Origin of the sequence: Pseudomonas sp. yb_9, assembly GCF_043103635.1 — a bacterium.
Lineage (GTDB): Bacteria > Pseudomonadota > Gammaproteobacteria > Pseudomonadales > Pseudomonadaceae > Aquipseudomonas > Aquipseudomonas monteilii.
On sequence record NZ_JBICKA010000111.1, the window covers coordinates 1 to 57671 of the forward strand.

Consider the following 57671-nt stretch of genomic DNA (forward strand, 5'->3'; position numbering starts at 1 on the left):
TTGAAGCTTGTAGCTTGCCGCTGCCTTTAGGGCTTGTGTGCGCGCGACAGGAATTCGTGCGACTGCATCTCCAGCAACCGGCTCAGGGTGCGCTGGAACTCGAAGCTCAGACGCCCACCGGTATACAGATCCTTCAGCTCCACCTCAGCCGAAATGATCAACTTGACGTTACGGTCGTAGAACTCGTCCACCATGTTGATGAAACGGCGGGCGATGTCGTCGGTGGTCACGCCCATCTGCTCCACGTTGCTCAGCAGCACCGCATGGAAAATCTTGCCCAGCTCGATGTAGTCGTTCTGGCTACGCGGCCCGTCGCACAGGGCGCGGAAGTCGAACCAGGCAACGTCATCGCAAGTACGCAGCGCATTGATCGGGCGGTTCTCGATCATCAGCACGTCATTCTCGACCGCCTGGGTGCACTCAGGGGTCAGCGCCTTGAAGCTGGCGCGCATGCTCTGATGCGCCGCATCGTTGAGCGGGAAGTGGAACAGCTCGGCCTGCTCCAGGTGACGCAGGCGGTAGTCGACGCCGCTGTCGACGTTCACCACGTCGGTGTACTGCTTGATCATGGCGATGGCCGGCAGGAAGCGCGCACGTTGCAGGCCGTCCTTGTACAGGCCGTCCGGCACGATGTTGGAGGTAGCCACCAGCGACACGCCGTTCTTGAACAGCTCCTCCATCAAGGTGCCGAGAATCATGGCATCGGTAATGTCCGACACGAAGAATTCGTCGAAGCAGATTACCTTGGCTTCTTCGCTGAAGCGCTTGGCAATGATGGTCAGCGGGTTCTTCTCGCCCTTGAGGGTTTTCATTTCCTCGTGCACACGCTTCATGAAGCGGTGGAAGTGCGTACGCATCTTCTGCTTGAACGGCAGCGCTTCGTAGAAGGTATCGACCAGGTAGGTCTTGCCTCGCCCTACCCCACCCCAGAAGTACAGGCCCTTGACCGGGGTCTGCTCCTTCTTGCCGAACAGCTTGCCGAACACGCCCGGCTTGTTGTTCTGCGCGTGCACCAGGTCGTCGTACAGGCGCTGCAGGTGACGCACCGCAGTTTCCTGCGCCGCGTCATGGAAGAAGTCGGGACGTTTCAGATCTGCTTGATAGCGTTCTAAGGGAGTCATGATTCGTTAGCGAGGCAACAAAAAACGGGCCGTCACTGTAGCGACAGGCCCGCTTAATGGCAATGAGACTTGCGTCAATATGCCTCAGTCCGAGTGGAATCCTGTGGGAGCGGGCGCGCCCGCGAACACCGGCGAAGTCGGTGCCACGCACCGCGGTGCCTGCTTCGCGGGCTTGCCCGCTCCCACAGATAAACATCCTCAGTCCTGCTGGGGTGCCAGGGCATCACGCAGGCTTTGAATAGCTGCATCACGGGCTTCGGCGCTGTCGAACTGCGGCCCGTCAGCCACCTGCTCGCCGTTCAGCCACAGGCCGAAGCCCAGGCCGTCGACGCGCACATCCGCCTCGCCACCCTGCTGCAACTGCTTGCTGACGGCGCCGGCACTCTTGCCATCGGCAAAGCTGCGCGACAGCAGCAGTTGCTCGCCATCAGCGGCCAGCAGGCGGAAGCGGAAGCTGCCGTCTTCGTCGCGGAAGCTGACGAAACGCGCGCTCTTGGCGGCTTTCTTCTTCACTTCGGTATTGACCTGGACGCCACTGCGGAACGAACGCAGGCCTACAGACTCGCGCAGTTGCTCGAGGAATGGCGTGGCGATCTTGCGGGCCTTGGCGGCGCCGGCCAGCAGGATGTCTTCCAGCTCCGCCGGCCGGGCGATCAACTGGTGGTAGTACTCACGCTTTTCGGCCAACTGACCGTCCAGCAGCTGGAACAGGCGTTGCTTGGCATCACCCCAGCCCAGGCCCTGCAACAGCTCTTCGCGGAACCCGGCACATTGTTCAGGCGTCGAGAAGGCCTGGAACAGGGTGAACAGGTGCGAATTGTCCGGGTCTTTCGCTTCGCCTGGGGCGCGCGAGTCGGTGACGATGCGCGAGATGGCGTCTTTCATGTCCTTGGCGCTGGTGAACAACGGGATGGTGTTGTCATAGCTCTTGGACATCTTGCGCCCGTCCAGGCCTGGCAGGGTCGCCACGCTTTCCTCGATCACCGCCTCCGGCAGGGCGAAGAAGTCCTTGCCCTGGCCGAACAGGTGGTTGAAGCGCTGGCCGATGTCACGGGCCATTTCCACGTGCTGGATCTGGTCGCGGCCGACCGGCACCTTGTTGGCGTTGAACATCAGGATGTCGGCAGCCATCAGCACCGGGTAGCTGAACAGGCCCATGGTCACGCCAGCGTCCGGGTCTTCGCCGGCCTCGACGTTCTTGTCCACCGAGGCCTTGTAGGCATGGGCACGGTTCAGCAGGCCTTTAGCAGCAACGCAGGTCAACAGCCAGGTCAGCTCGGGGATTTCCGGGATGTCGGACTGGCGGTAGAAGGTCACTTTGTCCGGGTCCAGGCCACCGGCCAGCCAGGTCGCGGCGATTTCCAGGCGCGAACGCTGGATGCGCAGCGGGTCGTCGCACTTGATCAGGGCGTGGTAGTCGGCCAGGAAGTAGAACGAGTCGACACCGGGCTGCTGGCTGGCACGGATCGCCGGGCGGATGGCGCCGGCGTAGTTGCCCAGGTGCGGTGTGCCGGTGGTGGTGATACCGGTAAGGATGCGCGTGGTCATGGGTGTTCGCTTATTCAGGCTTGGCTCAGTTCGAAAGGCGCGGCAGCAGCAGATCCTTCAGATCGGTCAGCTTGCCATGGAAGAAGTGTCCGCATTCTGCCACTTTCAGCAGCTCATGGGGGCGCGACAGGCTGTCAGACCATTCGTAAACCAGCTGCGGCGCAACGACTTCGTCGGCATCCGGTTGCACCACGGTGATCGGGCAGCGCTGTGGCAGCGGGAATTCCGCCGTCAGGCGCATGACTGCCGGGGCGATCATGAACAGGTGCTGCAACTCGGTGCCTGCAGCCTCCAGGCGGCCGGCCAGGCTGGTGGCGACGAAGCCGCCGAACGAGAAGCCCATCAGCACCAGCGGCAGTTCAGGATGTCTGGCCCGCAGCCAGGCTGCGGCAGCGTCGGCATCGGCCACTTCGCCTGCGCCCATGTCATGGCTGCCGGCGCTTTGGCCAACGCCACGGTAATTGAAACGCAGGGTGACGTAACCGGCATCGCGGGCGGTGCGTTGCAGGGTCGAGACCACCTTGTTGAGCATGGTGCCGCCCTGGACCGGGTTGGGGTGGCAGATCAGCACCGCGCCACGGGCATCGGCCACATCAAGGTACAAGGCTTCCAGCTGGCCGCTGGGGCCATCGATGAACAAGGGGGTTTCGCGGACAAGCAAGGCACTACTCCGTGACCTCGGGAGGGGTCGATTCGTCTAGGTGAGGAATTCTGTTCTGATTTGCGATCGCTCGCGGTATACAGCGCAGGTCTGAGCCGTTAACGTAAAGCAAAGCCGTTTATAGAGGAAGGACTCGTGGAACTCTCGCTCCTTGTTTGGTTGTTGCCAACCCTGGCCCTGGTCATTGGCGTGGTCGTCGGTTTCGTCGTGGCCCGCCTGCTGCCCAATGCCGCGCCCAGCAGCACACAGCGTCAGCTGGATGACATCCAGAAGCGTTTCGACAGCTACCAGAACGAAGTGGTCACCCACTTCAACAGCACCGCCGTGCTGGTCAAGAAACTGACCCAAAGCTACCAGGACGTGCAGGATCACCTGGCCGAAGGCGCCAACAGCCTGGCCCTGGATGAAGTCACTCGCCAACGCCTGCTGGCTGCACTGCACTCCGAAGCGCCGCAAGGCCCACGTGACCGCCTGACCCCGCCGAAAGACACCGCCGAAGTGCCACGCGACTATGCACCGAAAGCGCCCAACTCGCCGGGCATGCTGGATGAGAGCTACGGGCTCAAGCGTTAATCCGCTGAACATGAAAAAGGCCTCGCAAGAGGCCTTTTTCGGTTTACCTATTTGCAAGCCTGCAATGCCTGCTCGACATCCGCCAATAGATCCTCCACATCCTCCAGACCCACCGACAACCTCACCAGCCCCTCCGATATCCCGTGATGTGCCCGCTCTTGCGGCGTGTAACTGGAGTGCGTCATGCTCGCCGGGTGCTGTGCCAACGACTCGGCATCCCCCAGGCTCACCGCCCGTGCAAACAGCTGTAGCGCATTCATGAAGCGCCGCCCCGCCTCGATACCGCCCTTGAGCTCGAAAGCGATCATGCCGCCCGGCAAACGCATCTGCCGTTGCGCCAGTTCGTACTGGGCGAACGACGGCAAACCGGGGTAATGAATCAGCTCCACCTGCGGCTGCCGGGCCAGAAACTCGGCCACCTGCCGGGCATTGCTGCAATGCCGGTCCATGCGCAGGGCCAGGGTCTTGATCCCGCGCATCAGCAACGCCGCATCATGTGGCGACATTACCGCCCCGGTCATGTCTTTCAGCCCTTCCAGGCGAATACGGTCGACCAGCGCCTTGCGCCCCACTACCAGGCCGGCGGTGATGTCGCCATGGCCACTGAGGTACTTGGTTGCCGAATGCACCACCAGGTCCGCCCCCAGCTCAAGTGGCCGCTGCAAGTAAGGCGTGCAGTAGGTGTTATCCACCACGACATGCACATCATGCCCCTGCACGGCCTGGGCAACCGCCGCGATGTCCACCAGTTGCATGTTGGGGTTAGCCGGCGTTTCAAAGTAGATCATCCGTGTTTTACTGTTGATCGCCGCTTTCAATGCCTTGGCATCGTTCAGGTCGACATGGCGGACCTTCACCCCGAACTCACCAATACCGTGGTGCAGAAAAGCGAAGGTGCAGCCATACAAGGTGCGCCCGACAATCAGTTCATCACCCGGCCGCAACAGGGTCCAGATGGTCGAGGTAATAGCGCCCATACCCGACGCCAACGCCAACCCCGCCTCACCGCCCTCCAGTGAAGCCATGCGTTGTTCCAGCAGTGCCAGGGTGGGGTTGGAGATGCGGCTGTAGAAATGCCCCGCCTCCTCCCCAGCAAAGCACGCAGCGCCGTATTCAACAGTGGGGAAGGCATAGGTGGCGGTCTGGTACACCGGCGGCACCAGCGCGCCACCGTGGGAAAGCGGGTCGTAGCCATGGTGAATGGCCCGCGTGGAAAAACCGGTGTTGTTATGGGAGTCGCGCATGGCAACAGCCTCTTGTGGTTTGTTATAAGCTTATGCCACCGAGCTGCCCGATTTTTTCCAAAATAGCCCACCCATCTGCGTGCTTGTTGGAACAAAAACAATAATCAACGGACCAGGAGGGCAAAACATGCCTTCAAGCCTCGACCGCACCGACCGCGCCCTGCTCGCGGCCTTGCAAGACAACGCCCGCCTTACCGTCGCCGAACTCGCCGACCAGGTGGCGCTCACCACCTCACCCTGCTGGCGACGGGTCAAGCTGCTGGAAGACAACGGCTACATCACTGGCTACCAGGCCATTCTCTCGCCCAAGTCGCTAGGGTTTGGCGTGACCGCGTTCGTCAGCATCATGATGGACTCGCACACCAAGGACATGGCACTGGCGTTCGAGCAGCGGCTGATGGAAATCCCTGAGATCGTGGCCTGCCATAACATCTCCGGGCGCTATGACTTTTTGCTGGAGATCCTGGCAAGGGACCTGGAGTCGTTCGGGGAATTCACTCGGGAAGTGCTGCAGCGGTTGCCGGGGGTGAAGGAGATCTATTCGAGTTTTTCCTACAAGGCGGTGAAGGAAAGACGGGTGATACCTGTGTCGGAGAAACACATCTAAGTGGCTCCTACATCTGAACATTGGTTAATGATCAAGCAGAGAACCTGTGGGAGCCGGAACCAGACAATAAAAAAACCCGCCGAAGCGGGTTTTTAATTGCAGGCCAGCGCTTAGATCGCGCCACGCTGGCGCAGCACGTCCAGCACCAGCTTCACGCCTTCATCCACGCTGGTGGACTGGGTGTCGATCACCAGATCCGCATCCAGCGGCACATCGAACGGGAAGCTTTCGCCCGGGATGTTGTCGCCACCGGCAGCGTACAGGCCTTGTGGGTCACGCTCACGGCAGGCCAGCGGCGATGCCTGAACGTACACAGTCACCAGTCGGTCTTTGCCGATCAGCGCCTTGGCCTGCTCGCGGCCTTCGGCATCCGGGGCCACGAACGCAGCCAGGGTCAGCAAGCCGGCTTCGTTGAACTGGCGCGCCACATGGGCGGCGCGGCGCCAGTTCTCGGTGCGCCCGGCACGGTCCTGTGGCAGGCCCTTGTTCAGGTCGTGGCGCAGGTTCTGGCCGTCGAGCACGTACACCGCACGGCCCATATCGAACAGCTTGCGCTCCACGGCATAGGCCAGGGTGCTCTTGCCAGCGCCGGACAGGCCGCTGAACAGCACGGTGGCTGGCTGCTGACCAAAGCGCAGTGCACGCTCCTCGGTGGACACGTGAGCCTGCTTGCCATGCTGGCCGGTGCTGCCGTGCGGCAGTACTGGCGGGGCGATGATCATGCCGGCGCCGACGGTGCCGTTGGTCAGGCGGTCGATGACGATGAACGCACCGGTGGTGCGGTTGCTGTCGTAACCGTCCAGCGCGATCGAAGCGTCCAGGGCAACCTTCACGCGGCCGATCTCGTTCAGTTGCAGTGCGCTGGCAGCGCCCTGCTCCAAGGTATTCACGTCAACCTTGTGGGTGATGCTGGCAATCGAGCCCGGCACGTAGCTGGTGGCGCGCTTGATGTCGTACTTCTTGCCCGGCAGCATCGGCTCTTCGGCCATCCACACCAGCATGGCGTCGAACTGGTCGGTCACCGGCGGTACGTTGTCGGCGTGTACCAGCAGGTCACCACGGGAGATGTCGATCTCGTCTTCCATGGTCAGGGTCACGGCCTGGCCTGGGCCTGCGTTTTCCAGTTCACCCTCATAGGTGACGATGGACTTGACGCGGCTGCTCTTGCCCGACGGCAGCACGACGATTTCGTCGCCCTTGTGTACCACGCCGCTGGCGATGGTGCCGGCGAAGCCGCGGAAGTTCAGGTTCGGGCGGTTCACGTACTGCACCGGGAAGCGCAGGTCGGTGAAGTTGCGGTCGGCCGACACTTCGACGGTTTCGAGGATTTCCATCAGCGTCGGGCCGGCGTACCACGGCGAACGCTCGCTGTGGTTGACCACGTTATCGCCCTTGAGCGCCGACATCGGCACGAAGTGCAGGCTGCTTGGGGTCAGGTTGATGGCGTCGGCAAACTTCAGGTAATCCGCCTTGATCGACTCGAAGACGTCCTGATCGAAGCCTTTGAGGTCCATCTTGTTGACCGCGACCACGATGTGCTTGATGCCCAGCAACGAAGCGATGTAGCTGTGGCGGCGGGTCTGGGTCTGCACGCCGTAGCGGGCATCGACCAGGATGATCGCCAGGTCGCAGGTGGACGCACCGGTGGCCATGTTGCGGGTGTACTGCTCGTGGCCCGGGGTGTCGGCAATGATGAACTTGCGCTTGGCGGTGGAGAAGTAGCGGTAGGCGACATCGATGGTGATGCCCTGCTCGCGCTCGGCCTGCAGGCCGTCTACCAGCAGTGCCAGGTCGACTTCTTCGCCGGTGGTGCCGACTTTCTTCGAATCACGGGTGATGGCTTCGAGGTGGTCCTCGTAGATCATCTTCGAGTCGTGCAGCAGGCGCCCGATCAGGGTGCTCTTGCCGTCATCCACGTTACCGCAGGTGAGGAAACGCAGCAGTTCTTTGCGCTCGTGCTGAGCCAGATAAGCGAGGATATCTTCGCTGATCAAATCGGATTGGTGCGACATGGAGTAACCCTGAAAATTAGAAGTAGCCCTGACGTTTTTTGTCTTCCATGGAACCGGCGCCATCGTGGTCGATGACTCGGCCCTGGCGCTCGGAAGTGCGCGTCAGGAGCATTTCCTGAATGATGTCGGTGAGCGTTTCGGCTTCCGACTCGACAGCCCCCGTCAACGGGTAGCAACCGAGGGTACGGAAACGCACCTTCTTCTTGACGATGCGCGCTTTCTCTTCATCGGTGAGATGCTCGAGGATGCGCTCGTCGTCGATCATGATCAGGGTGCCGTTCTTCTCGATCACTTCGCGCTCAGCGGCGAAGTACAGCGGCACGATCGGGATGCCTTCGAGGTAGATGTACTGCCAGATGTCCAGCTCGGTCCAGTTCGACAGCGGGAAGACGCGGATCGACTCGCCCTTGTTGACCTTGCCGTTGTACACGTTCCACAGCTCGGGGCGCTGGTTTTTCGGGTCCCAGCGGTGCTTGCTGTCCCGGAACGAATACACACGCTCCTTGGCCCGCGACTTCTCTTCGTCGCGGCGCGCGCCACCGAAGGCGGCATCGAAACCATGCTTGTCCAGTGCCTGCTTCAGGCCCTGGGTTTTCATGATGTCGGTGTGCTTGGAGCTGCCATGGGTGAACGGGTTGATGCCCTGCGCCACACCCTCGGGGTTGACGTGGGTGATCAGTTCCAGGCCCATTTCCTCGACCATCTTGTCGCGGAAGCTGTACATCTCCTGGAATTTCCACTGGGTGTCGACGTGCATCACCGGGAACGGCAGCTTACCCGGGAAGAAGGCCTTGCGCGCCAGGTGCAGCATCACGGCGGAATCCTTGCCGATCGAGTACAGCATCACCGGGTTATCGAACTCGGCGGCCACCTCGCGGATAATGTGGATGCTCTCCGCCTCCAGCTGTTTCAAGTGCGTCAGTTTGTCGACCATGGCTACTCACGAAAAACGATCTTATGGACGGCCTGCGGGCCGTGTTCGAGCGAGCCACTTTATCACAGCGGGTGCTTCTATTTAGGAGGCGGGCTAGATCGAAAAGGTCTAACGATATGACTGGGGGTTTGGGCTGAAACGGGGCCGCCCTGCGGCCCTTCGCGGGCATGCGCGCGAAACAGGCGACGCCGATCTCAGATGGGGTTCGGGCAATCGATAAACAGATGCTCCACGGCAAACCGCCGCGCCAGGTAATCACCCAACGCCTGCACCCCATATCGCTCGGTGGCATGGTGCCCGGCCGCGATGAAGCTGACGCCATTCTCCCGTGCACTGTGGTAGGTCTGCTCGGATGCCTCTCCGGTAAGGTACAAGTCCACTCCGGCCGCAATCGCCGTATCGATGTAACCCTGCCCGCCACCGGTGCACCAGCCGACCCGGCGGATCATCTCGTCTCCCTCCACCAGCAACGGCTCACGTCCCAGCACTTCCTGCACGCGCCGGGCAAAGTCGCGGGCCGTCATCGGTTCGACCAGCGAGCCGACCAGTCCCACCACCTTGGGGTTTTCCGGGTCCAGCGGCCCTTCGACGGTGATGTCCAGTTGCCGTGCCAGCTGCACGTTGTTGCCCACGTCCGGGTGCACATCCAGCGGCAGGTGAAACGCCAGCAGGCTGATATCGTTGTTCAGCAGGGTCTTCAGCCGACGCTGACGAATGCCTGTGATGCACGGGTTCTCACCCTTCCAGAAGTAACCATGGTGCACCAGTACCAGGTCGGCCTCGGCCTCGACTGCGGCATCCAGCAACGCCTGGCTGGCGGTAACACCGCTGACGATGCGGCTGACCTGCGGCCGGCCTTCGACCTGCAGGCCATTGGGGCAATAATCCTGGATCTTCGCGCTGCCCAGGTAGCGTTCGGCTTCCTCGACCAGGGTGTTGAGAGCGACGGCCATGAAAATCTCCTCGAAAACTGCGCTTTTCTCGGGCGCAACGCCCGTATAATGCCGGCCATTATGGGCCGTCGCCGGCACTGGGGGAACCGGTGTATGATCGCGCGCGCTCATGCCCCACTGCGCGGCCAATGGCCCCTGCTCTTTCCAGGATTCGTTCATGTTCAAGGCGTTTCGTTACTTTGGCTGGCCCCTGCTCACCGGCGTGCTGATCGCCATGCTGATCATCCAGCGCTTCCCGGAATGGGTCGGCCTGCCCAGCCAGGACGTCAACCTGCAACAGGCGCCACAAACCACCCGCATCATGCAGGGCCCGGTGTCTTACGCCGACGCGGTGACGCTGGCCGCGCCTGCGGTGGTCAACCTGTACACCACCAAAGTGGTGAACAAAAGCGCCCACCCATTGTTCGAAGACCCACAGTTCCGCCGCTTCTTCGGCGACAACCTGCCCAAGCAGCGCCGCTGGGAGTCGAGCCTGGGCTCGGCAGTGATCATGAGCCCCGAGGGCTACCTGCTGACCAATAACCATGTCACCAGCGGGGCCGACCAGATCGTCGTGGCGTTGAAGGATGGCCGCGAAACCCTGGCCCGGGTGATCGGCAGCGACCCGGAAACCGACTTGGCAGTGCTGAAGATAGACCTGAAGAACCTGCCGGCGATTACCATCGGCCGTTCCGACACCATTCACATCGGCGACGTGTCGCTGGCCATCGGCAACCCGTTCGGCGTCGGCCAGACCGTCACCATGGGTATCATCAGCGCCACCGGCCGTAACCAGCTGGGCCTGAACAACTACGAAGACTTCATCCAGACCGACGCCGCCATCAACCCGGGTAACTCGGGCGGCGCCTTGGTCGATGCCAATGGCAACCTGGTCGGCATCAATACCGCGATCTTCTCCAAGTCGGGCGGTTCGCAGGGCATCGGCTTCGCCATTCCGGTGAAACTGGCGCTGGAGGTGATGAAGTCGATCGTCGAGCATGGCCAGGTGATCCGTGGCTGGCTGGGCATCGAAGTGCAGCCGCTGAGCCAGGAGCTGGCCGAGTCGTTCGGCATGAAGGACCGCCCGGGTATCGTGGTGGCGGGCATCTTCCGCGAAGGGCCGGCGGCCAAGGCCGGGCTGCAACTGGGTGACGTGATTCTGAGCATCAACGGGGAACCGGCCGGTGACGGGCGCAAGTCGATGAACCAGGTGGCACGGATCAAGCCCAACGAGAAGATCACCATCGAGGTGATGCGCAACGGGCAGCAGTTGAAGCTGATTGCCGAGGTGGGGCTGCGGCCACCACCTGCTCCAGCAGCCACACAAGAAGAGAAGTAAAAAATGGGGCCGCTTAGCGGCCCCATTTGCATCAGTGCAGGATCTGGCTGAGGAACAACTTGGTCCGGTCACTGCGCGGCCGGTCGAAGAAGTCATCCGGCGCCGCCTGCTCCACGATCTCCCCCTTGTCCATGAAGATCACCCGGTTCGCCACGGTGCGGGCGAAGCCCATTTCGTGGGTTACACAGAGCATGGTCATGCCATCCTCGGCCAGGCCCACCATGGTATCGAGCACTTCCTTGACCATTTCCGGGTCCAGCGCCGAGGTCGGTTCGTCGAACAGCATGATCTTCGGCTTCATGCACAGTGCACGGGCAATCGCCACACGCTGCTGCTGGCCACCGGACAACTGCCCCGGGTACTTGTGCGCCTGCTCCGGAATACGCACGCGCTCCAGATAATGCATGGCAATTTCTTCGGCCTTGCGCCGGGGCATCTTGCGCACCCACATCGGTGCCAGGGTGCAGTTTTCCAGAATGCTCAGGTGCGGGAACAGGTTGAAGTGCTGGAACACCATGCCCACCTCGCGGCGGATGGCCTCGATCTGCTTGAGGTCGTTGGTCAGCTCCACACCATCCACCACGATGCGCCCCTGCTGGTGTTCTTCCAGGCGGTTGAGGCAACGGATGGTGGTGGACTTGCCCGAACCGGACGGCCCGCACAGTACGATTCGCTCGCCCTGGCGCACGTTCAGGTTGATGTCCTTGAGCACATGGAACTGGCCATACCACTTGTTCACACCCTGCATCTGGATGATGCCTTCGGGGCCGGCAGGCTGCTTGATCGCTTCACTCATTTCGAAACTCCTAACGCTTGTGGCCAGTGTCCAGCTTGCGCTCCAGGTGCATGGAGTAGCGGGACATACCGAAACAGAAAATCCAGAACACCAGGGCGGCGAACACATAGCCCTCGGTGGCCATGCCCAGCCAGGCCGGGTCGGCGGCGGCTTGCTTGACGCTGTTCAGCAGGTCGAACAGGCCGATGATGATCACCAGGCTTGTGTCCTTGAACAGGGCAATGAAGGTATTGACGATGCCGGGAATAACCAGCTTGAGCGCCTGCGGCAGAATCACCAGGCCCATCGCGCGCCAGTAGCCCAGGCCCATGGCCGCAGCGGCTTCGTACTGGCCCTTGGGAATGGCTTGCAGGCCCCCGCGTACCACTTCGGCGATGTACGCCGACTGGAACAGGATCACGCCGATCATCGCCCGCAGCAGCTTGTCGAAGCTCATGCCTTCAGGCAGGAACAACGGCAGCATCACCGACGACATGAACAGCACGGTGATCAACGGCACGCCGCGCCAGAACTCGATGAAAGTCACGCACACCACCTTAACGGCCGGCATGCGCGAACGCCGCCCCAGGGCCAGCAGGATCCCCAGCGGCAAGGCCCCAACGATACCCACGGTGGCGATCACCAGGGTCAGCATCAGCCCACCCCACTGGCTGGTGGCCACGGTTTCCAGGCCAAGCACGCCGCCATGCAGCAGGGTGTAGGCCAGGATCGGGTACAGCACCAGGAACCCCAGGCCATAGAAGGCCTTGCGCGGGAAACGCTTGATGAACAGCGGCGCAGCGCCGAGCACGGCAAGCCACACGGTCAGGTCCACGCGCCAGCGCAACTCCAACGGGTAATAGCCGTACATGAACTGGCCGAAGCGCTGCTGCACGAACACCCAGCAGGCGCCTTCCTTGGTGCAGTCGGCGCGGGTGGTGCCGACCCAGTTGGCGTCGATCAACGCCCACTGGATAAGCGGCGGCACGATCAGCCACACCAGGTAGATGGCAAACAGGGTCAGCAGCGTGTTGAGCCAGCTGGAAAACAGATTGGCACGCATCCATGCGAGCACGCCGACGGTTTTCACCGGTGGCGGCATGTCGGGTTTGAAAACATGGGCATTCACAGGCGTATCCTCACCGCTCGATCAGCGCAATGCGCTTGTTGTACCAGTTCATCAGCAGCGAAATGCTGATGCTGATGGCGAGATAGACACTCATGGTGATCGCAATCACCTCGATGGCCTGGCCGGTCTGGTTGAGCACGGTACCGGCAAACAGCGAGACCATCTCTGGATAGCCGATACCGGCCGCCAGCGACGAGTTTTTCGCCAGGTTCAGGTATTGGCTGGTCAGCGGCGGAATGATCACCCGCAGTGCCTGGGGGATGATCACCTTGCGCAGGGTCGGCCCCTCGCGCAGGCCCAGCGAGCGTGCGGCTTCGGTCTGGCCGTGGCTGACCGAACGGATGCCTGAACGCACGATTTCGGCAATGAAGGCGGCCGTATAGATCGTCAGGGCCAGGGTCAGCGCCAGCAGCTCGGGGATCAATACCCAGCCACCGACGAAGTTGAAGCCTTTCAGTTGCGGCACTTCCCAGGTCACCGGGCTACCGAACAGCAGCACGCTCAAACCCGGAATGGCGACGAACAACGCCAGCCCCACCCAGAACTTGTGAAACGGCACGCCGGTCTCGTCGAAGCGCTTGTTGGCGTAACGCACCATCGCCACGATCGCCACCACCGCCACGGCCAAGGCAACAACGAACGGCCAGAAGCCGTCGGCCATCGAAGCGCCGGGCATGTTCAGGCCACGGTTGCTGATAAAGAAGGTGTCGTCGATGTTGATGCTGCCCCGCGGTCCCGGCAGGGTCAGAAACACGGCGAAGTACCAGAACAGGATCTGCAACAACGGCGGGATGTTGCGGAAGGTTTCGACATACACGGTCGCCAGCTTGTTGATCATCCAGTTAGGCGACAACCGCGCCACACCGATGATGAACCCCAGGATCGTCGCCAGAATGACACCGATGAAGGTCACCAGCAGGGTATTGAGCAGGCCGATGACGAACACCCGCGCATAGCTGTCGGATTCGACATACGGGATCAGGTGCTGGGCGATGCCGAAGCCGGCACTGCGGTCGAGAAAGTCGAAGCCCGAGGTAATCCCCCGGTGTTGCAGGTTGGTTTGCGTGTTGTGGAACAGGTACCAGCCCAGGCCGACCACGAGAACGATCGTGAGGATCTGGAACAGCCACGCGCGCACACGCGGATCGTTAAGGGACAAGCCCTTGGGTGCGCCGATTTGATTTTGCATGAAGTGCCCCGGACAGTAGGGATTCGAACAGCCTGCGGCGGCGGGATGCCGCCGCAGGGTGCAGCCATCAGCGCACAGGTGGCGCGTACTGGATGCCGCCGTTGTTCCATAGGGCGTTCATGCCACGGTCGATCTTCAGGTCGGTGCTCTGGCCCAGGTTCTTCTCGAACACTTCGCCGTAGTTGCCGACTTGCTTCACGATTTGCACTACCCAGTCTTTGGGCAGCTTGAGGTCCTTGCCGTACTCACCGTCCGCGCCCAGCAGGCGGGCGACGTCCGGGTTTTTGGTGGCCTTGGCTTCGGCCTCGACATTCTTCGAGGTGATGCCCGCCTCTTCGGCGTTGAGCATGGCGAACAGAGTCCATTTGACGATGCTGAACCACTCCTCGTCGCCTTTACGCACCACCGGGCCCAGTGGCTCCTTGGAGATGGTCTCCGGCAGCACCACGTACTCGGTCGGCGCGGCCAGCTTGGAGCGCTGGGCGAACAGCTGCGACTTGTCCGAGGTCAGCACGTCGCAACGGCCCGATTCCAGCGACTTGGCGCTTTCGTCCGAGGTGTCGAAGGTGATCGGCGTGTACTTGAGGTTATTGGCGCGGAAGAAGTCCGACACGTTCAGCTCGGTGGTGGTACCGGCCTGGATACAGATGGTCGCACCATCCAGCTCCTTGGCGCTGGAAACACCCAGCTTCTTGTTGACCAGGAAACCTACACCGTCATAGTAGGTGACACCGGCAAACACCAGGCCCATGCCGGCATCGCGCGAACTGGTCCAGGTGGTGTTGCGCGACAGCACGTCGACCTCGCCCGACTGCAGGGCGGTGAAGCGTTCCTTGGCGTTGAGCTGGCTGAACTTGACCTTGGTCGCGTCGCCGAACACGGCGGCGGCCACTGCGCGGCACACATCGGCGTCGATACCGACGATCTTGCCCTGCGCATCAGGGACCGAGAAGCCCGGAAGACCGTCGCTCACGCCACACTGGACGAAGCCCTTCTTCTTTACCGCATCGAGGGTGGCGCCAGCCTGGGCGTTGCTCACGGCGCCCAGCGCGGCGGCAGCGGTCAGGACTGCCAGGGTGGTTTTCAACATCTTCATTCACAACCTCCAAATCGCTCTTGTTGTATCGAGCCGGAATTGCACCGCACCCTTTTGAGGCGTATCCGACCCGTATTGGCTTGTTATTGGGTCAATTGGCGCAATGGGCTGTTCTATGACAGCCTTCGCGTGCAAAGGGTGTTACCGTCACGGCCTGCCCTTTGCATCACAGGTTGAATAGCAAAGCGCGTACCAAAATTTCTGGCTGTAGCGTTTAAGCGCTCGTCAAGTAGGGAAAGTTGTATCGTTGCGACATTCTTTTTCCGACAATCATTTCCAGTGCCTTCTTTTCACGCACGCCATAACAAGACCCGCACACTTTCGGAGCAGTCATGACCAACCCGCTGATTCTCGAACCGCAGAAAACCGCCGATGCCTGTGTGATCTGGTTGCACGGTCTGGGTGCAGACCGTTACGACTTCCTACCTGTGGCCGAATTCATGCAGGAGCGCCTGGCCACCACCCGCTTCATCATGCCCCAGGCCCCAACCCGCCCGGTGACCATCAATGGCGGCTACGCCATGCCCAGCTGGTACGACATCAAGGCCATGACCCCGGCCCGCGCCATTGACGAAGCGCAGCTGGAGGAATCGGCCGAACAGGTGATTGCCCTGATCAAGGCCGAGCAGGCCAAAGGCATCAACCTGTCGCGTATTTTCCTGGCCGGTTTCTCCCAGGGTGGCGCGGTGGTGCTGCACACTGCCTATATAAAGTGGCAAGAAGCACTGGGCGGGGTGATTGCCCTGTCCACCTATGCCCCCACCTTCAACGACCAGCACCAGTTGAGTGCGTGCCAGCAACGCACCCCGGCCCTGTGCCTGCACGGCGTGCACGACCCGGTGGTCATCCCGTCCATGGGCCGCACCGCCTTCGAGTACCTGAACACCTGGGGCGTGGCCGCCCGCTGGCACGAGTACCCGATGGAGCACGAGGTGGTGGTCGAGGAGCTGAACGACATCCACGAATGGCTGGCCAAGCAACTGCAATAAGCGAGGACCGCCTGTAGTTGTAGGGCTATTCCACTACGCCGCGCCCGGTTCTTGCATTACACTGCCCGGCGTACATTCCTTAACCAGTTGATGAGACGATCGTGCTCAAGGCACTCAAGAAAATATTCGGCAAGGGAGACGCCGCGCCACAGGCCGCCGCTCCTGCTGCCAGCGTGTCGCCGCCTGCGCCCGCCCCGGCCACAGAGGCCCGGCCCGCGCCCAAACCGGCCGCCCCACGCGCCAAACCTGCCCCAAAGGCCGAACAGCCCACCGCCGCCACGCCAGCCGCCGACACCCCGGCCAAGGAAAAACCGCGTCGCGAACGCAAGCCCAAGCCGCAGGCCAGCCTGTGGAAGCCGGAAGACTTCGTGGTCGAGCCACAGGAAGGCAAAACCCGCTTCCACGACTTCAAGCTGTCCAACGAGCTGATGCACGCCATCCACGACCTGGGCTTCCCGTACTGCACGCCGATCCAGGCGCAGGTGCTGGGTTACACCCTGCGTGGCCAGGACGCCATCGGCCGGGCGCAGACCGGTACCGGCAAAACCGCCGCGTTCCTGATTTCGATCATTTCCCAGCTGCAGCAGACGCCGCCGCCCAAAGAGCGTTACATGGGTGAACCGCGCGCGCTGATCATCGCGCCCACCCGCGAGCTGGTGGTGCAAATCGCCAAGGACGCCATCGCCCTGACCAAGTACACCGGCCTGAACGTGATGAGCTTCGTCGGCGGCATGGACTTCGACAAACAGCTCAAGGCCCTGGAAGCTCGCCACTGCGACATCCTGGTCGCCACCCCAGGTCGCCTGCTGGACTTCAACCAGCGCGGCGAAGTGCACCTGGACATGGTCGAGGTGATGGTGCTGGACGAAGCCGACCGCATGCTCGACATGGGCTTCATCCCACAAGTGCGCCAGATCATTCGCCAGACGCCGCCGAAAAGCGAGCGCCAGACCCTGCTGTTCTCGGCCACCTTCACCGACGACGTGATGAACCTGGCCAAGCAGTGGACCACCAACCCGGCCATCGTCGAGATCGAGCCGGAGAACGTGGCCAGCGAAACGGTCGAGCAGCACGTGTATGCCGTGGCTGGCAGCGACAAGTACAAGCTGCTGTACAACCTGGTGACCCAGAACAAATGGGAACGGGTGATGGTGTTTGCCAACCGCAAGGACGAAGTGCGGCGCATCGAGGAGAAACTGGTACGCGACGGCATCAATGCCGCCCAGCTGTCGGGCGACGTGCCGCAGCACAAGCGCATTCGTACCCTGGAAAGCTTCCGCGAAGGGCGCATTACCGTGCTGGTGGCGACGGATGTGGCGGGGCGTGGTATTCACATCGATGGCATCAGCCACGTGATCAACTTCACCCTGCCGGAAGACCCGGATGACTACGTGCACCGCATTGGCCGCACAGGCCGTGCGGGGACCAGTGGCGTGTCGATCAGCTTTGCCGGGGAGGATGACTCCTACCAGCTGCCGGCGATCGAAGAACTGCTGGGGCGCAAGATCAAGTGTGAGATGCCGCCGGATGAGCTGCTGAAGCCGGTGCCGCGCAAGCATCACTGACCGATGCTGGATTCTTCGCGGGCAAGCCCGCTCCCACAGGTACGTCACAGGGCTTTAAATCTGTGCAGTACCTGTGGGAGCGGGCTTACCCGCGAACCGGTGCGAAGCACCGGCCATCAAAAAAAGGCCTACCAGCGCCCCGCCGCATCCTGGTCACTCTGCTTCCCTTCCACCCACCTTGGCCCTTCCTGGGTATTCTCCTTCTTCCAGAACGGCGCCCGGGTCTTCAGGTAGTCCATGATGAAGTTGCAGGCATCGAACGCCGCCTGCCGATGGGCACTGGCCACCCCCACGAACACAATCGGCTCGCCCGGCTCCAGCGCCCCTATGCGGTGCAGCACCTCTACCTTGAGCAACGGCCAGCGCTGCTCGGCCTCCACCACGATCTTGGCCAAGGCCTTTTCGGTCATCCCCGGATAGTGCTCCAGGAACATTCCTGCCACTTCGCGACCGTCGTTGAAATCCCGCACGTAGCCGACAAACCCGACCACCGCACCCACGCCGACATTGGCCGCATGCATGGCATTGACCTCGGCCCCCGGGTCGAACGCGCCTTCCTGCACTCGCACCGCCATGATCAGCCTCCGGTCACCGGCGGGAAGAACGCCACTTCATCGCCCTCTTCCAACGGTTCATCGAGCCTGCACAGCTCTTCGTTGCGCGCACACATCAAGTTTTGCTCAGCCAGCAGCTCATACTTCCCGCCCTTGGCCACCAACGCCTTGCGCACATCGTCGAGCACATTGAATGCACCCTCGACACGCTCGGCATCAACACCCAGCAGCTCGCGGTATCGCGCGAAGTACATCACCTTGACCTTCATCATGCCTCCACCTTGTAGTGCCCGCTCTTGCCACCGAGCTTTTCCAGCAGGCGCACCTGCTCGATGACCATGCCCTTGTCCACCGCCTTGCACATGTCGTAGATCGTCAGCGCGGCAACGCTGGCAGCAGTCAACGCTTCCATCTCCACGCCGGTCTGCCCGGCGAGCTTGCAGCGGGCGACGATACGCACGGCGTCCTGCCCTTCGGCACTGAGTTCGACTTTGACGCTGGTCAGCATCAGTGGGTGGCACAGCGGGATGAGGTCGCTGGTTTTCTTCGCCGCCTGGATCCCGGCGATGCGCGCCACGGCGAACACGTCGCCCTTGGGGTGCTCACCGTCGACGATCATCTGCAAGGTCTGCGGCAACATACGCACCCGCGCCTCGGCGGTGGCCTCGCGCTCGGTCACGGCCTTTTCAGTGACGTCGACCATGTTGGCCCGCCCCTGAGAATCAAGATGTGTCAGCACTGCTCTGCTCCTGTGAAGGGAACAGCCAGTGTAAACCTGTGGGTCAGGTTTGAGCAGAGGGTTCATGCTTGAAGAGGCCGGGCGGCGAACCGCCCGGCGGTGAGGGTTACAGATGCGACTCGGCGTACTCGGCCAGCACCGAACGTGGCACACCCTGCAGGGTGATGTGCACACCATGGGGGAAGTCCTTGAAGCGCTCGGTGAGGTAGGTCAGGCCCGAGCTGGTCGCGGACAGGTAGGGGGTGTCGATCTGCGCCAGGTTGCCCAGGCAGACCACTTTGGAACCCGAGCCTGCACGGGTGATGATGGTTTTCATCTGGTGCGGCGTGAGGTTCTGGCACTCGTCAATCAGGATCAGGCTCTGCTGGAAGCTGCGACCCCGAATGTAGTTAAGCGACTTGAACTGCAACGGCACGCGTTCGAGGATGTACTCCACACTGCCATGGGTGCTTTCGTCATCCATGTGCAAGGCTTCGAGGTTGTCGGTGATGGCACCCAGCCAGGGCTCCATCTTCTCGGCTTCGGTGCCCGGCAGGAAGCCGATTTCCTGGTCCAGCCCCTGCACGCTGCGGGTGGCGATGATGCGCCGGTAGCGCTTGCTGACCATGGTCTGCTCGATGGCTGCAGCCAGCGCCAGGATGGTCTTGCCGGAGCCGGCGGCGCCGGTCAGGTTGACCAGGTGGATATCCGGGTCGAGCAGGGCGAACAGCGCCAGGCTCTGGTGGATGTCGCGAGGCTTCAGGCCCCAGGCTTCCTGGTGCAGCAGCGGCTCCTGGTGCAGGTCGAGCAATAGCAGCTCGTCGTTGCGGATACCCTTGATCCAGCCGACGAAACCCTGCTCATCGATGATGAACTCGTTGATGTGCACTGCCGGCAGATTGTCGATCATCTGCACCCGATGCCAGGTGCGGCCGCGCTCCTGGCGGGTGTCGACTTTGCTGACGCGGTCCCAGAACGAGCCGGTAACCGAGTGGTAACCCTTGGACAGCAAGGACACGTCATCGACCAGCTGGTCAGTGCTGTAGTCCTCGGCCGCAATGCCACAGGCGCGCGCCTTCAGGCGCATGTTGATATCTTTGGTGACCAGCACCACGTCCAGATCGGTGCGCCGGCTGCGTACGTCGAGCAGGGTGTTGATGATGATGTTGTCGTTGAGGTTTTCCGGCAGCAACTTGCTCGGTTCGTTGCGCGGGCTCATCAGAATCGACAGAAAGCCCTTGGGACCACTCTTGTTACGCTGGATCGGCACGCCCTGCTCGACATCGCTGGGCGAAGCGTCACCGAGGGTCTGGTCGATCAGGCGGATGGCCTGGCGGCATTCCGCGGCGATGGTCTGTTTGCCAGTCTTGAGCTTGTCGAGTTCCTCCAGCACCGTCATCGGGATGGCGACGTGGTGCTCCTCGAAGTTCAGTAACGCGTTGGGATCGTGAATCAGGACGTTGGTATCGAGCACATAGAGGATTGGCTTGCTGGAGGAAGGGTTGCGTCCTTGGTCATCCATACTCGGTCACCTTATGTCGAAGCCATACGGCACGGTCTGTTGCGCCGCAAAGTGACTACCGCTCTCCCCGTATCCGCGTTGTTACGGGCGGGAAGCGAACCTGGCTAGGTGGGCCTGGATGACGCCACCTGTGCTGCAGGAATCGGCTGTCTGGTTTCTTCATACCGCAAAAGCCATGACCGAAAAAAGCATTTTTACGTCTTTTTGAAGTTTATTTTTCCGATTGACGAAGAGGCCTTGGCGGCGAGGCCAGACGGGACTACGCTCAGAAGTCATACCCCTTGTTCGCTATATCCATATTCCCGGCAATCTTCCCAGCCAATCCCGCTTTGGGCGGTGTTGCGTAGCAACCATTCCACCGCCGGTTGGGCCTTGGGCAGGCTGTCGTGGAACTGGATTACCCCTTTGCGCCACAACAGCATCAGGGTCAGTACCCGCTGCGCCGAGGCCTCTGCGCTCAAAACGCCATCATCCTGGGCATCGATATCCCACAGCGATACCCGCAACTGTTGGCTAGCCATGAACGCGTCGCCATCGGCACGGCGTTGGCCATAAGGCGGGCGGAACAGCGGCACATATTGTTCTGGCAGGTCAGCCTGCACCCGCGCCTGGCTACGTCGCAGCGAGTCCTGCCAATCCGTCCACTGGGCATGGGAGCGGTATTCCCAGCCTTGAATACCCACGCACTGCCCGCGATACAGTTGGCGCACCGCATTCGCCGCCCCCGCATCACGGCGTTGTTGCAGGCGGTTACCCAGCACGAAGAAGGTGCCCTGAAGCTTCTGCCGACGCAGGTAATCCGTCAGCATGTCGGTATTCCCGTCGTCCGGCCCAGGCCCGCCAACGAAGGTCAGCAGGAACATGCGGTCGTTCAGCTCATCACCATTGCGCTCGCGCGAAGACAGCCGTTCGACCTCGCTGCTGGTCTGCGGCAGCAGCGCCGCCTTGCGCAATTGTTCGTCCAGGTAGCGCACATGGAACTGATGGCTCGGCTCGATCCAACCGGTATAGAACGTGCCGACATCAGCAGCGAACGTTGCCGCCTGGGCACGTAAATCCGCCATGGAAGTTACCGGATAGCAAAACGATGCATCCTGCACGCAACTGCGCTGCGCCTGTTGATAACCCTCCGATAACCGCTGCCACATGCGCGCCCGCACCTGACGCACCTTCTGCAGATTGATCTGCCGCAACCCCAGCCGCGCCGCCAGCGCCGCATCGTCCAGCAATTCGCTCTCATGCAGCACTTGGGCGAACGAAAGAATCTCGGCCCGCGAGGCCACATCGAACAGCGCGGGGCTATCCAGCTGTTCGGGCCACAGGCTGCGGTCCAGGCTGACCTGGGGTGAAGGGGCGGCTTGCACGGCACAGCTCAACAGAGCGGCCAGCAAGGCAAAGACGATGCGCACGGTGTAAGGCTCCGCAACGGCAAAACGCGAACTATAGCGCCTGCACCGCCCCATGGTCTGTGACTATCGTCGTCATAGTTTGGACTTGCACCGCCCACCCCGTAGAATCCACGGCCAACGATGCCAGGAGCCGACCCGATGCTGACGGTGATTTCCCCCGCCAAGACCCTCGATTACGACACCAAGCCGGTGACCGAGCGTTTCACCCTGCCCCAGTACCTGGACGACTCCCAGGAGCTGATCCAGCAACTGCGCGAGCTGTCGCCTGCACAAATCAGCGAACTGATGCACCTGTCCGACAAGCTCGCCGGCCTGAATGCCGCCCGCTTCGGCAGCTGGACCCCGGACTTCACCCCGGCCAATGCCAAGCAGGCGCTGCTGGCGTTCAAGGGTGACGTATACACCGGCCTCGACGCCGAGAGCCTGGATGAAGACGACTTCAGCTATGCGCAAGACCACCTGCGCATGCTCTCGGGCCTGTACGGCCTGCTGCGCCCGCTGGATTTGATGCAGCCCTATCGCCTGGAAATGGGCACCAAGCTGGCCAACGCCCGCGGCAAGGACCTGTATGCCTTCTGGGGCACACGCATCAGCGAATGGCTGAACCAGGCCCTGGCTGAACAAGGTGATGACGTGCTGCTGAACCTGGCCAGCAACGAGTACTTCAGTGCCGTGAAACGCAGCGCACTGAAGGCCCGGGTGATCAACGTCGACTTCAAGGACCTGAAGAACGGCCAGTACAAGATCATCAGCTTCTACGCCAAGAAAGCCCGCGGTATGATGAGCCGCTTTGTTATCCAGCAACGCATCAGCGACCCGGAGCAGCTCAAGCAGTTTGATGTGCAGGGGTACTACTACAGCGCCGAGCAGTCCAAGGCTGATCATCTGGTGTTTTTGCGGGATCATCCGGGCGATTGATCCGGCATTTGCGCAGCTCTTGAGATCGAGCGCCGCCCGCGCGGCGCATCGCGAGCTGCGCTCGCTCCTACGTTTGTTTACGGCCAATTATTCCTGTGAGATTTGCGCGCGTACGCCTTGGCGCATGGCGCGATATCGCGTCGTACACACCAGGCGGTCGCGCGCGACTGCCATATGCGTTACTGGCCCGAAACAAACGTAGGAGCGAGCGCAGCTCGCGATGCGCCGCGCGGGCGGCGCTCGGTCTCACAGGCGAAGACCCTCTCAAGGCATGCCCATCCGAACCAACCACAAAAAGACTATTTTTTGACGCCAAAAAACCACCACTCCTACCCTTATCACCAAACGCCATAAGACCGTTCATAGCTTTTTTGACGTTTTTTGAAAAATATTTTTCGATGCTGGCATAAAAACATCTCGCAACAGTTTCGTCCTTTATATACGGGGACAAAACACTCGCGTGCTATCAAATTGAAACTGTCCGCCACTGAAAAAATATTTAGAAATCTTTCATCCGGACGAAACCCACTCAGGAACTTCTCCCGCGACCTGCCGCTCATAGTGCCGTAACGCATTTCCTGCCTCCGGGTTGTGAGAGATGACTTACAGATGACACGGGCAGGTATCCACTACCTGCCTTGATAACTTCGACAGGTATCACGGAAACCCCGAAACCCTGTCCATGCAGGAGAGGCGCGCCCCTTACAAATCGTCCTAGTGGTTGATTTCAAAGGATTTTTCCACTTGAAAAAACAAGCACAGCAACGCGCCAAGTAGCGCATTGCAATAAAGACGGCTGCATTTCAGGGCACGTTTTTTAATAGATGGCTTTTTACTGCCAACTTTGAGTGCATAACTTCTTGCGCTCTGGATTTATTTTGCCTGCGCTCGGCGAAGTGTGCATTCGCCATGGATCCGTGCGCCCGAAAACTGTTGTTAATCAACCCGGCCGGCACTTTGGTAAGCGTCGGCGTGATAAACACATGAGGTGATAGCGATGCGTATCAGCATCTTTGGTTTGGGTTATGTGGGTGCAGTCTGTGCAGGCTGCCTGACGGCGCGTGGCCATGAAGTGATCGGTGTGGACGTGTCCAGCACCAAGATCGATCTGATCAACCAGGGCAAGTCGCCCATCGTCGAACCTGGCCTGGAAGCACTGCTGCAACAGGGCATCGCCAATGGCCGCCTGCGCGGCACCACCGACTTCGCCGAAGCCATCCGTGCAAGCGACGTGTCGATGATTTGCGTGGGTACCCCCAGCAAGAAAAACGGCGACCTGGGCCTGGAGTACATCGAGTCGGTGTGCCGCGAAATCGGCTACGTGCTGCGTGACACCACCCGCCGCCACACCATCGTGGTGCGCAGCACCGTGCTGCCGGGCACCGTCAAGAACGTGGTCATCCCGATTCTCGAAGACTGCTCGGGCAAAAAGGCCGGCGTTGACTTCGGCGTGGCGGTCAACCCGGAATTCCTGCGTGAAAGCACCGCTATCAAGGACTACGACCAGCCACCGATGACCGTCATCGGCGAACTGGACAGCGCCAGCGGCGACATCCTGCAGGCCCTGTACGAAGAGCTCGACGCCCCGGTGATCCGCAAGCCGATCGAAGTGGCCGAGATGATCAAGTACACCTGCAACGTGTGGCACGCCACCAAGGTCACCTTCGCCAACGAAATCGGCAACATCGCCAAGGCCGTAGGTGTGGATGGCCGTGAAGTGATGGACGTGGTCTGCCAGGACACCGTGCTGAACCTGTCCCAGTACTACATGCGCCCTGGCTTCGCCTTCGGCGGCTCGTGCCTGCCCAAGGACGTACGCGCCCTCACCTACCGCGCCGCCAGCCTCGACGTACGTGCACCGCTGCTCGACTCGCTGATGCGCAGCAACGAATCGCAGGTGCAGAACGCCTTCGAGCTGATCGAAGCCCACGACAAGCGCAAGGTCGCCCTGCTGGGACTGAGCTTCAAGGCCGGCACCGACGACCTGCGCGAAAGCCCGCTGGTAGAGCTGGCCGAGCGCCTGATCGGCAAGGGCTACCAGCTGGACATCTACGACGAGAACGTCCAGTACGCCCGCGTCCACGGTGCCAACAAGGACTACATCGAGTCGAAGATCCCGCACGTGTCGTCGCTGCTCAACGCCGACTTCCAGCAGGTGATCGACAACGCCGACATCATCGTGCTCGGCAACCGTGATGAGCAGTTCCGCGCGCTGGCTCAGCAAGCGCCAGCGGGCAAGCAGGTGATCGACCTGGTCGGCTTCATGAGCAAGCCGACCTGCACCACCAGCCGCACTGAAGGCATCTGCTGGTAAGTGCCTGGCCGGGCAACGGAAGCCTCCCCACTTCCGTTGCCCACCCTCCCCCAAATTCTCGACGGATGCTGAACATGCAAAGGCTCCAGACCGTGCTGTTGCAGTGCGCCGGGTGGCTGCTCTACATGAGCCTGCTCATGCTGATCGCCCTGGCCCTGCCAGCCGATATCTTCGACTCGCAGTCGAAGCACTTCATCTTCCTGGTCGGCGCAGTCGGCATCTGGCGCTACTCCATGGGCGCCACCCATTTCATCCGCGGCATGATCTTCCTCTACGGTGTGTACCCGTACCTGCGCCGCAAGGTGCAGAAGATGGGCAATGCCACCGACCCGTCGCATGTGTACCTGATGGTGACCAGCTTTCGCATCGAAGCGCTGACCACCGCCCAGGTGTACAGCTCGGTGATCCGCGAGGCGATCAACTGCGGCTTCCCCACCACCGTGGTCTGCTCGCTGGTGGAAATGTCCGATGAACTGCTGGTGAAAAGCCTGTGGGCCAAATACAACCCGCCAGCCCATGTGAAGCTGGACATCGTGCGCATTGCCGGCACCGGCAAGCGCGATGGCCTGGCCTACGGCTTCCGTGCCATATCGCGCATGCTGCCGGACGAAAACGCCGTGGTGGCGGTGATCGACGGCGACACCGTGCTGGCCGATGGCGTGGTCCGCAAAACCGTGCCGTGGTTCAAGCTGTTCCCCAACGTCGGCGGCCTGACCACCAACGAGTTCTGCGAAGTACGCGGCGGCTACATCATGAGCGAGTGGCACAAGCTGCGCTTCGCCCAGCGCCACATCAACATGTGCTCCATGGCCCTGAGCAAGCGCGTGCTGACCATGACCGGGCGCATGTCGATGTTCCGCGCCAGCGTGGTGACCAACCCTGAGTTCATTGCCGACGTCGAAAGCGACTCGCTGATGCACTGGCGACTGGGCCGCTTCAAGTTCCTCACCGGTGACGACAAGTCCAGCTGGTTCAGCCTGATGCGCCTGGGCTACGACACCTTCTACGTGCCGGACGCCGCCATCAATACGGTCGAGCACCCGCCCGAAAAGAGCTTCTTCAAGGCCAGCCGCAAGCTGATGTACCGCTGGTACGGCAACAACCTGCGGCAGAATTCCCGTGCGCTGGGCCTGGGCCTGGGCCGCCTGGGGCTGTTCACCAGCATTGTGCTGTTCGACCAGCGCGTGTCGATGTGGACCAGCCTGCTGGGGCTGACCGTGGCGGTGATCGCCAGCCTCAAGTTCGGCCTGGCCTTCCTGCTGGTGTACCTACTGTGGATCGGCATCACCCGCCTGATACTCACCGTCATGCTGCTGTGCTCCGGCCACAACGTAGGCCCGGCCTACCCGCTGATTCTCTATTACAACCAGATCATCGGCGCGCTGATGAAGATCTACGTGTTCTTCCGCCTCGACAAGCAGTCGTGGACGCGTCAGCCCACTGCCCTCAAGCGTGACCTCGCCAGCTTTCAACAATGGTTCAACACCTGGTCCTCGCGGACCATGACCTTCTCGGCGGCCAGCATCTTCGTTGCTGTGCTGTTCATGGTCGTGTGAGCCCAACCCGGATCGGATCTAACAGGAACAAACCACCATGAATACCGCCGTGAACGTCAATGTCGTGCATGAGTCCGAAGCCCAGCGCCAACACGCCCGGGTGCGCATTCCCGCCAAGCTGCGTTTTCTGGACGCCCAGCGCCAAACCCATGAGGTGAAGGTCGACGACCTTTCTGCCGGTGGCCTGAGCTTCCACACCAAGCAGCCATTGTCGGTAGGCGATGTACTGCGCGGGCGCCTGCAGTTCGTGGTCGACAACCTGGGCCTGTCGATCGACATCGAGTTCCAGGTGCGCTCGTACAACCCGAGCAGCGGCCGTACCGGTGCGCAGTTCCAGAACCTCGAACCCCGCGACATCGCCACGCTGCGGCACATCATCACCAGCCACCTGTCCGGTGAGCTGATCAGCATCGGCGACGTGCTCAGCACCCTGCAACGTGACAACTTCACCAAGGCGCGTAAGCAAAAAGACGGCGGCTCGGGCCTGAGCGCCTTTGGCCGGTTCAAGGCAGTCACCGTCACCTTGGGCGTGTTCGTGGTCGGCGTCGCGGCTTTCGGCTTTGTCGCCAAGTCGTTGTACGGCATGTATTTCATCAGCCATGCCGAAGCCGGTGTGGTCGCGGTACCGACCACCACCATCACCATGCCGCGCGACGGCACCGTGAGTAGCCTGGTCGAGGGCGGTGGGCAGATCGCCAAGGGCGCGCCATTGGCCAGCTTCTCCACCAGCATGCTCGACATGCTCAAGGGCAATCTGGACGACTCGCAGCTGGAGCCGGCGAAGATCGAAGAGCTATTCGGCAAGCAGCTGTCCGGCACCCTCACCAGCCCCTGCGATTGCGTGGTCGCCCGCCAGCTGGTGGACGACGGCCAGTATGCCGCCAAGGGCCAGCCGATCTTCCAGCTGATCCCGCGCACCACCACGCCCATGGTCGAAGCCCGCTTCAGCTACCGCCAGTTCGACGAGGTCAAGCCAGGTACCCGGGTCAACTTCCAGGTAGCCGGCGAAGACGAAGTGCGCACCGGCCAGATCGTCAGCAGCGCCAGTCTCAACAGCGACGACCTCGCCTCCGACATTCGTGTGCAGATCAAGCCTGACAGCGGCCTGCCTGCCGAACTGGCCGGCCGCCCGGCTGCGGTCAACAGCGACCGTGGCCCATCGCTGAACTGGTTGATCGACAAAGCCGTCGCCCGTGGGCTGTAAGAGGATCACAGCATGATTCCCTACAAGAAGAGCACAAGCCTGGGCCTGTGTGCCCTGGCTGCCGCCATCACCCTGGCCGGCTGTGCCGGCCTGCCCGACCAGCGCCTGGCCAACGAAGCCATGAAACGCGGTGACACGGCCTTGGCCGAGCGCAACTACAAGGCCCTGGCCGACCTGGGCTACAGCGAAGCGCAAGTGGGCCTGGCCGACATCAAGGTGGCCACCCGCGACCCGTCGCAAATCAAGGAAGCCGAGGCCACCTACCGCGCCGCAGCGGCCACGTCGCCCCGCGCTCAGGCGCGCCTTGGCCGCCTGCTGGTGGCCAAGCCCGACAGCACCCAGGCCGAGCGCGAGGAAGCCGAGTCGCTGCTCAAGCAAGCCGCCCGTCAAGGCGAAAGCAACACCCTCATTCCGCTGGCGATGCTCTACCTCAGCTACCCGCAGAGCTTCCCCAAGGTCAACGCACAGCAGCAGATCGACCAATGGCGCGCCGCCGGCAACCCGGAAGCGGGCCTGGCCCAAGTGCTGCTGTACCGCACCCAAGGCACCTACGAGCAGCACCTGGGCGAGGTGGAGAAAATCTGTAAAGCCGCCCTGAACACCACCGACATCTGCTACGTCGAACTGGCCACCGTGTACCAGAAGCGTGGCCAGGCCGACCAGCAAGCCGCCCTGCTTGACCAACTGAAAGCCGCCTACGCCCGTGACGCCGTGCCGGCCACCCGGGTCGACAGCGTTGCCCGTGTGCTGGCTGACCGCAGCCTGGGCCAGACCGACGAGAAAACCGCCAAGGAGCTGCTTGAGCAGGTGGCCCCGGTGAACCCAGCATCCTGGGTCAGCCTGGCACAACTGGTGTACGACTTCCCCGAACTGGGCGACACCGACCAGTTGCTGGCCTACATCGACAAGGGCCGCGAAGCCGAACAGCCGCGCGCCGAACTGCTGCTGGGCCGCCTGTACTACGAAGGCAAGACCCTGCCAGCCGACGCCAAAAAGGCCGAGCAGCACCTGCAGGCTGCCGCCGACGCAGGTGAGATCAGCGCCCATTACTACCTGGGCCAGCTGTACCGCCGTGGCTATTTGGGCAACGTCGAGCCGCAGAAGGCTGTCGACCACCTGCTGGCCGCCGCCCGTGGCGGGCAGAACAGCGCCGACTATGCCCTGGCCCAGCTGTTCAGCGAAGGCCACGGCATCCGCCCGCAACCGGGCAACGCCTGGGTGTTCGCCCAGCTGTCGCAGGTCAACCCGACGCCGCAATCGGGCGAACTCTTGCAGCAACTCGACCAGCAACTCACGCCTGATCAACGCAGCCAGGCCCAGCAACTGCTGGACCAGGAAAAGCAGGCACGCGGCAGCATGGCCCAGGGCGCGAACAGCACCCTGGCACTCGAAGCCCTGCAAGACGACGAAAAAGACGTAGACGGTGAGGACTCGCTATGACGCTCAATCCCTTCGTGAAAGCTGGCATCGGCCTGAGCTTCGCCCTGCTGTGGTCCTGCCCGACCCTGGCGGAAATGACCGCTGAGAAAAACTTCGGCCTGGACGTGAAAATCACCGGCCAGTCGGAAGACGACCGCGACCTGGGCACCCGCCCTGGCGGCGACGTCAACGGCCTGGGCCTGGACTTGCGCCCGTGGGTGTACGGCGAACGCGGCAACTGGAGCGCCTACGCCATGGGCCAGGCCGTCGCCGCCACCGACACCATCGAAACCGACACCCTGCGCCAGAACGACGACGGCACCACCACCGACACCGGTGACGACAGCCGCCAGCCAGACAAAAGCTACCTGGCCATGCGCGAATTCTGGGTGGGCTACAGCGGCCTCACCGCCTACCCCGGCGAGCAACTTCGCCTCGGTCGCCAGCGCCTGCGCAGCGACGATGGCATGTGGCGCGACACCAATATCGAAGCACTGAACTGGACCTTCGACACCACCCTGCTCAAGGCCGACCTGGGCGTGGCCCAGCGCTTCAGCGAATACCGCACCGACCTCACCGAACTGGCCCCGGAAGACAAGGACCGCACCCACATCTACGGTAACGTCGCCACACAGTGGACCCCTGGCCACTGGGTAGGCGTGCGCGCCCACCACACCCACGACAGCGGCAGCCTGAAAAACCCGGGCGAAACCGTCGATGCACTGGACAAGACCCGCACCGGCGACCTGACCTGGCTGGGCCTGGAAGCCAACAGCGACGCCTACAACTGGCGCAACGACCATACCGTCAACTACTGGGGCAGCGTCACCTGGCTGACCGGTGACCGCGACACCCTCAGCAGCCAGGCCGTCGGCGACGAGCAGGTTGCCACCGGCAAGCAGAGCGGCGATGTCAATGCCTGGGCCACCGACCTCGGCATTCGCCTGCGCCTGGACCCGCAATGGCAGGTCGGCGCGGCCTATGCCCGTGGCAGCGGCGGCGGTGGCGAGGACGGTTCGAACAACTTCGAGCAGACCGGCCTTGAGAGCAACCGCTCCAACTTCACCGGCACCCGCTCGCGCGTGCACCGCTTCGGTGAAGCGTTCCGTGGCGAACTGGGCAACCTGCAGGCCGCCACCCTGTTTGCCTCCTGGCAGCTGCGCGATGACTACGACGCCAGCCTGATCTACCACAAGTTCTGGCGTGTCGACGGCAACCAGAACATCGGCTCCAGCGGCATCAATGCCGCCGTCGACGACAACGGCGTCAACCGCCAGCTGGTCGACGGTGAAAAAGACCTTGGCCAGGAAATGGACGTGGTCGTGACCAAATACTTCAAGCAAGGCCTGTTGCCAGCCTCCATGAGCCAGGCCATCGACGAGCCATCCGCCCTGGTGCGCCTGCGCGCCGGTGTGTTCAAGCCGGGCGACGCCTATGGCAAGGAAGCGGATTCGTACATGCACCGCGCCTTCGTCGACGTGATCTGGCGATTCTGAGGCCGGGAGAGACCTGATGAACCTTCACCCGCACTTACGTCACAGCCTGTTGGCCAGCGCCTTGCTGCTGGCAAGCCACCTGGTCGCCGCCGCAGAACCTCAGGTCATTGCCAAGGAACTGCAGCAGGCCAAGACCTACACCGTGGCCAGCGCGCCGATCGAGCCGCTGCAGATGGACCCGCCCAAGCTGCCCGACCTGACCGGCTTCACCGCCGAGGCGGTGCAGAAGAAGATCGACCGCAGCCACAAGGGCAAGGTCAGCCTGCGCCGCATGTTCCAGGAAGACACCCTCAAGGAATTCGTCGGCGGCGACAACAAGGCGGCCGAGTGGGTGCAGCGCCAGCACGGTATTCCGCAGGCGATCTTCGTCGATGACGGCCATGTCGACCTGGTGGAACTGAGCAAGAAGGTGCCCAGACAGTACCTCAGCGAAGTCGAGCCGGGCGTGTACCTGGCACGCCTGCCGATTGTGGTCGGGCAAAAGGGCATCCTCGAGATCGACGGCAAGGTCAAGCAGTTGCGCCTGTCCCAGGAGGGCGGTTCGTTCCTGGTCAACGACGGCAAGCTGTTCGTCACCGACACCCAGGTGACCGGCTGGCGCGAAAAGGACAACGGCCCGGCAACCTTCCGCTCGCCCAAGGAATTCCGCCCGTTCCTGCTGTCGTGGGGCGGCACCGAGACCTACATCGTCAACACCAAAATGGCCAGCTTCGGCTACGCCAAGTCCAAGTCGTATGGCGTGAGCATCTCACAGTACACGCCGAACATGGCCAAGCGCATGGGCCGCCCGGAACCCACCGGCTGGATCATCGGCTCTGAGTTCAGCGACATGTGGTACGGCTTCTACTGCTACGAGACCCAGGACTTCGTGGTGAAGGACAGCACCTACCGCGACAACATCGTGTACGGCATCGACCCGCACGACCGCTCGCACCGCCTGATCATCGCCGGCAACACCGTGTACGGCACCAAAAAAAAGCACGGCATCATCGTTTCTCGTGAGGTGAACGACAGCTGGATCATCAACAACAAGAGCTACGACAACAAGCTCTCGGGCGTGGTGATCGACCGTAACAGCGTCAACAACCTGATCGCCTACAACGAGATCTACCGCAACCACACCGACGGCATCACCCTGTACGAAAGCGGCGACAACCTGATCTGGGGCAACAAGCTGATCAACAACCGCCGCCACGGCATCCGCGTGCGTAACAGCGTGAACATTCGCCTGTACGAAAACATCGCCATGGCCAACGGCCTGGTGGGCGTTTACGGCCACATCAAAGACCTGTCCGATACCGACCGCGACATTGCCCTGGACCCGTTCGACACCAAGGTGTCGCTGATTCTGGTGGGCGGTGAACTGACGGCCAACGGCTCCGGCCCGCTGTCGATCGACTCGCCGCTGTCGGTCGAGCTGTACAAGGTGCAGATGCTCGCCCCGCGCAAGGCCAGCGGTATCAGCCTCAACGGCATCCTGGGTGAACGCCAGGACGAAATCCTCGACCTGCTGGTGCGCCAGCAAAAGGCTGTGCTGATCGACCCGGTCGAACGCCAGACCGAAATGATCGATTAAGGAAGCCCAGACCATGACCCCACACCTGATGAAACTGCTGGGCCTGTCCGCCGCCCTTCTGGCGATCAGCCAGGGCGTGCGCGCCGACGAGGTGAAGGCCCCCACCTTCAGCGCCGAGCCGTGCTGCCAGCTGTGCCCTGAAGCGCACGACGCCAGCCGCTACACCACCCGTTACCAGCAGAACTTCACCACGCTGGTGCAGGCCAAGGGTGACTGGCTGTTCCGTACCCGCGAAGACCTGCGCACCGAGTTCAACACCACCCCGGCCGGCTACAAGCGCCTGCAACAGGTACACGATGCGTTCAAGAAGCGCGGCGTGGAACTGGTGGTGGTGTACCAGCCGACCCGTGGCCTGGTGAACCGCAACATGCTCAACCCGGCCGAGAAAGCCGCCTTCGATTACCAAAAGGCGTTGGGTAACTACCAGGCCATGCTCAAGCGCTTTGCGAGCATGGGCTACAACGTGCCCGACCTGTCGCCGCTGACCAACGAACAGCTGGCCGCCGCCGACCAGGGCAAGGACTTCTACTTCCGTGGCGACCAACACTGGACGCCATACGGCGCCGAACGCGCCGCCAAAATCGTGGCCGACACCGTGCACCACATGCCGGCCTTCGAAGGCATCCCGCGCAAGGAATTCGAAACGAAAAAATCCGGGCGCATGGGCAAGACCGGCACCCTGCACAACGTCGCCGGCCAGCTCTGCGGCACCAGCTATGCGGTGCAGTACATGGACCAGTTCGCCACCGAGCCTAAAGGTGCCAGCGGTGGTGGCGACGACCTGTTCGGTGACGGCGGCAACGCGCAGATCACCCTGGTCGGCACCAGCCACAGTGGCAAGAACTACAACTTCTCGGGCTTCCTCGAACAGTACATCGGTGCCGACGTGCTCAACGTCGCCTTCCCTGGCGGTGGCCTGGAAGGCTCGATGATCCAGTACCTGGGCAGCGAGGAATTCCAGAAGAACCCGCCGAAGATCCTGATCTGGGAGTTCTCCCCGCTATACCGCCTGGACCAGGAAACCATCTGGCGGCAAATCCTTGGCCTGCTCGACGACGGCTGCGACGACCGCCCGGCCCTGATGAGCGCCAGCACCACCCTCAAGCCCGGCAAGAACGAACTGATGGTCAACGGCAAGGGCGGCGTGATCAAAGAGCTGATCAACCGCAACCTGCAGATGGACGTGAAGTTCGAAGACCCGTCGGTGAAGGTGTTGCAGGCCACCCTGTGGTACCTCAACGGCCGCCACGAAGACATCAAGCTGGAAAAACCGGAAACCTCCGACACCGACGGCCGCTTTGTCTTCCAGATGCGTGAAGACGAGGACTGGGCCAGCCAGCGCCTGCTGGCGTTCGAGGTGCAGGGGCCGGAAAGCGGCACCCAGAAAGTCGAAGCCAAGCTCTGCAAACGCAACAACTTCGCCGTGCCCGCGCACACCGCGCAGGCCGGCCAGTGAGGCGACCCATGACCACCTTCAAGCAAATTTTCCGCCCCGCCCTGCTCGCGCTGGCCCTGTTCGGGGGGGCCGCGCACGCCGCGCTGGTACCCCCCCAGGGGTACTACGAAGGGATCGAAAAGCTCAAGACAGGCGACGGTCACTTCCGCTGCGAAGCAACGCCTAAGCCGTACACCGGTGCGCTGCAGTTCCGCAGCAAGTACGAAGGTTCGGACAGTGCCCGGGCAACCCTCAACGAGGATTCAGAGCAGGCCTTCCGCGATTCCACCAAGGACATCACCACCCTGGAGCGTGGCGTGGCCAAGATGGTCAACCAGTACATGCGCGACGGACGCCCGGCACAACTCGACTGCGCCCTGACCTGGTTGGGCACCTGGGCGCGTGCCGATGCGCTGATGTCCACCCACTACAACCACACCGGCAAATCCATGCGCAAATGGGCGCTGGGCAGCATGAGTGGTTCGTGGTTGCGCCTGAAGTTCTCCAACTCGCAGCCGCTGGCGGCGCACCAGGCCGAGGCCGAGCTGATCGAGAAATGGTTCGCCCGCCTGGCCGAGCAAACCGTGCGCGACTGGAGCAACCTGCCGCTGGCGAAGATCAACAACCACAGCTACTGGGCCGCCTGGTCGGTCATGGCCACCTCGGTGGCGACCAACCGCCGCGACCTGTTCGACTGGGCCGTGAAGGAATACAAGATCGGCGCCAACCAGGTCGACGAGCAGGGCTTCCTGCCCAACGAGATCAAACGCAAACAGCGCGCCCTGGCCTACCACAACTACGCCCTGCCACCGCTGGCGATGATCGCCAGCTTTGCCAAAGCCAACGGTGTGGACCTGCGCAGCGAAAACAACTTCGCCCTGCAGCGTCTGGGTGAAGGCGTGCTGTACGGCGCTCGCGACCCTAAGCACTTCGCGGAACGCGCAGGCGAAAAACAAGACATGAAAGACCTCAAGGTCGACAGCAAGTACGCCTGGCTCGAACCCTGGTGCGCGCTGTACCAGTGCGTGGGCGACACGCTCGAACGCAAGCACGGCATGCAGCCGTTCGACAGTTTCAGGCTCGGCGGCAACCTGACCCGGGTCTATGACCCGAGCGCAGAGAGCAAGAAATGAGCTAACCCCTGTATGGGATCGGAACCTGTGGGAGCGGGCTTGCCCGCGAACAAGGGCGAAGCCCTTGCCATGCACCGCGAAAACTTCTTCGCGGGCAAGCCCGCTCCCACAGGGACCTAAGTTGCCTCCCGGTTTTGCACTGGGGGGTTTGGGGGGCGCTGTGCCCCGGATGCTGTGAACAAAAAGGAGAACCGGGATGGTCTTCTCGTCCAACGTGTTCCTGTTCCTGTTCTTGCCGATCTTCCTCGGCCTGTACTACTTGAGCGGGCAACGCTATCGCAACCTGCTGCTGCTGGTCGCCAGCTACATCTTCTATGCCTGGTGGCGGGTGGACTTCCTGGCCCTGTTCGCCGGGGTCACCCTGTGGAACTACTGGATCGGCCTTAAAGTCGGCGCCTCCGGCGTGCGCACCAAGCCGGCCCAGCGCTGGCTGCTGCTGGGCGTGGGCGTCGACCTGGCGATTCTCGGCTACTTCAAATACGCCAACTTCGGTGTCGACAGCCTGAACGCGATCATCAGCTCGTTCGGCCTGGAGCCGTTCATTCTCACCCATGTGTTGCTGCCGATCGGTATCTCGTTCTACATCTTCGAGTCGATCAGCTACATCATCGACGTGTACCGTGGCGACACCCCGGCTACCCGCAACCTCATCGACTTCGCAGCGTTCGTGGCGATCTTCCCGCACCTGATCGCCGGCCCCGTACTGCGCTTCAAGGACCTGGTCGACCAGTTCAACAACCGCACCCACACTCTGGACAAGTTCTCCGAAGGTTGCACCCGCTTCATGCAGGGCTTCATCAAGAAAGTGTTCATCGCCGACACCCTGGCGGTAGTCGCCGACCACTGCTTCGCCCTGCAAAACCCGACCACGGGCGATGCGTGGCTGGGCGCGCTGGCCTACACCGCGCAGCTGTACTTCGATTTTTCCGGCTACAGCGACATGGCCATCGGCCTGGGCCTGATGATGGGCTTCCGCTTCATGGAGAACTTCAAGCAGCCCTACATCAGCCAGTCGATCACCGAGTTCTGGCGGCGCTGGCACATCAGCCTGTCGACCTGGCTGCGCGACTACCTGTACATCACCTTGGGCGGTAACCGCAAAGGCACCTTCAACACCTACCGCAACCTGTTCCTGACCATGCTGCTGGGCGGCCTGTGGCACGGCGCCAACTTCACCTACATCATCTGGGGCGCCTGGCACGGCATGTGGCTGGCCATCGAGCGTGCGCTGGGTATCGACACCAATCCGCAGCGCTTCAACCCGGTGAAATGGGCGTTCACCTTCCTGCTGGTGGTGGTCGGCTGGGTGATCTTCCGCGCCGAAAACCTGCACGTGGCAGGCCGTATGTACGGCGCCATGTTCAGCTTTGGCGACTGGCAGCTGTCGGAACTCAACCGCGCCAACCTCACCGGCCTGCAAGTGGCAACCCTGATCATTGCCTACATCACGTTGGCGTACTTCGGCCTGCGCGACTTCTACCGCAATGCCAAGCCGACGCCCAAGGCTACCCCGGTGCAAGTCAACGCTGACGGCTCGATCGGCCTGGACTGGACCCGGGTGATGACCCGCGCCCTTGTGCTCCTGCTGTTCGTGGCCTCAATCCTCAAGCTTTCGGCGCAAAGCTACTCGCCGTTCCTGTACTTCCAGTTCTGAGGCCGATGACATGAACCGTACTTTACGCATCACCTATTCACTGTCGTTCCTCGGCTTGCTGGTGGGCATGGGCGTGTGGTCCACCGGTGGCCTGCAAAGCTTCCAGCGCACCGAGCAGATGACCGTGCTCAACGGCAAGCTGGCCAAGGCCGCCGAAACCCACTACGACGCCGAATTCCCCATCAAGCGCCTGGGCACCAACCTCTGGGCCGCGTTGGACTTCAAGCTGTTCAACGAAGGCCGCCCCGGTGTGGTGCTGGGCCGCGACCAGTGGCTGTTCAGCGACGAAGAGTTCAAGCCCACTGTCGGTGCCGAGCAACTGATGCAGGAAAACCTAGCGCTGATCCGCGGCGTGCGCGACACCCTGCAGCAGCACGGCAGCCAGCTGGTACTGGCCATCGTGCCGGCCAAGGCGCGTATCTATTCGGAATACCTGGGCAAGGAGCAACCGGCCAGCCTGCACGACGACCTGTACAACCAGTTTCATGCCCAGGTGCGCCAGGCCAACGTGCTCGCCCCGGACCTGCAAGCGGCCATGGAACAAGCCAAGGCCCGTGGCCAGGTGTTCCTGCGCACCGACACCCACTGGACGCCGATGGGCGCCGAAGTGGCAGCGCAGGCGCTGGCTGAAGCCGTAAGCCGACAGAACCTGCTCAACGGCGAGCCGCAAACCTTCGTCACCGAAGCCGGCAGCACGGCGCCCTACAAAGGCGACCTGACCAACTTCCTGCCGCTCGACCCGCTGTTCAGCAACCTGCTGCCAACCCCGGACAACCTGCAACAACGCACCACCCACCCGGCAGAAGCAGCGGCTGAAGGCGACGACGCCCTATTCGCGAACAACGAAATCCCGGTAGCGCTGGTGGGCACCAGCTACAGCGCCAACCCGCACTGGAACTTCCTGGGTGCGCTGCAACAAGCCCTGCGCAGCGACGTGGCCAACTACGCCGAAGACGGCCATGGCCCGCTGCTGCCAATGCTCAAGTACCTGCAAAGCGATGCCTTCAAGAACGCCGCACCGCAAGTGGTGGTGTGGGAGTTCCCCGAACGTTATCTGCCCATGAAAAACGACCTCAGCAGCTTCGACCCGCAGTGGATCGCGCAGCTGAAGAACACCCGTAAATCCGAAGAAAACCTGGCCTTGTCGTCCACCCGGACGAACCACTGAACGATAGAGAGGAAATGCACATGACTACCAAGACTTCCATTGCCAAAGCCCTCACCCTCGCGGCCGGCCTTTCCCTTGCTTCGATGCAGGCCTTCGCCGGTGCCGACGCCGCCCTGTATGGCCCAAGCGCGCCGAAAGGTTCGACCTTCGTGCGCCTGTACAACGCCGCCAGCGCACCCGCTGCCGCTTCGGTCGGCAACACCCAGATCAAACAGGTAGGCGCTCAGGCCAGCAGCGACTTCAGCTTCCTGCCAGGCGGCGACTACACCGCCCAGGTCGGCGGCAAGAGCGTGCCGGTGAAGCTGGCCTCGGACAAGTACTACACCCTGGTCAACAGCAGCAGCGGCAACCCCCAGCTGATCGAAGAACCGCCTTTCAAGAACAAGCAGAAAGCCCTGGTGCGCGTGCAGAACCTGAGCGACCAGCAGCTCACCCTGAAAACCGCCGATGGCAAGACCGAAGTGGTCAAGCCGGTGGCCGCCAACGGCCGTGGCGAACGTGAAATCAACCCGGTGAAGGTCAACCTGGCGTTGTTCCAAGGCGACAAGAAAGTGGGCGACGTGAAACCCGTCGCCCTGGAGCGCGGCGAAGCCGCAGTGCTGTACGTAACGGGTTCCGGCAACGCCTTGTCGCCGGTGTGGGTAACTCGCCCCGTGGCTAGCAACTGATCCCTCTGCCTATTAACGACTATTGGAGAAACATGATGATCCCGGTAATTCTTTCTGGTGGTAGCGGTTCGCGTCTGTGGCCTCTGTCGCGCAAGCAGTTCCCCAAGCAGTTCCTGGCCCTGACCGGCGAACACACGCTGTTCCAGCAAACCATCGAGCGCCTAGTGTTCGAAGGCATGGACACGCCGATCGTGGTCTGCAACAAGGACCACAAGTTCATCGTTCAGGAGCAGCTGGCGGCGCTGAAACTGGAAACCCAAGGCATCCTGATGGAGCCGTTCGGCCGAAACACCGCACCCGCCGTGGCCATGGCCGCCATGAAGCTGGTCAACGAAGGCCGCGACGAGCTGATGCTGGTGCTGCCCGCCGACCATGTGATCGATGACCAGAAGGCCCTGCAACGCGCCCTGGCTCTGGCCACCGTGGCCGCCGAGCGTGGCGAGATGGTGCTGTTCGGCGTGCCGGCGACCAAACCGGAAACCGGCTACGGCTACATCCGCTCCAGCCAGGACGCCCTGCTGCCCGAAGGTGTGGCGCGGGTTGCCCAGTTTGTTGAAAAGCCCGACGAGAAACGCGCCGCCGAGTTCGTCCAGGCCGGTGGCTACTTCTGGAACAGCGGCATGTTCCTGTTCCGCGCCAGCCGCTTCCTCGAAGAGCTGAAAAAGCACGACGGCGACATCTATGACACCTGCGTGCTGGCCCTGGAGCGCAGCCAGGAGGATGGCGGTGTGCTGAGCATCGACGAAGCCACCTTCGCCTGCTGCCCGGACAACTCCATCGACTACGCGGTGATGGAAAAAACCCAGCGCGCTTGCGTGGTGCCGATGTCGGCCGGCTGGAGCGATGTGGGCTGCTGGTCATCGCTGTGGGAGGTGCACGAGAAGGACGAGGATGGCAACGTCACCAAAGGCGACGTGGTGGTGCAGGACAGCCGCAACTGCATGATCCATGGCAACGGCAAGCTGGTGTCGGTGATCGGCCTGGAAAACATCGTGGTGGTCGAGACCAAGGACGCCATGATGATCGCCCACAAGGACAAGGTCCAGGGCGTGAAGCAGATGGTCAAGACCCTGGACGAACAGGGCCGCACCGAAACCCAAAACCACCTGGAAGTGTATCGCCCGTGGGGCTCGTACGACTCGGTGGACATGGGCGGCCGCTTCCAGGTCAAGCACATCACCGTCAAGCCGGGCGCCAGCCTGTCGCTGCAGATGCACCACCACCGTGCCGAGCACTGGATCGTGGTGTCGGGTACTGCCGAGGTGACGTGTGACGAGAACGTGTTCCTGCTGACCGAGAACCAGTCTACGTACATTCCGATTGCCTCGATCCACCGCCTGCGCAACCCGGGCAAGATCCCGCTGGAGATCATCGAAGTGCAGTCCGGGAGTTACCTGGGCGAGGATGATATCGAACGTTTCGAGGATGTGTACGGACGAACCTCCACACCCGTCGAGCGTGGTGTTTCAGTGAAGACCATCGCGCAGTAAGCAACACCGAGGGCCGCTTTGCGGCCCTTTCCCATTTCAGGCTACGATGGTCAGACAGTGCGCAACCAAGGTCTGCCCGCCCCATGATCATCGGTGCCTTCCTCATTCTTACCTGGCTGGTGCTGCTGTTGCGCTACCCGGCCAAGGCCCTGCCGATTTCGCTGGCTGCTGTGTGCGGCCTGGGTTTGGTGGCGTTGTTTGTCGTCTGGCAGGACAACCGCGAAACCTCACGACTGGCCCGCCTGGACTTGCGCCTCGTTTATGCCCCCGAACAATGCCCTGCCGACCGTGCGTTGCAAGTACGCATGAAAAACGGCAACAAGGTGCCGCTTACCGAACTGCGCTGGCGGGTGGCGGCGTATGCGCCGGGCGATACCGTGAACCTGGCCGAGAACACCTACAACGCCCCACGCTATCGAGGGCCGGGTGAATTGCAGCCAGGGGCCGAGTGGAAAGACTGCCTGCCATTGCCACCGCTGCGCTCCGGGTACCGGCCGCAAACGCTGGAATTCCGTGCCGAACACCTGCAAGGCACCTTCGCCAATTAATCAAAGGCCTCCCCCCATGCCCACCGTTCTGATCACCGGTTGTTCCAGCGGCATCGGCCGCGCACTGGCCGACGCCTTCCGCGATGCCGGCCACACCGTCTGGGCCACTGCGCGCAAGGCGGAGGATGTTGAAGTGTTAAGCGCCGCCGGTTTTACCGCGCGGCAGTTGGACGTAAATGACAGCGAGGCCCTGGCCCGCCTGGCCGAGGAGCTCGAAACCCTCGACATCCTGGTCAACAACGCCGGCTACGGCGCCATGGGCCCGTTGCTCGACGGTGGCGTGGACGCCCTGCGCCAGCAGTTCGAAACCAACGTGTTCGCCGTGGTGGGCGTAACCCGCGCGCTGTTCCCGTTGCTACGCCGCTCACGAGGAACAGTGGTGAACATCGGCAGTGTTTCCGGTGTGCTGGTCACACCGTTCGCCGGTGCCTACTGCGCCTCGAAAGCCGCTGTACATGCCTTGAGCGATGCTTTGCGCCTGGAGCTGGCGCCGTTCGGTGTGCAGGTGATGGAAGTGCAGCCGGGCGCGATTGCCTCGCAGTTTGCCAACAACGCCCAGCGCCAGGCGGAGCAGGTGCTGGCGGCGGATTCGGCGTGGTGGCCGTTGCGTGAGCATGTACAGGCACGGGCGCGGGCTTCGCAGGACAAACCGACTTCGGCGGCGGTGTTTGCCCAAGGCGTACTGGCGGCCGCTGGTAAGTCACCGGTACCCGCTGTGGTGCGGTTGGGGAATGGCAGTACGGCGCTGCCGCTGATGGCCCGGTTGCTGCCTCGGCGGGTGCTGGATTGGGCGTTGCGCAAGCGGTTTGGGCTACTGCGGCCGCTGTGAGTTTTGGGCTGCCTGTACCGGCCTCTTCGCGGGCAAGCCCGCTCCCACAGGATCCCACCAGGCCCTAGGCCTGCGCTGTACCTGTGGGAGCTGGCTTGCCGGCGATGGGCCGGACAGCGGCCCCGCTTTTTATGCTTTCTTCACCGGCTGCTCATCAAACGCCTGCCAGCCACCCCCTAGGGCCTTGTACAGCCCCACCAGCGCCTGGGACACCGCCGCCGAGCTGTCGATCCACTGCTCCTCGCTGGCCAGCAATGCACCCTGCACCGTCAGCACATTGAGAAAGTCCACTGCCCCTTCCACATACTGGCGCTGGGCGGTTTCCAGGGCGATGCGGTTCTGCCTCACAGCCTCGGCCAAGTGGTCACGGCGCAACTGGCTGGCGTTGTACAGGCGAAGCACATCGTCGATCTCATGCCAGGCGCCCAGCACCACCTTGCGGTAGTTCAGCGCCGCTTCCTGCTGCTGCGCCTCGCGCAGTTCCAGGGTGCCCTTGAGCCGGCCACCCTCGAAGATCGGCAACGACAACTGTGGCCCGAAGGCAAAGCGGCGCGAATCCCAGCCGCCGAAATCAGACAACTGCATGGCCTGGAAACCGACGCTGCCCGACAAGCGGATACTCGGATAGAAATCAGCCTTGGCCACCCCAATGCTAGCCGTGGCGGCATGCAGGCGGGCTTCGGCCTGGCGGATGTCCGGGCGGCGCTCGGCCAGTTCGGACGGCAGGCCGATGGCAAACTTCTGCTGCGGCGCGGGTAGTTCACCGCCTCGCAGCAACTCAGTCTGGAGGCTGCGCGGCGGTTCGGCGGCGAGCAGGCTGAGGGCGTTGATCAAGTCATCGCGCCGGGCCTCCAGGCTTGGCAGGCGGGCTTCGATAGAAGCGACCTGGGCACTGGCCTGGGCCACGTCCAGACGCGTGGCGACACCTTCGGCCTGGCGATCTTCGGAGAGCTTCAGGCTGTGTCGGGCGACCTTCAGGTTGTCCTGCGTCACATCAAGGGTGTGCTGTACAGCACGCAACTGGATGTAGTTGCCGGCGGTCTCCGACAGCAAGGCCAGCAGCACCCCACGGCGGTCATTCTCGGCCACTTCGACCGTGGCATCAGCAGCCTCCACCTGGCGCCGCACGCGGCCCCACAGGTCCAGTTCCCAACCGGCCACCAGGTCGCCCTGCCAGAGGTTGTAGGCCTCTTTGCCCGCCTTGCCAGACGGGTCGCTCAGGCCTTCGGCGCTGTTGCGGGCACGGCTGTAGCCAGCGTTCGCGTCTACCGACGGCACTTCATCAGCCGCCACGGTGCTGCGCAAGGCGCGGCTTTGCAGCAAGCGGGCACTGGCCATCTGCAGGTCGAGGTTGCGTTCGGCAACGCGCTGGATCAGCGCACTGAGCTGTCCGTCATGAAAGGTTTCCCACCAGCGCAGCTCCAGCGGTTCGGCTTGCGGCTGGCTGGGTGCTGCCTGGCCTTGAACCGGCGCCCACTGTTGCGGTGCCTGGCTGTCGGGGCGCAGGAAGTCCGGGCCCATCGTGCAACCGGCCATCAACACAGCCAGCAGCAAGGGGCTCAAGCGTAATGCAGGTTTCATCGTGCGCTTACCTCTTTGCCATCCAGCTTGTCGCCACGGGTATCGATGGTCGCCTCCACCGACATGCCCACCCGCAAGCGGGAGAGCAACGGCTGCCCGTCATCGAACACGATCTTCACCGGGATGCGCTGCACAACCTTGGTGAAGTTGCCGGTGGCGTTGTCTGGCTTGACCGCAGCGAAGGTCACGCCGGTAGCCGGGGCGATACTCTCTACGTGGCCTTGCAGCGTTTCACCGGAGAAGGTGTCAACGCTGATACTCACCGGCTGCCCCGGCTGCACATGGGTCAGCTGGGTTTCCTGGAAGTTGCCGACCACATAGGCCTGCTGCAACGGCACCACCGATAACAGGCGTGCGCCGGGATTGACGTAAGCGCCCACGCGCAGGGCGCGCTCGCCGACCATGCCATCCACCGGCGCCGTGATGCGGGTGTAGGACAGGTCGAGCTGTGCCTTTTCCACACCGGCTTCGGCACGCTTGAGCTGGCCATCGGCACTGGCCACCTGGGCGGTGAGGATGTCCACTTGCTTACGCGCCGCCACCAGCGCCGCCTGGGCATTGGCCAGGCGAGCGCGGGCTTGGTCGACGCCGCTGCGTGCCTGCTGGGCATTCTGAACGGTACCAGCGCCCTGCTCGGCCAGGCGGCTGTAGCGGTTGACTTCATGGTCGGCGAACGCTGTTTCGGCCTGGGCCGCTTTCACCGCCGCCTCGGCCTGGGCAATCAATGCGGCCTGGCGCTCGAGCGTGGCGCGGGCATCGGCACTTTGCGCCTGAGCCACCAGCAACTGGGCCTGAGCGGCATCCAGGGCGGCCTGGTAGTCACGGGCATCGATGGTCGCCAGCAACTGGCCTGCCGAGACCTGCTGGTTGTCTTCTACCCGTACGTCCTTGATGAAGCCTGCCACCTTGGGCGCGACTACGGTGTAGTCGGCAATGACGTAGGCATCGTTGGTGCTCTGGCGGTGGTCGCTGCCGAACATCCAGGGGCCGACAATGCCAGCCAGAACGGCCACGGCCAATACCGAGCCAATGAACAGGGTTTTGCGGTTGTTGGTCATTTCAGCGGTTCTCGAATTCATCCAGGGTTCAGGCCACCGCACGCGGCGGGTAGACCCGGGTAGGCACGAAAGGAATCAGGCAGATCAGGGCCACGGCGATGCCAGCCATGACCAGGTAGAGGTCGGCGGAGGTCAGCACCAGCGCCTGGTCGCGAATACGCCGGGCCAGGCCCGCAACGCTGTCGTCGACCAGCGGGGCGTTGCCCAGGCTGTCCACCAGGTGATTGGAGTGGAAGTGCCGGCGCAGGGTGCCAAGTGCATCCAGCAAGCCACCCGCGATGACTGCAGACAGGCCTTTGACAGTGTTGAACCAACTGGAGGCGAACGGGCCTTCCTGTGGGGTCATCCCGTTGGTGGACAGCATCAGCAGTGGCAGCACCGCCATGGGCTGGCCGAACACCTGCAACAGGTAGAACGGGTAGAAGTCGCCACGGTTCCACTCGCTGGTCAGCAGGCTGCTGCCGACACATGACACCGCCAGCATCGCCAGGCCGATGCCCAGCACCCAGCGGCAGTCCACTGCGCGGATGTTGCACAGGGCTGCCGTCAGCGGCAGGGCGATCAGTTGCGGCATCGCCACCAGCATCATCAGCGGGCTGGTCTGTGCCGGGCGGTAGCCCTGGATCTGCGCAAGGTACGCCGACGGGATACTGCCCACGCCCGACAGTACGATCAACACGCCGGCCAAGGTCACCAAGGCGAAACTCAGGTTGCGCCGCTGCAGCATGCGCAACTGGAAAAACGGCAGCGGCTCGGACCATTCGTTGAACATGAACAGCACCAATAGCAGCAGGCCACCACCCAGCAGCCAGCAGATCAGCGGCGAATCGAACCAGCCCCAACGGTCACCCAGCGACAGGCCCAGCACGATGCAACCGATGGCGGGCAGGCCCAGCAACACGCCGCGCCAGTCGAACTGCTTGAAACGCTCCAGGCGCAGCGGGTCTTGCGGAAGGCCCCAACCCACGCAGACGATGGCCAGCGCCGACGGCAGGATGATCTGCCAGAAGGCCCATTGCCAACCGACGTACTCGGTCCATAGCCCCGCCAGCGGCGTGCCAAGGTTGGGGCCGAAAGTGGCGGTCAGTGCATAGCAGGCCAGGCCATAGACCTTGATGCCCGGCGGCAGAAAGCGCAGGGCCACGCTCATCAGCATCGGCGGCAACGCACCCGAGGCAAAGCCCTGGAGTACACGCAGCAGCATCAGGCTGTGCAGGTTGGGGGCGAACGGCTGCAGCAGGCCAAGCACGGCGAACAGGCCAATGGCGCTCATGGTGAAGCGCCGCAGTGAGAAGGTGGTGGCCAGCCACGGCGCAAAGGCCATGGCCGAGACCGAAGCGGCGCTGTACACCGCCAGCAGCCAGGCGCCTTCATCGGCACCGATGCCCATGGCTCCGCGGATATCGGCCAGGGAAATCTTGGTGACTGACTCGTTCAGGCCCGCGCACAGCACGGCCAGCAATACACCGAACAGCCCCACCACCACCTGCACGCCGAACGCCGTCTGCGCAGGTGCCGCCGGCGCGGGGGCGGCGGCCAACGCCGCAGAGGGTGCGGTCAGGGAACTCATGAAATTACATCTCCAGCAACCATTTCGAGGCTGGAGCAAGTTTAAGAAGGTCGAATGCTGACGAAAACTGACTTGTTGGCAGTTTTATATTGTGTCAGACGCAATCGTCAGCAGCGTCACGGATCAATACTGCCGCACGCTTTCAACGTCTGGCGTAGCCAGCGATGCGCGGGATCGTTATCGAATCGCGGGTGCCATGCCTGCTTCACATTGACCTTTTCCAACGTCACGGGGATCTCGAACGAGCGCAATGGCAACTTCAACCGCTGCACACTGTTGAGGATATTGGCCGGTATCGGCAGGATCAGGTCTGAATCGGGCAACGAAAACATGGCCGAGTGGAAGCTGGTGGTGATCAGCGCTACCCGACGCTCCACCTTGTGGTTGGCCAGCGCCACATCGATCGGCCCATTGGCGCGGCCACGCCGGGATACGCTGATCTGCGGGTAGGCGGCGAAACGCTCAGGGGTGATCGGGGCGTCGAAGATCGGGTGCCCCACACGCGCAAGGCCCACGAAGTAGGTGTGGAACAGGCTCTGCACCTTGATTTCCGGGCCCAGCACAACGGCCGAACTGATGATCAGGTCGATATGCCCGTTGCGCAGCACCGCATCATCGTCACCACTGCCCTCCGGGACGAACCGCAACACCGTACGCGGCGCCTGGGCCAGCATCATGCGCAGGAGCTGGGCGCCGTACAAGGCAATGAACAGATCATTGGTGCGAATGTTGAAGGCACGGTCCAGGTTCACCAAGTCGACATCGTCTCGGCTGCGGAACACCTGCCCGGCCTGCTCTACCAGCCTATGCACCTGCTCGCGCAGGGCCAGCGCCCGTGGCGTCGGTACCAGGCCACGACCGGCACGCACAAGAATCGGGTCGCCCATGGCCTCGCGAATACGCCCCAAGGTCCGGCTCATCGCCGCCGGGCTCAGGTTCATGCGCTGTGCTGCGCCGACCACGCTGCCCTCGTCGAGCAGGGCATCGAGGGCGACGAGCAGGTTCATGTCCGGGAGTTGCATGGCCGTTTTCCGTGGCAGCTGTGGGAATGGCGATGGTAGCAGGTTGGTGGATTGCACCAGACGCAATGCGCTCGTGCGTGGCGGGGCATTTATTCGATGGTCGGGTTCGGCCTTAAATGCAGCATTGGCAGGCCCGCGAAGAGGCCGATCCTGTAAACACATCAGCCAAGGATCCAGCATGCCCTCCCCAGTCCTGATCGCCATCGACGCCTCCCCCGCTTCCAGCGCCCTGCTCACCCTCGCTCGCCGCTACTGCCGCCCCGGCGAACACGAACTGCACGTATTGCTGGCCATCGACTCCACCTTCGCCGTCCACGACCAACCCGCGCCCTACACCGCTGAAGAACTGGAGGAATACCCCGCCGCCTGCGAGGAACAGCAACATGCCGACCACGCTGTGGCCGAGGCCGTGCGCGCGTTGCAGCAAGCCGGCTTCGCCAGCCAGGGCTGCATGGTGGCCGGGCAACCGGTCGAAGTGATCGTGACCAAGGCGCAGGAGCTGAACTGCGAGCTGATCATCATGGGCCACCGCCACCTGTCGCGGCTGGGGCGGTTGCTGGACCCGTCGATCAGCGCGAAGGTGATTGATCGGGTTAAGGTGCCGGTATTGGTGGGGGCTGCGGGTGAATGACTTGAGAGGTGTACCGCCTGGTAGATCGAGCGCCGCCCGCGCGGCGCATCGCGAGCTACGCTCGCTCCTACGTTTGTTTCAGGCCAATTTATCCTGTGGGATCTGCACGCGAACGCCTTGGTGAATGGCTCGATATTGAGTTGTACAAACAAGGCGGTCGCGCTCGCCTGCAACAGAATTGACTGGCCCGAAATAAACGTAGGAGCGAGCGTAGCTCGCGATGCGCCGCGCGGGCGGCGCTCGATCTTCCACGTTACATATCTCTCAAGGCGTATTCGGCTTCACCACCACCGTACACGTCGTCCCCGCCGCCAGCAAAAACCCTTCCGGCACTTCATCGATGTGAATCCGCACCGGCACACGCTGCGCCAGCCGCACCCAGTTGAAGGTCGGATTCACATCGGCAATCAGCTCACGGCTTTGCGGGTTGTCGCGGTCGTAGATGCCGCGGGCGATGCTCTCCACATGGCCCTTGATGCGCTCGCCGCTCATCATCTGCAGCTCGGCCTGGTCGCCCACTTTCACGTGTGGCAACTTGGTCTCTTCGAAGAACCCGTACACCCAGAACGAGTTCTCGTCGACCACCGCCATCACCGCTTCACCGGTACGCGCATAGTCGCCCTTATGGATATTCAGGTTGGTCACATAACCGTCCACCGTGGCCACGATGTGGGTGCGCTTGAGGTTCAGTTCGGCGGCAGCCAGTTCAGCCAGCGCCTGCTGGTAATCGGCCTGGGCGGAGTTGGCGATGTTGCTGGCGTCGTCGCGGTTTTCCTTGGAGATCACCAGGTTGTCCATGTCGGCACGGCGCTTGGCGTTGACCTTGCGCATTTCCCAGGTCGCCTTGCGCGAGGCGACCAGTGCCTTGGCCTGGTCGACGGCCAGTTGGTAATGCTCGGGGTCGATCTGGATCAGCAGGTCGCCCTTCTTCACCCGCTGGTTGTCCTTGACCGGGACGTCCACCACGTAGCCGGGCACGTCGGCGGCGACGTTGATGATATCGGCACGCACGCGGCCGTCGCGGGTCCAGGGCGTGGTCATGTAGTGCAGCCACAACTGGCGACCGATGGCCACGGCGGCGACCAGCACCAGCAGGGTGGCGATCAGGCTGAAGAACTTTTTCATCGAAGGATTCTCACCAGTAGACAGTAAGCGCCATGGCGCCGAACAGGCAGACGAACAGGCTCAGACGCAGCAGCGCCGGGTGCCAGAAGAAGCGGTAGCCATCATGGCTGGCGATGAACCGGTCCAGGCCCCAGGCCAGGCCCAGGGCGAACAGGAACATCAAGGTCATGGTGGGCATGTACACGCCATGGAAGGCGATTTCACGGGGCATGGTGCAGTCCTTTCGCCGGCGCCAGTGGCGACTGTGGGTCAAGCAGGGAAGAACGGATGAAATGCAGGTAGCTTTGCGCACGGCGCAGCACCGAGGTATCGAAGTGCCGGGCGAACGGCTCGTCGGTGGCTTGCACGCGGGCGATGGCGTGGTCCACCGCCACCAGCGCACGTTCGTGGTTGCTGGCGCTGGGCTGCAAGAACAGCCTTGCCAGCGCGCGGCCCATCACGCGGATGGCCTGGCGCCACGGTTGTGACTCGGCGTAGGCCGGGTGCACCGGCGCACGGGCCTGCTCTTTGCGCAGCTCGATGACGGCGTGACCGATTTCCAGCACGGTGAACATCCACCCCATCAGCTGGCTTTGCACCTGCGGCTTGCCGGCCGCCAGACCGTAGGCCTGGTGCAACAGGTCGCGGGTGCGGCTTTCGAAGGCCGACCCCAGGCCGCGTAGGCGGCCGCTGATGGCGAACAGCACTTGCTCACGCAGTTCCTGCTCCAGCCGGCTCCACAGCCAGCGGCTGTTGGGCGGCAGGATGATCGCGCCAGCAGCAGCGCAGACGAACATGCCGATGACCATGCCGATGTAGTCGTTGATGAACGTGTAAGGGTCATACACCGTCAGGTTGTTCGGCACCGAACCGATGGCGAAGAACACCAGCAGGCCCAGGCCATAACCGGCGTAAGCCGGGCGCGAGGCAAGGAACGCGCCGAGCACGAACACCGGCGCCAGCACCATGCACAGCAGCGGAAAACCGTCGATCCAAGGGAACACGAAGAAGGTTTCGAAGAAGCCGACAAAAGCGCCGATAGCCGTGCCGCAAGCCATCTGGAACGACATGCGTTTGGGGTTCGGCGAAGCCGCCGAAAGGCCCACGGTAACGGTAGCGATCAAGGTCATCATGGCGCCGCTGGGCCAGTCGCTGAGCAGCCAGTAACTGCCCAGCAGCAACAGCACCGCCGAGGCACGCACACCGGCGGCCAGCGACACCAGCCAGCTGGTCTGTGCCACATAGGGCTCGTCCCACTGTTCACGCTCGTGCCTGTGCGCCGCCAACGAAGCGTGGGTTTCGGCATAACTGAACATTTCGTCGACAAAGCGGTACAGCAGCTCGAACGCCGTATGGAAGTCGAGCAGGTCGGCCTCGCTGGGTTCGGTCGCCAGGTACTCAGCGCGCAGCCCGCGCACCTGGGCTTGCAGGCCTTCCTTGTAGGCGGCCAGCTCCAGGGTCAGGCGCAGTGCATCGGCATCGGTCAACGCCCGGCCCACGTAGGGCTGTAACAGCTCCACCAAGGTGTTCAGGCCCGGTTCGATGGCACTGACGATCTGCAGGGGGCCACGGGCACGCAGGCGTTCGAGCAAACGGTGCAGGGCATTGAAACGTGTGGTGATGGCCATGAACTCGCTGTTCATGCGCACCAGCCGGCCACTGCGGCGGCGCATGTGCGGGTCTTCGAAGGCGGTGACGTTGCGCAGGCTCTCAAGGCCCACGGCTTCGGCGACAAAGCGCACGTTGCTGCTTTCGAAACGGTCTTTCTGGCTGTCACCGCGCAGGGCTTCCACCACCACCCCGGCGAAGACGCCAAAGCGCTGATACAGGGCGTTGCGCATGGCGGCACTGGCCGACTGCGGCAGGATCGCGGCACTGACGAAGGTCGATACCAGAATGCCCAAGGCAATTTCCAGCACCCGCCATACCGCTGCCATGAACGCCTGGTCGGGGTGCTGCAGCACCGGCAGGCCGATCATCGCTGCGGTGTAACCGGCCAGCACGAAGCCATAGGCGCGGAAGGTGCGGTAGCGCATGGCGCCGGCCGAGCACAGGCCCACCCACAAAGCCAGGCTGGGCAGGAACAGCTCGGTGTTCTGCGGGAAGATGGCGATCAGCGCCACCATCATTGCCGAGCCGGCCAGGGTGCCGAGCACCCGGTAGAAGCTCTTGGCGAACACATGCCCGCTTTGCGGCTGCATGACGATGAACACGGTGATCATGGCCGTGCGCGGTTGCGGCAGTTCCAGCCGCATGGCCAGCCATAGGGTGATGAACGCGGCAGCCAGCACCTTGAAGATGTAAACCCAGGTCACACCGTCGGTGCGCGCCCAGGCAAAGAAGCCCCGGCGCCATTCCAGGCTTTGCAGCCAGCGCACGGGCAAACTGGAAGTGCTCATTCGGCGTTATCCGGCTTCTTGTCGAAAATGGCCAGGGTGGCCGGGGTGGCCGGCGCGGCCTGGCGTTCCTCTTTCGGCACATCCTGCCCGGCCTGCAGGCCACCGCCCAACGCGGTGACCAGCTCGGCATGGGCGATCAGGCGTGCGGCCTGCACCTGCTGTTGCACTTGCTGCTGGCGGAACAGCAAAGTCTGCGCATTGAGCACGTTCAGGTAATCGGTAAGACCCCGCTGGAACGCGACCATGGCGATGTCGTAGGTTTTCTGCGCAGCAGCAACGGATTCGGCAGCGAAATGCGATTGTTCTTTCATCGACTCGCGGCGGATCAGCTGGTCGGAGATATTCTTCAGCGCGCCAACCACGGTCTGGTTGTAGCGCGCCACAGCTACGTCATACCCCGCCGAGGCCACGCCCAGCTCCGAGCGCAGGCGGCCACCGTCGAAGATCGGCAGGCTGATGGCCGGGCCGACGTTGTAGTTGAACTTGCGCCCGGTGAGGAACTCCAGCGGGCCGCCGCCGGTGGCCATGAAACCCAGGCTGCCGACCAGGTCGACGTTGGGGAAGAAGCCGGCATGAGCAACGTCGATGCCACGCGCCTGCGCGGCAACCTGCCAGCGGCTGGCAACCACGTCAGGGCGCTGGCCGACCAGTTGGGCAGGCAGGTTGGAGGGCAGTTTCAGCGGCGCGGCCAGGGCCAGGGTCGGGCGCTGCAACTGTGCGCCCTCCCCCGGCCCCTTGCCGGCCAGCGCGGCCAGTTGGTTACGGGTCAGGGCGATTTCTTCGTTGAGGCTGTCGAGCTGGCGGTGGGTTTCCGGCAGCGGCGCTTCGGCCTGGCTGACTTCGAAATGGGTGCCGATGCCCGCGTCCAGGCGGCGCTTGGCCAGGGCCAGGATCTGCTCTTGCTGCTGCAGTTCGGCCTTGACGATGTCGCGCTGGGCAAAATGCAGGCTCAGTTGGATATAGGCCCGCACCACATTGTTTTGCAGTTCCAGCTGCGCCTGGCGGGCCTCAGCCACACTCATGTGCGCCTGGTCCACGGCCTGCTCGCTGGCATTGCGTTCGCGGCCCCACAGGTCGAGGGCGTAGCTGAAACCGAAGGCGGCGTTATTGTCCCAGGTGTTGGCGCCAGACAGCGCGCCAGGGCCGTAGAACTGGTCTTCAGGCCAGTTGTGGCGCTTGAGCGTGGCCTGGCCATTGACCTGCAGTTTTTCCGCCGACTCGACCACACCCGCCATGGCCTTGGCTTCGCGCACCCGCGCGGCGGCCATGGCCAGGCTTGGACTGCCGGCTACGGCCAGGGCCACCCAGCGGTCCAGCTGGGGGTCGCCATAGGCGTGCCACCACTGCTGGTCGGGCCAGTGGGCATCTGTCGCGGCTTCGCGTATGGCCGCGTCGGTGGTCAAGGTATTGGCTTGCAGCGTCTTGCTTTGCGGGGCGATGCCCCAGGTTCCGATACAGCCACTCAAGGTGAGGGCAAGGGCACAGGCACTGAACGCATTGAGCGTTCTGATGATGCGACGCGGCACAGCTGCGATTTCCCGAGGAAGAGGTGAAGGGGCCGGGCAATTCTAGGGGGCGGCAGCACTGGCGATAAGCGCAGATTCCTGCGAATCTTTGTTACCAAAACAGCGATAATCCGCCTTTGGTCGAAGGCAACTTTTCAGCTTTTTATCGTTACTTCGTGACACAATTTTGTCCTCTACATCGAGAGTGACCCATGGACACCCTGCAAAACATGCGTGCTTTCAGTTGCGTAGCCCAGCTAGGCAGCTTCACCGCTGCGGCGGCACAACTGGATACGACCACCGCGAACGTGTCGCGGGCGGTCTCCAACCTGGAAGCCCATCTGCAAACAAGGCTGCTCAACCGTACCACCCGCCGCATTGCGTTGACCGAGGCCGGCAAGCGCTACCTGATGCGTTGCGAACAGATTCTTACCTATGTGGAAGAAGCCGAGGCCGAGGCCAGCGACGCCCATGCGCGCCCCGCAGGGCAGCTGAAGGTGCACTCCATGACCGGGGTGGGCCAGCACTTCGTGGTCGATGCCATTGCCCGCTACCGCGAATCGCACCCGGACGTGACCTTCGACCTGACCATGGCCAACCGCGTGCCCGACCTGCTCGACGAAGGCTATGACGTGTCCATCGTGCTGGCCACCGAACTGCCCGACTCGGGGTTCGTGTCCCAACGCCTGGGCATCACCTACAGCATCGTCTGCGCTTCGCCCGGCTACATCGCCCGCCACGGCAGCGCGCAAAAGCCGGCCGACCTGCTCAAGCACGCCTGCCTGCGCATGGTCAGCCCGGTGATCCCGCTGGAAAAGTGGCTGTTCGACGGGCCGGAAGGCCAGGAGATGGTCAACATCACCAGCTCGCCGTTCATGGTGAACACCGCCGATGCCATGAAGACCGCGATCCGCAGCGGCATGGGCGTGGGCGTGCTGCCGATCTACTCGGCCATCGACGGCCTGCGTGATGGGAGCCTGGTACGGGTGCTGCCCGAGTACCGCCTGCAGGAGCTGAACCTGTACGCCATCTACCCGTCGCGGCAGTACCTGGATGCCAAGATCAAGACCTGGGTCGAGTACTTGCGCAATTCCCTGCCGGAGATTCTCGCGGCCCATGAGGCGGACCTGAAAACCCATCAAGTGCTGATCGCCAACTAGTAGCAGCTGCAAGCCGCAAGAAAAGGCAGACCGGAGCAGGTACGGCTTTTTCTTGTGGCTTGAAGCTTGTAGCTTGTAGCTTTTCTTGTGGAAGTTGCCCGATGAAAAAGACCGTCCTGGCCTTCAGCCGTATCACCCCGGCCATGGCCGAGCGCCTGCAGCAAGACTTCAACGTGATTTTGCCGAACCCCAAGCTCGGCGACATAAACGCCCAGTTCAACGAAGCCCTGCCCGAAACCCATGGCCTGATCGGCGTTGGCCGCAAGCTCGGTCGCGCCCAGCTTGAAGGCGCAGGCAAGCTGGAGGTGGTGTCCAGCGTGTCGGTCGGTTACGACAACTACGACCTGGACTACTTCAACGAACGCGGCATCGCCCTGACCAATACCCCGGATGTGCTGACCGAAAGCACCGCCGACCTGGGCTTCTCGCTGATCATGGGCTGCGCCCGCCGTACCGCCGAACTGGATGCCTGGACCAAGGCCGGCAACTGGCAGGCCACCGTGGGCCCGGCGCACTTTGGCAGCGATGTACACGGCAAGACGCTGGGTATCGTCGGCATGGGCAACATCGGCGCAGCCGTTGCCCGCCGTGGTCGCTTTGGCTTCAACATGTCGGTCATCTACGCGGGCAACAGCCGTAAAACCACGCTGGAGCAAGAGCTGGGGGCGCAGTTCCGCAGCCTGGAGCAGTTGCTGGCAGAAGCGGACTTCGTCGTGATCGTGGTGCCGTTGTCCGAGGCCACCCGCAAGTTGATCGGTGCGCGAGAGCTGAAGCTGATGAAGCCGAGCGCTTTCCTGATCAACATCGCGCGCGGGCCGGTGGTAGACGAAGCGGCGCTGATCGAAGCGCTGCAAAACGGCACTATCCGTGGGGTTGGCTTGGATGTGTACGAGAAGGAGCCACTGAGCGATTCGCCGCTGTTCAAGCTGCCTAACGCGCTGACCTTGCCGCACATCGGCTCGGCTACTGCCGAAACCCGAGAGGCCATGGCCAACCGGGCGATAGACAACCTGCGTGCGGCACTGCTGGGTGAGCGGCCGCGGGATCTGGTGAATCCGCAGGTTTGGAAGGGCTGATAGATATTCGTTGCCTGTACTGGCCTCTTCGCGGGTAAACCCGCGAAAGGGCCGGTGCAGGCAGCACATTACCTATTTGGCCAGCACAACGTCCTCAGCCACCCGAGCCTTGGGCTTGCGAAACACCAGCACATTCCCCGCCATCACCGCCACCAGCCCCAACAAGGCCGGCGCAGTCCACTGATACCCCTCGGCCACCGCCGACACATTCAGCGCCACCAACGGGAACAGCACCGTGCAGTAAGCCGCCCGCTCCGGCCCCATGCGCCCGACCAGCGTCAGGTAGGCCGTGAAGCCGATCACCGAACCCGGTATCACCAGGTACATCAACGACCCGATATAGCGGGTGTTCCATTCCATGTCGAAAGGAATACCGCTGGCCAGGCAATACACCGCCAGCATCATCGCCCCGTAGACCATGCCCCAGGCATTGGTGGTCATGGGCTTGAGCCCGGCCTTCTGCTGCATGCTCGACAGCATGTTGCCCGCCGAGAAACACAGCGTGCCGAGCAAGGCCAAACCAAGGCCGTACAAGGTTTCACGGCTGGCCGCATGGTGCGACAGCTCTGGCCAGAACAGCAGCCCCAGGCCGAGCAGCCCAAGCGCACCGCCGCCCAGTACATTGGCGGCGATTTTCTGGCCGAAGAAAATCCGTGCGTTAAGTGCGTTCCACAGCGTTGCAGTAGAGAACACCACGGCGATCAGACCGCTGGCAATCCACTGGCTGGCAGTGAGAAAGCACATGAAATTGACGCAGAACAGGCACAAGCCCTGGGCCAGGCAGATCTGGTGGCCGCGGCGGTTCATGGGTTGCAGGCGGCGGGTGAGCAGCAGGATGGCGAACAGGATCAGCCCGGCCAGGGCAAAGCGGTAAACGATCGAGACCGGGATGGCGACCCCCCCCAGCTGGAGCTTCAGGGCGATCCAGGTGGTACCCCAGATCAGGACGGTGAGCAGGTACAGTGACAGGTTCATGGCGGTGGTTCCTTGGGCCGTTCAAGATCGGTGCCCGGCGCTTCGCGGGCAAGCCCGCTCCCACAGGGATCGCCAGTGTTCTTCCGATCAGCGTTTGCCCGCTTGCACAAACTTGCGCTTTTCTTGCCCTGATGGATGTCACTCGACCACAGCCGCAGTACGATGACAGGCAAGAGGATTCGCCCATGACCCCACTCACGCAGCTGCAAGTGTTCAACGCCATGCACGCCTCGCCCCACGCCCGGCTGGAGCTGAGCGCGCACCTGGGCGATGGGCTGGCGGCGGCGTTGTGGAGCAACCGGGATGATGCCCGCGATTATCAGGCACCGACCCATCACACCCTGTCGTGCTACATCGCCGACGGCACCGGCACTTTCCGCCGCCAGCGCCCGGCCGACAAGGGCGCGCCGGGCAAGCTGTGCGTGATGCCGGCCGGGCAGGAATCGAACTGGGTGGTCAATGGTGGAATCCGCCTCGCGCACCTGTATCTCAGCGAGGCGCAGTTCGCCTTGGGTTGCGTGCGCCTACTCGACCGGGAGCCGCGTGAACTGCAGTTGCAGGAAGCGACCTTTCTCGACGACCTGCAACAGGCCGCGCGCTTTCGCCAACTGATTACCCTGGACTGGGACGAGCCCGGCGAGCGCCTGCTGGCCAGCAGCCTGGCACACGAGATTGTCGACCATGCGCTGCTCAGCCAGGTCGGGCTGCGCCAAGGCCTGCGCCTGAAGGGCGGGCTGGCGCCAAACCTGCGCCGGCAGATGGTCGAGTACATCGAGGCGCACTTGGACCAGCCGATTACCCTGGGTGAACTGGCCTTGCGCTGCAACCTGTCCGAATACCACTTTGCGCGCATGTTCCGCACCAGTTTCGGGCTACCGCCACACCAGTACCTGCTGGCCCGGCGGCTGCACCGGGCTTGTGGGCTGTTGCGGCTGGGGGAAATGCCGCTGGGGGAAATTGCCTTGATGTGCGGGTTTGCCAGTGCCAGCCATTTCAGCAACCGGTTTCGCCAGGCCATTGGAGCAACACCTGGCGACTATCGAGCGGCCTTCGCTGACTAGAACTCCAGGGTGCTGGATAAGCTGACCTGCCGCGCATCCCCAATCGCCACAAAGTACTGGTTCACCGCCGAGCTGTAGTAGACCTTGTCGAACAGGTTCTTAACATTCAGCTGCAAGCGCACGTTGTGCTCATCCAGCTTGGTCTCGTAGCTGGCGAACGCATCGGCCACGGTATAGGACGGCAGGTCGAAGGTGTTGGTCGAGTTGCCCGCCCGCTCCCCCACATAACGCGCCCCCGCGCCCATACGCAGCTTGTCGCCCCCGAACAGGCTGCCGAAGTCGTACACGGCCGACAGCGAACCGCTGTGCTTGGCCACATTCTGCAAGCGGTTGCCTTGCAGGGCCGGGTCCTTGGTGACCTTGGCGTCCGTGTAGGCGTAGCTGCCAATCAGGCTCCAGTGCTCGCTCAGCTGCCCCGTCAGGTCGAGCTCCACGCCACGCGAGCTGACCTCGCCGGCGTTGCTGTACACCGTCTCTTTGGTGGTGGCATCAAAGTTGGAAACCAGCACATTGCGCTTGGTGATGTCGAACAGCGCCAGGGTACCGGTCAGGCGGCCGGGCATGTCTAGCTTGGCGCCCAGCTCCCACGACTTCCCTTCCTCGGGTGCAACCGACGCGTCCAGCACCACGCCGCCCGTCAGCGGCGCGATGCTGGAGTTGGGCTTGAACGACTCGCTGTAGCTGCCATAGAACGACAGTTGGTCATCAAACTTGTAGACGATGCCGGCATGCGGCACCCAGGCTTGGCCGCTGTTATCGGTATTGGCCGTGAACGGACGGCCACGGCCTGCGTACTGGTCGAATTGCTGGAATCGGGCACCGGCCACCAGAATCCAGTGATCATCCAGGTGCAACGCGTCCTGCACGAACACAGCATCGGTGCGCAGCTTGTCGGTCTGGTCGCTGTCACTGGCTCTTACTGTGGTGCCTTCCACTTCCTGGCCGTACACCAGATTTACATAGCTGAACGTGGACTGCGCAGTCTGGCGGATCAGATCACCGCGAAAGATCTTGCGGTCTTCATGATCAACGCCGAACAGCAGGTCGTGCTGCATACCGGTCACTTCCACGTTGCCCGCCAGGCTCAAGGTGGCGAACTGGTCACGGCTCATGGCGTTGTGGGTGCCATCGATGCTTCGCGACAGTGTGCCGGTCTCTTCATTCACGCCCGTGACGCGTACCTGGCTGGCATCGTAGGTCTCAC

At 62.6% G+C, this 57671-nt stretch carries 50 protein-coding genes (1 of these 50 running past the window's edge); 24 read left to right on the plus strand and 26 right to left on the minus strand.

The genetic code is table 11. The features are described from left to right. Positions 1 to 26 precede the first annotated feature (26 nt). From zapE to ACF8MI_RS26785, 3 genes are all read right to left on the minus strand, one after another. The gene (gene zapE, locus ACF8MI_RS26775) at positions 27 to 1121 is read right to left on the minus strand and encodes a cell division protein ZapE (RefSeq protein ID WP_060499786.1); all 1095 of its coding nucleotides are present in this window, start codon (positions 1119 to 1121) and stop codon (positions 27 to 29) included. A gap of 198 nt (positions 1122 to 1319) precedes the next feature. Continuing rightward, a complete protein-coding gene (locus ACF8MI_RS26780; RefSeq protein ID WP_060499785.1) occupies positions 1320 to 2669 on the minus strand; it encodes a tryptophan--tRNA ligase in 1350 nt (449 codons plus the stop codon). Positions 2670 to 2694: 25 nt separating this feature from the next. After that, positions 2695 to 3330 carry an alpha/beta hydrolase gene (locus tag ACF8MI_RS26785; protein WP_060499784.1) on the minus strand — a complete coding sequence of 212 codons (636 nt, stop codon included), beginning with the start codon at positions 3328 to 3330 and terminating at the stop codon, positions 2695 to 2697. A 135-nt stretch (positions 3331 to 3465) separates the two neighbouring features. On the opposite strand from ACF8MI_RS26785, the gene ACF8MI_RS26790 reads away from it, so the two are divergent. Next, a complete protein-coding gene (locus ACF8MI_RS26790; protein WP_016713539.1) occupies positions 3466 to 3903 on the plus strand; it encodes a YhcB family protein in 438 nt (145 codons plus the stop codon). A gap of 47 nt (positions 3904 to 3950) precedes the next feature. Here ACF8MI_RS26790 and ACF8MI_RS26795 read toward each other — a convergent pair whose 3' ends face one another. Next, on the minus strand, positions 3951 to 5147 hold the full coding sequence (locus ACF8MI_RS26795) for a methionine gamma-lyase (protein WP_060499783.1): 1197 nt from the start codon (positions 5145 to 5147) through the stop codon (positions 3951 to 3953). Between the two features lie 127 nt (positions 5148 to 5274). On the opposite strand from ACF8MI_RS26795, the gene ACF8MI_RS26800 reads away from it, so the two are divergent. Next, positions 5275 to 5754, plus strand: coding sequence for an Lrp/AsnC family transcriptional regulator (locus ACF8MI_RS26800; RefSeq protein WP_016498026.1), 480 nt, complete (start codon positions 5275 to 5277; stop codon positions 5752 to 5754). A 110-nt stretch (positions 5755 to 5864) separates the two neighbouring features. Here ACF8MI_RS26800 and cysN read toward each other — a convergent pair whose 3' ends face one another. From cysN to ACF8MI_RS26815, 3 genes are all read right to left on the minus strand, one after another. After that, complete coding sequence (gene cysN / locus ACF8MI_RS26805) at positions 5865 to 7766, minus strand: sulfate adenylyltransferase subunit CysN (protein ID WP_016713536.1); 1902 nt, start codon at positions 7764 to 7766, stop codon at positions 5865 to 5867. 16 nt (positions 7767 to 7782) lie between these two features. Next, positions 7783 to 8700 (minus strand): sulfate adenylyltransferase subunit CysD, encoded by a 918-nt coding sequence (gene cysD / locus ACF8MI_RS26810; RefSeq protein ID WP_013974136.1) that lies wholly within the window; start codon positions 8698 to 8700, stop codon positions 7783 to 7785. A 194-nt stretch (positions 8701 to 8894) separates the two neighbouring features. Further along, positions 8895 to 9653 carry a Nif3-like dinuclear metal center hexameric protein gene (locus ACF8MI_RS26815; protein ID WP_104833383.1) on the minus strand — a complete coding sequence of 253 codons (759 nt, stop codon included), beginning with the start codon at positions 9651 to 9653 and terminating at the stop codon, positions 8895 to 8897. A 157-nt stretch (positions 9654 to 9810) separates the two neighbouring features. Between ACF8MI_RS26815 and algW the strand changes: the two genes are divergently transcribed. Then, the gene (algW, locus tag ACF8MI_RS26820) at positions 9811 to 10971 is read left to right on the plus strand and encodes a Do family serine endopeptidase AlgW (RefSeq protein ID WP_019098030.1); all 1161 of its coding nucleotides are present in this window, start codon (positions 9811 to 9813) and stop codon (positions 10969 to 10971) included. 31 nt (positions 10972 to 11002) lie between these two features. Here the strand turns inward: algW and ACF8MI_RS26825 are convergent, their stop codons facing one another. The 4 genes from ACF8MI_RS26825 to ACF8MI_RS26840 all read right to left on the minus strand — a co-directional run bounded on the left by ACF8MI_RS26825 (position 11003) and on the right by ACF8MI_RS26840 (position 15160). Continuing rightward, positions 11003 to 11767: an amino acid ABC transporter ATP-binding protein gene (locus tag ACF8MI_RS26825; protein WP_003251792.1), complete on the minus strand. Its 765-nt coding sequence runs from the start codon at positions 11765 to 11767 to the stop codon at positions 11003 to 11005. A gap of 10 nt (positions 11768 to 11777) precedes the next feature. Then, complete coding sequence (locus tag ACF8MI_RS26830; protein ID WP_104833384.1) at positions 11778 to 12875, minus strand: amino acid ABC transporter permease; 1098 nt, start codon at positions 12873 to 12875, stop codon at positions 11778 to 11780. A gap of 10 nt (positions 12876 to 12885) precedes the next feature. Next, positions 12886 to 14064 (minus strand): amino acid ABC transporter permease, encoded by a 1179-nt coding sequence (locus ACF8MI_RS26835; RefSeq protein WP_060499779.1) that lies wholly within the window; start codon positions 14062 to 14064, stop codon positions 12886 to 12888. Between the two features lie 67 nt (positions 14065 to 14131). Beyond that, on the minus strand, positions 14132 to 15160 hold the full coding sequence (locus ACF8MI_RS26840) for an amino acid ABC transporter substrate-binding protein (protein ID WP_016713531.1): 1029 nt from the start codon (positions 15158 to 15160) through the stop codon (positions 14132 to 14134). A gap of 332 nt (positions 15161 to 15492) precedes the next feature. Between ACF8MI_RS26840 and ACF8MI_RS26845 the strand changes: the two genes are divergently transcribed. Next, a complete protein-coding gene (locus ACF8MI_RS26845) occupies positions 15493 to 16149 on the plus strand; it encodes an alpha/beta hydrolase (protein ID WP_060499778.1) in 657 nt (218 codons plus the stop codon). A 101-nt stretch (positions 16150 to 16250) separates the two neighbouring features. Then, positions 16251 to 17714, plus strand: coding sequence for an ATP-dependent RNA helicase RhlB (gene rhlB / locus ACF8MI_RS26850; RefSeq protein ID WP_060499777.1), 1464 nt, complete (start codon positions 16251 to 16253; stop codon positions 17712 to 17714). A 128-nt stretch (positions 17715 to 17842) separates the two neighbouring features. Here rhlB and moaE read toward each other — a convergent pair whose 3' ends face one another. The 5 genes from moaE to ACF8MI_RS26875 all read right to left on the minus strand — a co-directional run bounded on the left by moaE (position 17843) and on the right by ACF8MI_RS26875 (position 21917). Continuing rightward, positions 17843 to 18289 (minus strand): molybdopterin synthase catalytic subunit MoaE, encoded by a 447-nt coding sequence (moaE, locus tag ACF8MI_RS26855; protein ID WP_060499776.1) that lies wholly within the window; start codon positions 18287 to 18289, stop codon positions 17843 to 17845. A 2-nt stretch (positions 18290 to 18291) separates the two neighbouring features. Further along, entirely contained in the window at positions 18292 to 18537 is a 246-nt protein-coding gene (gene moaD / locus ACF8MI_RS26860) for a molybdopterin converting factor subunit 1 (protein WP_060499775.1), read from the minus strand. Continuing rightward, positions 18537 to 19007, minus strand: coding sequence for a cyclic pyranopterin monophosphate synthase MoaC (moaC, locus tag ACF8MI_RS26865; protein WP_003251775.1), 471 nt, complete (start codon positions 19005 to 19007; stop codon positions 18537 to 18539). Before moaC ends, moaD begins: the two co-directional genes overlap by 1 nt. A 106-nt stretch (positions 19008 to 19113) precedes the next feature. Continuing rightward, complete coding sequence (locus ACF8MI_RS26870; RefSeq protein ID WP_012274097.1) at positions 19114 to 20508, minus strand: PhoH family protein; 1395 nt, start codon at positions 20506 to 20508, stop codon at positions 19114 to 19116. Positions 20509 to 20780: 272 nt separating this feature from the next. Further along, positions 20781 to 21917 carry a polysaccharide deacetylase family protein gene (locus tag ACF8MI_RS26875; RefSeq protein WP_060499774.1) on the minus strand — a complete coding sequence of 379 codons (1137 nt, stop codon included), beginning with the start codon at positions 21915 to 21917 and terminating at the stop codon, positions 20781 to 20783. 138 nt (positions 21918 to 22055) lie between these two features. Here ACF8MI_RS26875 and yaaA point away from each other — a divergent pair, with 138 nt between their 5' ends. The 15 genes from yaaA to ACF8MI_RS26950 all read left to right on the plus strand — a co-directional run bounded on the left by yaaA (position 22056) and on the right by ACF8MI_RS26950 (position 41325). Next, positions 22056 to 22835 (plus strand): peroxide stress protein YaaA, encoded by a 780-nt coding sequence (gene yaaA / locus ACF8MI_RS26880; RefSeq protein ID WP_186723109.1) that lies wholly within the window; start codon positions 22056 to 22058, stop codon positions 22833 to 22835. A 997-nt stretch (positions 22836 to 23832) separates the two neighbouring features. Next, positions 23833 to 25149 (plus strand): nucleotide sugar dehydrogenase, encoded by a 1317-nt coding sequence (locus ACF8MI_RS26885; protein ID WP_016713524.1) that lies wholly within the window; start codon positions 23833 to 23835, stop codon positions 25147 to 25149. 74 nt (positions 25150 to 25223) lie between these two features. Next, on the plus strand, positions 25224 to 26705 hold the full coding sequence (locus tag ACF8MI_RS26890) for a glycosyltransferase family 2 protein (RefSeq protein ID WP_025753970.1): 1482 nt from the start codon (positions 25224 to 25226) through the stop codon (positions 26703 to 26705). A 37-nt stretch (positions 26706 to 26742) separates the two neighbouring features. After that, positions 26743 to 27909 carry an alginate biosynthesis protein Alg44 gene (locus tag ACF8MI_RS26895; RefSeq protein ID WP_200929112.1) on the plus strand — a complete coding sequence of 389 codons (1167 nt, stop codon included), beginning with the start codon at positions 26743 to 26745 and terminating at the stop codon, positions 27907 to 27909. Between the two features lie 12 nt (positions 27910 to 27921). Next, positions 27922 to 29349 carry an alginate biosynthesis TPR repeat lipoprotein AlgK gene (gene algK, locus ACF8MI_RS26900; protein WP_200929111.1) on the plus strand — a complete coding sequence of 476 codons (1428 nt, stop codon included), beginning with the start codon at positions 27922 to 27924 and terminating at the stop codon, positions 29347 to 29349. After that, the gene (locus ACF8MI_RS26905) at positions 29346 to 30824 is read left to right on the plus strand and encodes an alginate export family protein (protein WP_156868099.1); all 1479 of its coding nucleotides are present in this window, start codon (positions 29346 to 29348) and stop codon (positions 30822 to 30824) included. The genes algK and ACF8MI_RS26905 overlap by 4 nt, the downstream gene beginning before the upstream one ends. Positions 30825 to 30840: 16 nt before the next feature. After that, entirely contained in the window at positions 30841 to 32400 is a 1560-nt protein-coding gene (algG, locus tag ACF8MI_RS26910; RefSeq protein ID WP_060499769.1) for a mannuronan 5-epimerase AlgG, read from the plus strand. Positions 32401 to 32413: 13 nt separating this feature from the next. Then, on the plus strand, positions 32414 to 33856 hold the full coding sequence (locus ACF8MI_RS26915) for an alginate O-acetyltransferase (RefSeq protein WP_060499768.1): 1443 nt from the start codon (positions 32414 to 32416) through the stop codon (positions 33854 to 33856). Between the two features lie 8 nt (positions 33857 to 33864). Next, positions 33865 to 34968, plus strand: coding sequence for a mannuronate-specific alginate lyase (locus tag ACF8MI_RS26920; RefSeq protein ID WP_060499767.1), 1104 nt, complete (start codon positions 33865 to 33867; stop codon positions 34966 to 34968). 196 nt (positions 34969 to 35164) lie between these two features. Beyond that, the gene (locus ACF8MI_RS26925; protein WP_060499766.1) at positions 35165 to 36622 is read left to right on the plus strand and encodes an MBOAT family protein; all 1458 of its coding nucleotides are present in this window, start codon (positions 35165 to 35167) and stop codon (positions 36620 to 36622) included. Positions 36623 to 36632: 10 nt separating this feature from the next. Further along, positions 36633 to 37790, plus strand: a complete 1158-nt coding sequence (locus ACF8MI_RS26930) for an alginate O-acetyltransferase (protein ID WP_392518122.1) — start codon at positions 36633 to 36635, stop codon at positions 37788 to 37790. Between the two features lie 20 nt (positions 37791 to 37810). Further along, a complete protein-coding gene (locus tag ACF8MI_RS26935; protein WP_016713514.1) occupies positions 37811 to 38458 on the plus strand; it encodes an alginate O-acetyltransferase AlgF in 648 nt (215 codons plus the stop codon). A gap of 35 nt (positions 38459 to 38493) precedes the next feature. Next, positions 38494 to 39948, plus strand: coding sequence for a mannose-1-phosphate guanylyltransferase/mannose-6-phosphate isomerase (locus tag ACF8MI_RS26940; protein ID WP_060499764.1), 1455 nt, complete (start codon positions 38494 to 38496; stop codon positions 39946 to 39948). Positions 39949 to 40031: 83 nt separating this feature from the next. Continuing rightward, positions 40032 to 40496 carry a hypothetical protein gene (locus ACF8MI_RS26945; protein ID WP_025753977.1) on the plus strand — a complete coding sequence of 155 codons (465 nt, stop codon included), beginning with the start codon at positions 40032 to 40034 and terminating at the stop codon, positions 40494 to 40496. Between the two features lie 16 nt (positions 40497 to 40512). Next, complete coding sequence (locus ACF8MI_RS26950; protein WP_060499762.1) at positions 40513 to 41325, plus strand: SDR family oxidoreductase; 813 nt, start codon at positions 40513 to 40515, stop codon at positions 41323 to 41325. A 129-nt stretch (positions 41326 to 41454) separates the two neighbouring features. On the opposite strand, the gene ACF8MI_RS26955 is transcribed toward ACF8MI_RS26950, so the two are convergent. From ACF8MI_RS26955 to ACF8MI_RS26970, 4 genes are all read right to left on the minus strand, one after another. Next, on the minus strand, positions 41455 to 42906 hold the full coding sequence (locus ACF8MI_RS26955) for an efflux transporter outer membrane subunit (protein ID WP_060499761.1): 1452 nt from the start codon (positions 42904 to 42906) through the stop codon (positions 41455 to 41457). Next, positions 42903 to 43964: an HlyD family secretion protein gene (locus ACF8MI_RS26960; RefSeq protein ID WP_060499760.1), complete on the minus strand. Its 1062-nt coding sequence runs from the start codon at positions 43962 to 43964 to the stop codon at positions 42903 to 42905. Before ACF8MI_RS26960 ends, ACF8MI_RS26955 begins: the two co-directional genes overlap by 4 nt. Positions 43965 to 43992: 28 nt before the next feature. Next, on the minus strand, positions 43993 to 45534 hold the full coding sequence (locus ACF8MI_RS26965) for an MFS transporter (RefSeq protein WP_392518125.1): 1542 nt from the start codon (positions 45532 to 45534) through the stop codon (positions 43993 to 43995). 116 nt (positions 45535 to 45650) lie between these two features. Next, the gene (locus ACF8MI_RS26970) at positions 45651 to 46556 is read right to left on the minus strand and encodes a LysR family transcriptional regulator (protein ID WP_200929108.1); all 906 of its coding nucleotides are present in this window, start codon (positions 46554 to 46556) and stop codon (positions 45651 to 45653) included. 178 nt (positions 46557 to 46734) lie between these two features. Between ACF8MI_RS26970 and ACF8MI_RS26975 the strand changes: the two genes are divergently transcribed. Beyond that, entirely contained in the window at positions 46735 to 47187 is a 453-nt protein-coding gene (locus tag ACF8MI_RS26975; protein ID WP_060499757.1) for a universal stress protein, read from the plus strand. Positions 47188 to 47451: 264 nt separating this feature from the next. On the opposite strand, the gene ACF8MI_RS26980 is transcribed toward ACF8MI_RS26975, so the two are convergent. From ACF8MI_RS26980 to ACF8MI_RS26995, 4 genes are read right to left on the minus strand one after another with little or no spacing between them, the layout of a single operon-like run. Continuing rightward, positions 47452 to 48312: an HlyD family secretion protein gene (locus ACF8MI_RS26980; RefSeq protein ID WP_156868101.1), complete on the minus strand. Its 861-nt coding sequence runs from the start codon at positions 48310 to 48312 to the stop codon at positions 47452 to 47454. A 10-nt stretch (positions 48313 to 48322) separates the two neighbouring features. Then, entirely contained in the window at positions 48323 to 48523 is a 201-nt protein-coding gene (locus ACF8MI_RS26985) for a DUF1656 domain-containing protein (RefSeq protein ID WP_009685040.1), read from the minus strand. Beyond that, a complete protein-coding gene (locus ACF8MI_RS26990; RefSeq protein WP_016713501.1) occupies positions 48513 to 50690 on the minus strand; it encodes an FUSC family protein in 2178 nt (725 codons plus the stop codon). The genes ACF8MI_RS26985 and ACF8MI_RS26990 overlap by 11 nt, the downstream gene beginning before the upstream one ends. Further along, positions 50687 to 52216, minus strand: a complete 1530-nt coding sequence (locus tag ACF8MI_RS26995; RefSeq protein ID WP_104833393.1) for an efflux transporter outer membrane subunit — start codon at positions 52214 to 52216, stop codon at positions 50687 to 50689. The genes ACF8MI_RS26990 and ACF8MI_RS26995 overlap by 4 nt, the downstream gene beginning before the upstream one ends. Before the next feature lie 191 nt (positions 52217 to 52407). Between ACF8MI_RS26995 and ACF8MI_RS27000 the strand changes: the two genes are divergently transcribed. Together ACF8MI_RS27000 and ACF8MI_RS27005 are read left to right on the plus strand one after the other, a co-directional pair. Continuing rightward, positions 52408 to 53355, plus strand: coding sequence for a LysR family transcriptional regulator (locus ACF8MI_RS27000; RefSeq protein WP_016713499.1), 948 nt, complete (start codon positions 52408 to 52410; stop codon positions 53353 to 53355). Positions 53356 to 53456: 101 nt separating this feature from the next. Further along, a complete protein-coding gene (locus tag ACF8MI_RS27005) occupies positions 53457 to 54431 on the plus strand; it encodes a D-glycerate dehydrogenase (RefSeq protein WP_200929107.1) in 975 nt (324 codons plus the stop codon). 72 nt (positions 54432 to 54503) lie between these two features. Here the strand turns inward: ACF8MI_RS27005 and ACF8MI_RS27010 are convergent, their stop codons facing one another. Further along, the gene (locus ACF8MI_RS27010; RefSeq protein ID WP_104833395.1) at positions 54504 to 55406 is read right to left on the minus strand and encodes a DMT family transporter; all 903 of its coding nucleotides are present in this window, start codon (positions 55404 to 55406) and stop codon (positions 54504 to 54506) included. A 185-nt stretch (positions 55407 to 55591) separates the two neighbouring features. On the opposite strand from ACF8MI_RS27010, the gene ACF8MI_RS27015 reads away from it, so the two are divergent. After that, on the plus strand, positions 55592 to 56467 hold the full coding sequence (locus tag ACF8MI_RS27015; RefSeq protein ID WP_200929106.1) for a helix-turn-helix domain-containing protein: 876 nt from the start codon (positions 55592 to 55594) through the stop codon (positions 56465 to 56467). Here the strand turns inward: ACF8MI_RS27015 and ACF8MI_RS27020 are convergent. Beyond that, on the minus strand, positions 56464 to 57671 hold the 3' portion of the coding sequence (locus ACF8MI_RS27020) for a TonB-dependent siderophore receptor (protein WP_200929105.1). The gene runs 1183 nt beyond the window's last position; 1208 of the gene's 2391 nt are visible here — the last part of the coding sequence; its start codon lies off the right edge, out of view; its stop codon occupies positions 56464 to 56466. The two genes, ACF8MI_RS27015 and ACF8MI_RS27020, sit on opposite strands and share 4 nt — an antisense overlap.

Bases quoted from the DNA above. Each gene is read 5' to 3' on its own strand.
- zapE (WP_060499786.1), bottom strand. From the start codon at position 1,121: ATGACTCCCTTAGAACGCTATCAAGCAGATCTGAAACGTCCCGACTTC.
- ACF8MI_RS26780 (WP_060499785.1), bottom strand. From the start codon at position 2,669: ATGACCACGCGCATCCTTACCGGTATCACCACCACCGGCACACCGCAC.
- ACF8MI_RS26795 (WP_060499783.1), bottom strand. From the start codon at position 5,147: ATGCGCGACTCCCATAACAACACCGGTTTTTCCACGCGGGCCATTCAC.
- ACF8MI_RS26800 (WP_016498026.1), top strand. From the start codon at position 5,275: ATGCCTTCAAGCCTCGACCGCACCGACCGCGCCCTGCTCGCGGCCTTG.
- cysN (WP_016713536.1), bottom strand. From the start codon at position 7,766: ATGTCGCACCAATCCGATTTGATCAGCGAAGATATCCTCGCTTATCTG.
- cysD (WP_013974136.1), bottom strand. From the start codon at position 8,700: ATGGTCGACAAACTGACGCACTTGAAACAGCTGGAGGCGGAGAGCATC.
- ACF8MI_RS26815 (WP_104833383.1), bottom strand. From the start codon at position 9,653: ATGGCCGTCGCTCTCAACACCCTGGTCGAGGAAGCCGAACGCTACCTG.
- algW (WP_019098030.1), top strand. From the start codon at position 9,811: ATGTTCAAGGCGTTTCGTTACTTTGGCTGGCCCCTGCTCACCGGCGTG.
- ACF8MI_RS26825 (WP_003251792.1), bottom strand. From the start codon at position 11,767: ATGAGTGAAGCGATCAAGCAGCCTGCCGGCCCCGAAGGCATCATCCAG.
- ACF8MI_RS26835 (WP_060499779.1), bottom strand. From the start codon at position 14,064: ATGCAAAATCAAATCGGCGCACCCAAGGGCTTGTCCCTTAACGATCCG.
- ACF8MI_RS26840 (WP_016713531.1), bottom strand. From the start codon at position 15,160: ATGAAGATGTTGAAAACCACCCTGGCAGTCCTGACCGCTGCCGCCGCG.
- ACF8MI_RS26845 (WP_060499778.1), top strand. From the start codon at position 15,493: ATGACCAACCCGCTGATTCTCGAACCGCAGAAAACCGCCGATGCCTGT.
- moaE (WP_060499776.1), bottom strand. From the start codon at position 18,289: ATGGCGGTGCGAGTGCAGGAAGGCGCGTTCGACCCGGGGGCCGAGGTC.
- moaD (WP_060499775.1), bottom strand. From the start codon at position 18,537: ATGAAGGTCAAGGTGATGTACTTCGCGCGATACCGCGAGCTGCTGGGT.
- ACF8MI_RS26870 (WP_012274097.1), bottom strand. From the start codon at position 20,508: ATGGATGACCAAGGACGCAACCCTTCCTCCAGCAAGCCAATCCTCTAT.
- yaaA (WP_186723109.1), top strand. From the start codon at position 22,056: ATGCTGACGGTGATTTCCCCCGCCAAGACCCTCGATTACGACACCAAG.
- ACF8MI_RS26885 (WP_016713524.1), top strand. From the start codon at position 23,833: ATGCGTATCAGCATCTTTGGTTTGGGTTATGTGGGTGCAGTCTGTGCA.
- ACF8MI_RS26890 (WP_025753970.1), top strand. From the start codon at position 25,224: ATGCAAAGGCTCCAGACCGTGCTGTTGCAGTGCGCCGGGTGGCTGCTC.
- ACF8MI_RS26895 (WP_200929112.1), top strand. From the start codon at position 26,743: ATGAATACCGCCGTGAACGTCAATGTCGTGCATGAGTCCGAAGCCCAG.
- algK (WP_200929111.1), top strand. From the start codon at position 27,922: ATGATTCCCTACAAGAAGAGCACAAGCCTGGGCCTGTGTGCCCTGGCT.
- ACF8MI_RS26905 (WP_156868099.1), top strand. From the start codon at position 29,346: ATGACGCTCAATCCCTTCGTGAAAGCTGGCATCGGCCTGAGCTTCGCC.
- algG (WP_060499769.1), top strand. From the start codon at position 30,841: ATGAACCTTCACCCGCACTTACGTCACAGCCTGTTGGCCAGCGCCTTG.
- ACF8MI_RS26915 (WP_060499768.1), top strand. From the start codon at position 32,414: ATGACCCCACACCTGATGAAACTGCTGGGCCTGTCCGCCGCCCTTCTG.
- ACF8MI_RS26920 (WP_060499767.1), top strand. From the start codon at position 33,865: ATGACCACCTTCAAGCAAATTTTCCGCCCCGCCCTGCTCGCGCTGGCC.
- ACF8MI_RS26925 (WP_060499766.1), top strand. From the start codon at position 35,165: ATGGTCTTCTCGTCCAACGTGTTCCTGTTCCTGTTCTTGCCGATCTTC.
- ACF8MI_RS26930 (WP_392518122.1), top strand. From the start codon at position 36,633: ATGAACCGTACTTTACGCATCACCTATTCACTGTCGTTCCTCGGCTTG.
- ACF8MI_RS26935 (WP_016713514.1), top strand. From the start codon at position 37,811: ATGACTACCAAGACTTCCATTGCCAAAGCCCTCACCCTCGCGGCCGGC.
- ACF8MI_RS26940 (WP_060499764.1), top strand. From the start codon at position 38,494: ATGATCCCGGTAATTCTTTCTGGTGGTAGCGGTTCGCGTCTGTGGCCT.
- ACF8MI_RS26945 (WP_025753977.1), top strand. From the start codon at position 40,032: ATGATCATCGGTGCCTTCCTCATTCTTACCTGGCTGGTGCTGCTGTTG.
- ACF8MI_RS26950 (WP_060499762.1), top strand. From the start codon at position 40,513: ATGCCCACCGTTCTGATCACCGGTTGTTCCAGCGGCATCGGCCGCGCA.
- ACF8MI_RS26955 (WP_060499761.1), bottom strand. From the start codon at position 42,906: ATGAAACCTGCATTACGCTTGAGCCCCTTGCTGCTGGCTGTGTTGATG.
- ACF8MI_RS26960 (WP_060499760.1), bottom strand. From the start codon at position 43,964: ATGACCAACAACCGCAAAACCCTGTTCATTGGCTCGGTATTGGCCGTG.
- ACF8MI_RS26965 (WP_392518125.1), bottom strand. From the start codon at position 45,534: ATGAGTTCCCTGACCGCACCCTCTGCGGCGTTGGCCGCCGCCCCCGCG.
- ACF8MI_RS26970 (WP_200929108.1), bottom strand. From the start codon at position 46,556: ATGCAACTCCCGGACATGAACCTGCTCGTCGCCCTCGATGCCCTGCTC.
- ACF8MI_RS26975 (WP_060499757.1), top strand. From the start codon at position 46,735: ATGCCCTCCCCAGTCCTGATCGCCATCGACGCCTCCCCCGCTTCCAGC.
- ACF8MI_RS26980 (WP_156868101.1), bottom strand. From the start codon at position 48,312: ATGAAAAAGTTCTTCAGCCTGATCGCCACCCTGCTGGTGCTGGTCGCC.
- ACF8MI_RS26985 (WP_009685040.1), bottom strand. From the start codon at position 48,523: ATGCCCCGTGAAATCGCCTTCCATGGCGTGTACATGCCCACCATGACC.
- ACF8MI_RS26990 (WP_016713501.1), bottom strand. From the start codon at position 50,690: ATGAGCACTTCCAGTTTGCCCGTGCGCTGGCTGCAAAGCCTGGAATGG.
- ACF8MI_RS27000 (WP_016713499.1), top strand. From the start codon at position 52,408: ATGGACACCCTGCAAAACATGCGTGCTTTCAGTTGCGTAGCCCAGCTA.
- ACF8MI_RS27005 (WP_200929107.1), top strand. From the start codon at position 53,457: ATGAAAAAGACCGTCCTGGCCTTCAGCCGTATCACCCCGGCCATGGCC.
- ACF8MI_RS27010 (WP_104833395.1), bottom strand. From the start codon at position 55,406: ATGAACCTGTCACTGTACCTGCTCACCGTCCTGATCTGGGGTACCACC.
- ACF8MI_RS27015 (WP_200929106.1), top strand. From the start codon at position 55,592: ATGACCCCACTCACGCAGCTGCAAGTGTTCAACGCCATGCACGCCTCG.